Raw genomic sequence first — 55,930 nt, 5'->3', positions numbered from 1 at the left:
GCGGTGGCGGTGCAGTCGCGAATCAACGGCGAGCTGGGGGTACGCCTCGACGACGGTTTCGCCGCCGCGGTCGTCTCGTTCGGCGTCGGTCTGCTGGTGCTGCTGGTGCTGGTGCCCGCGACCCCCGGTGGTCGGCGAGGGCTGGCCGCGACGCGGCGGGCCCTGCGGACCGGCACGCTGCGGCCCTGGCAGTGCCTCGGCGGGATGTGCGGAGCCTTCCTGGTGGCCACCCAGGGCCTCACCATCGGCACGTTGGGCGTCGCGGTCTTCACCGTGGCGGTGGTCGCCGGCCAGACCGGCAGCAGCCTCGCCGTGGACCGGGCCGGGATCGGGCCGACCGGCCGGCAGCCGGTCACCCGGCAGCGGCTGGCCGGCGCGGTGCTCACCGTGCTGGCGGTCGGCCTGGCGGTCGGCGACCGTCTTGGCGACCCGGGCGCGCTGGCGCTGGCCCTGCTACCGCTGCTCGCCGGGGTGGGTATCGCCTGGCAGCAGGCCGTCAACGGCCGGGTCCGGGCGGCGGCCGACAGTGCGTTGACCGCCACGCTTGTCAACTTCGCCGTCGGCACTGTCACCCTGCTCGTCGCGTTCGCGATCGACATCGCCGTACGCGGCTGGCCCGGCGGCCACCTGCCGACCGAGCCGTGGCTCTACCTGGGCGGCCCGATCGGCATCGTGTTCATCGCGATCGCTGCCGCGATCGTCCGCTTCACCGGTGTGCTGCTGCTCGGCCTGGCCACCATCGCCGGGCAGATCGTGGGCGCCGTCCTGCTGGACCTGATCCTCCCCACGGCGGCCTCGCACCCCGGTGTGAACACCCTGCTCGGGGCGGCGCTGACCATGGTGGCGGTGCTGGTCGCCGCGCTGGCGCCACCCGCCCGCCGCTGACCAAGCCCGTCCGCCGAACGGTCAGCCCGGCGGGAGCCGTGGCGGGGAGGGCGGCCGGAGCTGCGGAGGGTAGGGCGGATCAGGCACCGCCGACGGGCGCGGAGGGTAGGGCGCATTCGGGTAGGGCGGGCGCGGCGGGTACCGGCGCTCGAACCCACGGGCCGGGTCCACCAGCCCCGCGATCCGGGTGGCCAGCAGCACGCCCGGCACCGCGCCCAACAGGGCGAGCGGCACCGCGAACCGGGTCTGCGACGGGGTGCCGTGCAGCCAACCGATGAGCGGCAGCCCGGCCAGGACGGCGGTGAGCAGAAGCCCGGTCAGGGCCCACCTGATCCACCGGGGCAGCGCCCCCTGATAGGAGGCTCGGACGACCAGGGTCACCGCCGTCAGGAGGCACGCGGGCAGAACGACGACCAGCAGGGCATCGAATGTCGTTGAGTCGTCGTTGCGCTCCCAGGCCAGGGCCAGCACGATCCCCACTGCCAGCATCACCCCGCTGCCGGCGATTCCCCACCAGCGTGGACCTCCGCCGCGGCGGATCGCCAGGTGGGCAGCGAGCAGGGTGACCGTGACACCGAGGGTCAGCGCGAGCGCGAAGGCGAGAAACGCGTCGGTGCCGCGGCCGGCGGGTCCGCCGCCGCCCTCCAGCACGAGTGCATCGTCCGAGCGTGCCTCAGGTGAATCCCGCTGGCTGAGGAAGCCGGCCCGCCGCCACCCGCCGTCCGACCCTCGGCGCAGGAAGCCGTCCCGGCCGTTTGCGACCAGCACCTCGTGGCCGCCGTCGGCGGCGGGATAGACGATGAGATCACGGGAGGCGAAGTGCCGGCGAATGTCGCCCGGACTGTCGAACCGACGGGCGAACGCCTCGCGGCGCACGTCCGCCACCTCCCAGACTCTCTGCCACGTCGCACCGGCGTCGTCGCTCTGCTCCACCCGCAGGTGACCGGGGACCGCCCGGTAGCACCGCTGTGGCTGGGCCGGCACGCACGCCTGCCGCTGCCCGACCTCTGGACGGGACAACCGCTGTTCCTCGGCGGCCTCGGCGGGTCGCCAGGTGGTCCCCCCGTCCGCACTGACCGACCAGTTGCCGTCGGCCGGCTCGGCCGGCCAGCTCTCGTTGTCGTAGCCCGAGCCGATCGAGACGGCCGGCTGACCGTCGAGCAGAGCGGTGCTCACCGCGTACGGATAGTGGATCACGCTGGTCGCGGCCACCGCCAACACCGCCGGTGGCAGCACCACCAGCAGCCGGACCAGCCGGGCGGTCCGTTGGCGGACCGGGCGGCGACGTGACCGCGTCCAACTCCACCAGGCCAAGCCGAGCGCCGGCAGGGTGAGCAGGTCGGTCCAGTCCGCCCGGACCAGCGACGGCCCGGCCAGCACGGTCCAGGCGGAGGAGGCGAGTTCGGCGGCGTACCCGCTGGATTTGACGACAGTGAACCCGGCGCCCACCGCGACCAGGCCGGCCACCGCGGCGGCCCGGGATGGCAGCCGTGGCACCAGGAGGGTCAGCAGCACCGCGACCAGCGGCGGGGCGAGCACCAGACCGGCGATATCGCTCAGCTTGCCGGTCACCAGGCCGGGGAAGGCCCCCTTCAGCACATGGTCGTTGACCAGCAGCAGGACCAGCGCGAACAGGCTGGCGGGGTGGCAGAGCCAGGAAAGCGTGGTGGGTGCGCCGTCCTGCGGTGTCGCGGAACCCGTCATGCCCTCAGGATCCGGTCGACCCGTCTCGATGCGGACTCAGGTCGGCCTGGGTCCGATACCGACGCTCAGCCGGCGTCGGAGGAGTGCCCGGGGAAGAGGTGTGCGCTCGGGTCGATGGCCACGGCCGCGTTGTTGACCGCCGTCGCCGCCTCACCGAAGCCGGTGGCGATCAGCCGGACCTTGCCCGGGTATTCGGTGATGTCACCCGCCGCGAAGACCCGGGGCAGGTTCGTGGCCATCGCGCTGTCGACCAGGATGTGCCGGCGGTCCAGCCGTAGCCCCCACTCGGCGAGCGGGCCCAGGTCGGCCGTGAAGCCGAGGGCGGCCACCACGACGTCCACCGGCAACGTCTCGGTAGCGCCGCCGCGTACGGTCACCTCGGCACCGGTCACCACGCCGTCCCCGAGGAGCCTGGTGACCTCGGCGTTGACCACCACCCGCACCGGCAGGGACAGCACCCGGGCGACAGTCGAGGCGTGGGCCCGGAACTTCTCCCGGCGGTGCACCAGGGTCACCGACCTGGCCAGCGGTTGCAGCGCCAGCGCCCAGTCGAATGCGGAGTCGCCGCCACCGACGATCAGCACGTCCCGATCGGTCAGCTCGGTCGGCTCGGTCACGAAGTAGACGATTCCCGAGCCGGGCGCGCCGTCGGCGCACGGCAACGGCCGAGGGCTGAAGCTGCCGAGCCCGCCGGTGACCACGATCGCGCCGCACGCGAGCTGCTCGCCACCGGCCAGGCCGAGCACCGGGCGACCGTCGGCGTACGCGAGCTTCTCCGCCCGGGTGCCGAGCAGGTACTGCGGACCGAACGGGGCCGCCTGGGCCACCAGGTTGGCCACCAGGTCGCGGCCCTTGACCGCGGGGAAACCGGCGACGTCGAGGATCAGCTTCTCCGGGTACATGGCGGTGACCTGACCGCCTGGCTCGGGCAACGCGTCGATCACCGCCACCGACAGCCCTCGGAACCCGGCGTAGTACGCGGCGAAGAGGCCGGCCGGACCGGCCCCGATCACGGCGACATCGACCTCGCGCATGGCGTACCGTCGCTTTCCGCTCACGGATCAACGCGTGCTGATCTCGACCGTAAGCGGGCGGCGACGGTCGGGCAAGCACCTTCCAGAGGCACGCCGGAGAATCGCCTCAGGGCAGGCTGAGCGTGGAGCCCGAGTAGTCCGGGCCGCCCACGGCGGGCCGCCGCCGACGGAACAGGACCGCCGCCACCACCCCGCCGAGCAGGCCGAACAGGTGCCCCTGCCAGGAGATTCGCTCATCGGTGGGGAGGATGCCGACCAGCTGCCAGCCGTAGAGCAGGCCGACCAGGAGGAAGACAGCGAAGTTCCACCAGCTGCGCTCGACGATGCCCCGGGTCAGCAGGATGCCCAGGTAGCCGAAGATGACACCGCTGGCGCCGACCACCACCGAGTTGGGTGAGCCGGTGAACCACACGCCGAGCCCGCTGACCAGGATGATGACCAGGGTCGACCAGAGGAAACGGCGGGCGCCGGCGGCGAGGACGAAGGTGCCCAGCAGGATCAGCGGGATGCTGTTGCTGTAGAGGTGGTCGAAGCCGTGGTGCAGGAACGGGGAGAAGAAGACCCCGTCCAGCCCGTCGATGCGCTGCGGGATGATGCCGGCGGTGGCGTCCAGGCCGAACGCGAGACCCTGGTCGACGGCCTCGATGAGAAAGAGAAACGGGACCACCGCGCACATGGCGACGAACGCCCGGCCGAGCGCGGCGTAGAACGCCTCGGTGCCGAACCGGTAGGGGTCGCCGCTTGACGGGTGCAGGGTCACTCCACAACTGCTATCAGCAAAAGCGGCCGACCGCCACTCACGTCCCGTCCGGGTACGCGCGAAGGCGGGGCGAGTGGAGAGCCACCTCCCCGCCTTCGAGAGCCGTCAGTAGTGGTTGTTGTTCTGGAAGTAGGTCCAGGCGCCGCAGGGCGTCTTGTACCTGCCCTTGATGTAGCCCAACCCCCACTTGATCTGCGTGGCCGGGTTGGTCCGCCAGTCGGACGCGATGGAGCCCATCTTGCTGCCCGGCAGAGACTGCGGGATGCCGTACGCACCGGACGAGGAGTTGCTGGCCTTGTGGTTCCAGCCGCTCTCCTTGGTCCAGAGCTTCTCCAGGCAGGGGAACTCGGCGATGCCGAAGCCCGCGCTGATCATCAGTGCGCAACCGGTCTTGCGGTTGCCGCTGTACTCGGCGCAGGACGCCGGGATCGGCCCGTCGTACGGCTTGGCGGGCGCGTTGGCGGCGGCACGTTCGCGCTTGCGGGACGCCGCGGCGGCCTCGGCCCGGCGGGCCCGCTCAGCGGCTTCCTTGGCAGCCTGCTTCGCCCGCAGCTTGGCCTGGTACTCGGCGGCCCGCTGCTTGGAGAACTGCACCTGGTGGGCGGCCTGCCGCTCGCGCTGGTACGCGAGGTCGGCCCGGTCGACCTCGAGACTGACCTGCTCGGTCAGACCCTGTTGCTGGGTTTCCCGGTCTTCGCCCAGGTAGAAGCCACCGGCAACGCCCACGGAGAGCAGCGCTACAGCAGCCGTACGGGCGCCCAACCGGCTCCACAGCCGACTCACGAAGTGGTCCCTTCGTCGGGAGCAAGGACGTGGCGCGGCGCAGACCACAGGTGGGCCGTCAGCCGTGCCACGAGCGCCCCGACCGGTTGCCGGTCGCGCCGACGCACCGACCTTCGCTGATGTCGTCCGTCTCGGGACGAACGATCGCCAACGATTCGGTGGTGCATGGACGCTCGTGGGACACGATTGCGCACAGTGAGGCTGATGGGAAACCAACCAGGCCGTTTGTGATCTGCGCCACATCGAAAATGCGGACATAAATCCACATAACACCCGTCAGATCGGGATGTCCTCCAGGAGGTCGGTGACCATCGCGGCGATCGGCGACCGCTCCGAACGGCTGAGGGTGACGTGCGCGAAGAGCGGATGACCCTTGAGCGCTTCGATGACAGCCGTCACCCCGTCGTGCCGGCCGACCCGCAGATTGTCCCGCTGCGCCACGTCGTGGGTGAGCACCACCCGGGAGCCCTGCCCGATCCTGGACAGCACGGTCAGCAGCACCCCGCGCTCCAGCGACTGGGCCTCGTCCACGATCACGTAGGCGTCGTGCAGGCTGCGCCCGCGGATGTGGGTCAGCGGCAGCACCTCCAGGATGCCCCGTGAGGTGACCTCCTCCAGCACGTTCTCGTGCACCACCGCGCCGAGCGTGTCGAAGACCGCCTGGGCCCACGGCGACATCTTTTCCGACTCCGAGCCCGGCAGGTAGCCCAACTCCTGGCCACCGACGGCGTACAGCGGGCGGAAAACGATCACCTTCTTGTGCCGGCGGCGCTCCATCACCGCCTCCAGCCCGGCGCAGAGCGCCAGCGCCGACTTGCCGGTGCCGGCCCGGCCACCCAACGAGACGATCCCGATCGACTCGTCCAACAGCAGGTCGAGAGCGATTCGCTGCTCGGCCGAGCGGCCGTGCAGCCCGAACGCCTCCCGGTCGCCCCGGACCAGACGCACCGACTTGTCCGGCAGGACCCGACCGAGCGCGGAGCCACGCCCCGAGTGCAGCACCAGACCGGTGTGGCAGGGCAGCCCGGCCGCCTCGTCGAGATCGAGCGTCTCGCCGGCGTACAGCTGGCCGATCTGCTCCTCGCTCAACTCCATCTCCGACATGCCGGTCCAGGTCGGGTCGCTGGCCTGGCCGTGGCGGTACTCGTCGGCACGCAGACCCACCGAGGCCGCCTTGACCCGCAACGGCATGTCCTTGCTGACCAGGGTCACCTCCCGCCCCTCGGCGGCGAGGTTGAGCGCGACGGAGAGGATCCGGGCGTCATTGCTCTCGGTGCGGAAACCGGGCGGCAGGACGCCGTCGTCGGTGTGGTTGAGCTCCACCCGCAGGGTGCCGCCGACGTCGTTGGCGGGCACCGGGCGGTCGAGTCGGCCGTGCCGAACCCGCAGGTCGTCGAGCATCCGCAGCGACTGCCGGGCGAACCAGCCCAGCTCCGGATGGTGCCGCTTGCCTTCCAGCTCGGTGATGACCACCAGAGGTAGCACCACCTCGTGCTCCGCGAACCGGTGGAACGCCGCCGGATCGGAGAGCAGCACCGACGTGTCCAGGACAAAGGCCTGGCCGGCTGGTCGTGGCTCCTTGGGGTCGGCCGGCGCGGTGGCCGCCGAACGGCGGCTCCTGGTGGCTCGGCGGGGCGTGGCAGTCGCGGCCGGGGTCTGGTCGGCACCGGCGATGGTACGGCGAGTCGTCACAGGCCTGCTCCGACGGATGGGCACCCGCCACCCGTGTTCCGCCTCCTCCGGTGCCCGGGGACACGGGGTCGGATGCGGAACCCCATGCGCGAGGTCGCAGATCCGGGCGGACCGGCTGGCTCGGGAGAACCCCGTGCCATGCCTAGACGCTAGCCCCGCCTGACCTTCCCGGCTAGAGGCCGAACGTGGATCTCCCAAGACGCGCTCATGAACAGCGCTCCGTCGACGTTCTCACCAGCCGTGAGACCGGCGGCGAACGCGGCGGACCCGGCCGGGATGCATGCCCCCTGCGCGCATCCCGGCCGGTGGGGCCACCGTCACCGGTCTGACGTGACCCCGACGGTGCGTGTCCGCCGCGGACGACGCACCGCGCTCGTGGTGCCGGTGGGCGGGGCACCCCCCGCCGACCGACCTCAACCGGTACGTCGGACGAGCGTGCCGGTCGGGTGCCGCCCGGTGATCGGGGCGGCCGGCGCGCTGAACGACGAGCCGGTGTACGTGGTGCCGGGGCGTTCGACGGCGCCGGCGGAGCGGACCACGCCCGCGGGCGAGACCGACAGGGCCGAGGCGATCGCCGCCTGGGCGTCCCGACGACGCCGGTTCCAGGCACCCCGGTCACCGTCGAAGTAACCCTGCCGGTAACCGAAGCGGTAGCCGATGCGGTAGCTGAGCTGCCCGTGTAGCCGGCCGGCCGCGTAGCTGGTGGCACCGAGCACCAGGACGAGGAACACCGCGAGAAACGGGCTCATCGGGCAGCTCCGGCCCAGCCGGGACGCCAGGTCATCGCTCCTCCGGCTCGATCGTGGTGGGGTCGGCGACGAGCAGCCGGTCCAGGTCGTCGGTGCTGACCTCCTCGACCAGCTCGACGCTGATCCGGCAGCCGTCCAGCACGACCTCGGCCACCGAGGACCGGCGGATCTCGCCGCCGGCGTCGTAGACCCGGACGCTCAGCTCCGGGCAGCCGAGATGGGTACGCCAGGCGTTCCACTCGGCACGATCACCGACGCTCAGCGACAGGTAGCGGCAGCCTCGGGCCAGGTAGAGACGCCAGGGGGCGGTCAGCCCCGCGGCGACCCCCTCGGCGATCAGCCCGAAGGCCTGGGCGCGGGTGGCGAGCTCGGTCACCACGACCCCCTGGCACCGGGGGCGTGACGCATGTGAGCACCAATCGTCTCATGCACGTGACACACCGTAGATTGTCCCATGGGCGTGACAGTATCAGCTTTTCGTCCGCTTACGTTTGCCACTACGTTCATCTATTCTGCCCGCGTGACACCCCTCAACAGTGGCACTGACTCGTTTACCGGAAATCCGAACGCCTCGTCACGTCTGCGTGACAGTGGCGAGCCGGGGCGCGCACCCGCAGCCGGCTGGCCGTACCGTCACGGAGTGACCGAGACGGCCAATGCGCGGAAGATCGCCTTCGCCACCTTCGTCCGGCGGGCCCTGGACGAGGCACGGGCGACCCGAGCCTGGAGCGGCACCGAGGTGTCCCGGCGCACCGGCGTCTCCCGGCAGACCATCAACCGCTGGGTCCGGGGCGACTGGGCCAGCGACCCGGAGGCCGAGCGGGTGGTCGCCTTCTGCGAGGGCCTGGGGTTGAACCCGGCCGCCGCCTTCGCCGCACTCGGCTGGGACCGCGCCGCGGCCGGCCCCCGCACCGGCCAGGCCGCCCCTCCGATGGACCCCGACGTGGAGGCGCTGCTGCGCCGTCTGGTCGATCCGCAGGTGTCGGACGCGGAGAAGTTCCACATCCGGGAAACCATCAGATACCTCGCATACCGCCCAACGTTGCCGGTCGATGTCCGAAAAAGGGGCAATCAGGCAGGCTAGTTCCTCAGATAGCGAAAGAACGCCTGGTCAGGTTCATTCGTTTGCCTCCGGGGCTGGAACGGGCACGCTAGCGTCCCTATTCGTACTGCTTGGGCTCGTCATCGGCGGGGGGACGGGACAAGGCCGAACCCAGCCCTGCGGGACAGAAGGAGGGGTCTGTCCATGACCCTGAAGTGGTTGGCAGTCGTGGTCGCAACGGTGTCGGTGACACTGTGGGCGACCGGCAACACGGTGACCCTCGCGGTCGACGGCGGGCAGCTGCCGCTGCTCGTCAACCTCTTTGCGCTCATCACCGCCGGCACCGCGGTCGTCCTGGCCGTCGTCGCCGAGCTGCACGAGCGTCTGAACAACCGAATCAGCGCGCTCACCGAGTTCCTGGTGGCACGGCTCAACGAGATCGAGAACCACACCGGCGATCGCAACACCGGGTTCGTGGAGGGCTACCTGTTGAGCCACGGCCAGGAGGCGGCAGTGGTGCCGTTCGGCCGGCGCGGACGAGGAGCCGCCGAACGCTGATCGCCTACCGCTCAATGGGTCCGCTCGGCCAGGAATGAGCCTGGATCGCCGGGGTACGCTGACGCGCGTGCCGCCGTTGAATCTGGGCAATCAGCAGCCGAGAACCCCGTTGAACGCCGACCAGGCCTGGCGGATAACCGCCAGCCGGGCGGCCGGGACCGTGCTCTTCTTCGACTTCGACGGCACGCTCGCGCCCGTCGACGACGATCCGACCGCGGTACGCCCGGCGCCCAAGGCGTTGGCCGCGATCGAGGCGCTCGCCCCGGTCGTGCAGCGGGTCGCGATCGTCTCCGCCCGACCCGTCGAGTTCCTTCGGGACCAGCTCGGCGGGCTCGCTGGCGTGGACCTCTACGGCCTCTACGGCCTGGAGCACAGCCACTCCGGCGGCGAGACAGTCACCGAACCGGCCGCGCTGCCCTGGGTGCCGACGATGGCGGAGCTGGCCGACCTGGCTCGGGCGGAACTGCCGCCCGGCACGCTCGTGGAGTACAAGCGGCTCTCGGTCGCGCTGCACTGGCGTACCGCCCCGCAACTCGGCCCGACCGTGCAGCAGTGGGGGCAGGCGCAGGCCGACCGTCTGGGGTTGCGCTCGCAGGCCGGGCGGATGGTGCTGGAGCTCAAGCCACCGGTCGACCGGGACAAGGGCATGGTGATCGGCGAGGCGATCAAGGGTGCCACCGGCGCCTGGTACTTCGGCGACGATGTCTCCGACATCAAGGCCTTCGCCGCGCTACGCGCTCGCGCCGCCGCCGACCCGGACTTCCTCGGTGTCTGCGTGGCGGTGGCCAACCCGGAGACCGGGCACGAGGTGGCCAACGCCGCCGACCTGACCATCGAGTCGCCGGCCGCCCTGGGCGACTTCCTCACCCGGGCGCTGACCCACCTGCCCTGACCGGGCGGCGGCCGACGACGTCGCCGCGGGGTCAGGCCCCGTAGCGGCGTTGTCTGGTGGCGTACGAGCGCAGGGCCCGCAGAAAGTCGATGTGCCGGAAGTCCGGCCAGTTGAGCTCGCAGAAGTAGAACTCCGAGTGCGCGGACTGCCAGAGCATGAAACCGGACAGCCGCTGCTCGCCGCTGGTGCGGATGACCAGGTCCGGGTCGGGCTGGCCCCGGGTGTAGAGGTGCTCGGCGATGTGCTCGACGTCCAGCACCTCGGCCAACTCCTCGATCGTGCCCCCGGTGGCGGCGTGCTCAAGCAGCAGCGAACGGACCGCGTCGGTGATCTCCCGGCGACCGCCGTAGCCCACCGCGATGTTGACCTCCGCGCCGCCGGTGCGCTCGCGGGTGCGCTCCTCGGCGCCCTTGAGCGCCGCCGCGGTCTGCGCCGGCAGCAGGTCGAGCGCCCCGACGATGCGCAGTCGCCAGGGGTTGCCCTCCTCGGAGAGCTCCACCACCAGATCCTCAATGATCTTGAGGAGCGGGTCCAGCTCGGCGGCCGGTCGGCGCAGGTTGTCGGTGGCCAGCAGGTAGAGGGTCACGTGCCCGACGCCAGCCTGGTCACACCAGCCGAGGACATGCTTGATCTTCGCCGCGCCGACCCGGTGCCCGTCGTTCGGGTCGACGAAGCCCATCTCCCTCGCCCATCGGCGGTTGCCGTCGCACATCACCCCGACGTGCCGGGGCACCGGCTTACCCGCGAGCTTCGCCGTGAGCCGGCGCTCGTACACGGAGTAGATAAGGTTCCGCAGCGTCATCACCTAGCAGCGTAGCGACCCTTCAGCCAGTTCACTGCCTCGGAGCCCCAACCCCGCCGCCCAGACCGGCGCCGATCAGTGCGAGCGTACGAGCGGTGAGGCGTCCGTCACCCAGCCCCAACTCGACCACGTCGTAGAACACCCGGTCGTCCCGACGGGCGGCCCGGACCGCCGCGTCCACCACCCGGCGTCGCCGTGCCAACCAGGCCGCGACCGAACTGTGCCGCAGGTGGGTGCCGAGGCGGCGACGCAACCCGTCGGCGTAGCGGCCAGCCGCGCCCTCGGGCGACCGGGCCGCCGCCGACCCGGCGAGCGCGCCGGAGAGCAACGCGTAGAAGATCCCCTCCCCGGTGAACGGATTGATCAGTGACAGGGCATCCCCCGCCAGCAGGGTGCGCCCCCGCCCCGGCGAGGGCCGGTGAGTGGAGAGCGGCAGGTGATGGGCGCGCAACGCGGTCACGGTCGCCAGATCGGTGCCGGGCAGCAGGGCGGCCAGCCGGTCCAGCAGGTACGCGCGGCTCAGCGGCTCACCGCGCAGGACCTCCCCGTAGCCGACGTTCGCCCGTCCGTCACCGATCGGAAACGACCAGGCGTACGCCGGCCAACGCGCCTTCGAGGTGACGATGAGCTGCTCGGACGGGCCGGGCAGAGCCGGGGCGTACCCCCGAATGGCCAGCGCGAGGTGCCGGTCGGGGTTCTGCGGATGGCCGAGCGCCCGACGTACCACCGAACCGGCGCCGTCCGCGCCGATCACCACCCGACCGGACACCTGCCCGTCGAGCACCACCCGGTCCGCGCGCGGCTCGACCTGACGCACGGTGTGCCGGCGAAGCTGCGCGCCGGCGGCCACCGCGGCCGCCACCAGCCGCGCGTCGAAAACCTCCCGAGGCACTGTGTACGCGGGTCGGGGCAGCGCCCGAGCCACCGCACCGCCACCGGGCGAGATCATGCGTAACGCCGGCAGCGGCGCATAGCCTGCCACCGCCTCGGTCACCCCCAGCTCGGCGAGCACGTCCACCGAGTGCGCGGCGATCCCGTCACCACACGCCTTGTCCCGAGGAAAATCGGCCCGGTCCAGCAGCAGCACGCTGGCCCCGGCCCGACGCGCCGTCAGCGCGGCTGCCGCCCCGGCCGGCCCTGCCCCCACCACCACCACGTCGAACTCGTCGCCCACCGCGCGCCTCCCTCCGGCCGACGCGACTGCTCCCGCACCGCCCCGACGATCCACCTGCGCCGCCCACGCCGACCGTTGTGACCGACGCCACCCCGCCATCCTGCCTCCTACCGGCCCGCCCGGGCCGCTCCCGCACGGCACCGCTTCCCGGTCTTCGTCAGAGCGACCCTGGAACGACCGATCCTCTAGGGCGCGGAGCGCGGGACGCGGGGGCGCGGTCAGGCTGGGGCGGCGTCGGGGGTGCGGGCGGCGCGGCGTAGGCCGTAGAGGGCCAGCCCGGCGGCGGCGAGCAGGGGTGCGCCGTCGCGGATCAGGCCGTCCACGCCCAGCAGCCACCAGCACAGCGGCAGGTCCACGGCGAGTACGGCCACAGTGACGACGACCAGCAGGCCACGCGCCCAGTCCTTGCCCCGCATCAGGAACGCGGTGCAGAACAGCACCGCGTAGCTGGCAGTGATGCCCGCACCGAACCAGAACAGCACGGCCGGCACCGCGGTCAGCCGACCGTCCAGGATGGAACCTCCGGCCACCAGGGCCGGCACCAGCATCAGCGGGCTGTAGGTGAAGGCCGCCACCCGGCTGGTCAACAACCAGGCACTGGCCTGTGGTCGGCGTGGAGGGGTCTCCCGCCAGGAGATGCCGTCCCGGTCGATGACGAGGCGTGGACGGTGCCGGACCAGGTGCCCGGCCAACGCCGACGAGCGGTAGAGCAACCAGACCACAGCGACACAGAGCGCCGTGAGAATGGCGAAGCCGATCAGGCCGGGCAGTGGCGGCACCCCCTGTCGGGGCACGATGAGCCGGCCGACCGCGAAGATCGTGGTGACGGCGAGGATCAGCCCGAACGGGCGGGCCACCGTACGACCCCGTCGCACGTGCCCGATCAGCAGCAGAAAGCCGAACGAGCGCAGCATGGCCCAGCCGGTCCGTACGGCCAGCCCGAATCCCTGCTCCGGGGCGTACCACCAGTTGAGCAGCTCGACCACGACGGTGGCCGCAGCCGTCGTCGCCAGTACTGTGGTGAGCACCCGGACGGCGGACGGCCGCCGGACCTGGGTCTCGGCGGCCGTCCTCATGAAATCCGATGTTGCCCGCGAAGGGTCTCGTTCACACCTACCGCTGCGGCTGCGCGGCGTCCAGGCGGGCGCGCAGCGCGTCCAACTCGGCCCAGAGCACGCCGGGCAGCTTGTCACCGAACTTCTCGAACCACTCGGTGATCATCGGCAGCTCGTTGCGCCACTCGTCCGGGTCGACCTTCAGCGCGATCCGAACATCCTCCGGGGTCATGTCCAGACCCTCGACGTCCAGGGCGTCCGGAGCGGGGACCATGCCGACCGGCGTCTCGACCGCGCCGGCAGTGCCCTCGATCCGCTCGACGACCCACTTGAGCACCCGGGAGTTCTCTCCGAAGCCCGGCCAGAGGAACGAGCCGTCCGGGTCCTTGCGGAACCAGTTGACGTAGTAGATCTTGGGCAGCTTCGCCTCGTCGCCGTCGGCGCCCTTGCCCATCTCGATCCAGTGCCGGAAGTAGTCCCCGGCGTGGTAGCCGATGAACGGCAGCATCGCCATCGGGTCCCGCCGGACCACGCCGACGGCGCCGGACGCGGCGGCGGTGGTCTCCGAGGAGAGCGTGGCGCCCATGTAGACGCCGTGCACCCAGTCGCGGGCCTCGGTCACCAGCGGGATGGTGTCCTTGCGGCGTCCGCCGAAGAGGATCGCGTCGATCGGCACCCCGTTGGGGTCGAAGTACTCGTCGGCGAGGATCGGGCACTGGGTGATCGGGGTGCAGAACCGGCTGTTGGCGTGGGAGGACAGGCTGTCGCTCTCCGGCGTCCAGTCGTTGCCCTTCCAGTCGATCAGGTGTGCCGGCGGCTCGCCCATGCCTTCCCACCAGACGTCGCCGTCGTCGGTGAGGCCGACGTTGGTGAAGACGGAGTTGCCCCGGTCCAGCGTGCGCATGGCGTTGGCGTTGGTCTTCCAGTCGGTGCCGGGCGCGACGCCGAACAGGCCGTACTCGGGGTTGACGGCGTAGAGGCGGCCGTCCGGGCCGAACCGCATCCAGGCGATGTCGTCGCCGATGGTCTCGACCTTCCAGCCGGGAATCGTCGGCTCCACCATGGCGAGGTTGGTCTTGCCGCAGGCAGACGGGAACGCGCCGGCGATGTGGTAGGTCTTGCCCTCCGGCGAGGTGATCTTGAGGATCAGCATGTGCTCGGCGAGCCAGCCCTCGTCCCGGCCCATCACGCTGGCGATCCGCAGCGAGTAGCACTTCTTGCCCAGCAGCGAGTTGCCGCCGTAACCCGAGCCGTACGACCAGATCTCCCGGCTCTCCGGGAAGTGCGAGATGTACTTGGTGTCGTTGCACGGCCAGGCGACATCCTGCTGGCCGGGGGCGAGCGGGGCGCCGATCGAGTGCAGCGCGTGCACGAAGTCCGCGTCGTCACCCATGGCCTCGAGGACCCGGGCGCCCATCCGCGTCATGATGCGCATCGAGGCGACCACGTACGGGCTGTCGGTGATCTCGACACCGAACATCGGCGACTCGGCCTCGACCGGCCCCATGACGAACGGGATGACGTACATGGTGCGACCGCGCATGGAGCCCCGGTACAAATCCGTCATCGTCCGCTTCATCTCGGCCGGCGCCATCCAGTTGTTGGTGGGGCCGGCGTCCGCCTCGTCGACGGAACAGATGTAGGTGCGCTCCTCGACCCGGGCGACGTCCGTCGGGTCGGTGCGTGCGTAGAACGAGTTGGGCTTCTTCTCCGGGTTGAGCCGGATCAGGGTGCCGGCCTCGACCAGTTCATCGGTGAGGCGGCGCCACTCCTCGTCGGACCCGTCCACCCAGACGACACGGTCGGGGGTGGTCAGTTCCGCGACCTCACGGACCCAGGCGAGCAGTTTCGGATGGGACGTCGGGGCCTGATCAATACCCCGCACAACAGCCGGAGCAACCATGACACATCTCCTTGTGGTCGACGCTGACCGATCTATGGGATGCACGAGACTCGGCGGCGCGATGCGTCGCCTTCGTGGAAACCTGGGATTGGCCTCAGCGTAAACCGGGCAGCCTTCCGAGTCAGTGGGACAGGTTGTGAAGAACTGCACAAGCTACGGCCTCGCTGCGGCATCACGAGCTGATACCCGCTTTCCCGCGCAGTTTCACGCAAATCTTGTTGAGCACCCCGGCGGACGCTTGTTGCGGTCGGGCCGTGGACCTGCCCCGCCGACCGGTGCGGTGATTCCCGTTCCGCGGCGGCTCAGTCCTCCCAATTGGCTACGCTCTGTGCGGTGGTTACGTACGCGGCGCTGGGCCCCTCCGAGAGGCCACGCCCGCTTGCCGTTGCTACCCCTCTGACTGGCCGGCAGCCGGTAGGCTCCCTCCGTGGCCGCCACGATGACCGGGGAACAACCGGGTCCCCGGCAGACCCGACGGGGTCTCGTCGGCATACTCCTCGACCGCTTCGGTCACCTCATCCGCGAGATGAGCAAGTTCGCCACCGTGGGTGGTTTCGCCTTCCTCGTCGACTTCGCGCTCTTCAACTACCTGACGAGCAAGCACGGCGTCGAAGAGCTGACGGCGAAGACGATCTCCACCGTGATCGCGGCGTCCGTCGCCTTCGTGGGCAACCGGTTCTGGACGTGGCGGCACCGTCAGCGCAACAACGCGGCGCGCGAGTACGCGCTCTTCTTCTTCTTCAACGCGGTCGGTCTCGGCATCACGGTGGCCTGCCTCGCGCTCAGCCGCTACGGGCTCGGAGCCATCTGGCCGGCGGTGTTCCAGACGCGCCTGGCGGACAATCTCGCCAGCTACATCGTCGGCACGGGATTCGCCACGCTGTTTCGATTCTGGTCGTACCGGCGGTTCGTCTTCGTCGAAGCGGGAACCCCGACCCTTCCGCAGGTGAATCCCGACCCTGACCACGGGGCGTGACCTGCCGCCCACCTCGTTCGGCCGGTGATCGCCGGCCGCACCGACTGCCCTAAGGTGTTTCGCATGCGTCTTGTCCGCCTGCTGCCTGAGCGCTGGCAGAAGTTCATCCACGAGGCGCTCAAGTTCGGCATCGTCGGCGGCATCAACACCGTCATCAATTACGCGGTGTTCAATGCCCTTGCACTGACTGTTTTCGTCAACGGTCAGTTGAAGGCGACCGTGATCGCGACGATCGTCGCCACCATCACGTCGTACCTCATGAATCGGCACTGGACGTACCGCGATCGCCCGAAATCGGCGCTTCGCCGGGAATATCTCCTTTTCTTCCTTTTTAACGGCGCCGGCCTGCTCATTGAGCTGGGGGCCGTGGCGGCGGCCAAGTACGGCCTCGGCGTACACGGCCTACTGGCGCTGAATCTGGCCAAGACCGTCGGCGTCATGCTGGCCACGCTGTTCCGGTTCTGGTCATACCGCACCTTCGTCTTCCAGCCCGTCGCACCGGCCGAGGACGAGGCCGCGAAGCCCGACTCCACCTGGCACGACATTCCGCGCGACGAGTGGGACACCATGGCGGAGATGGACCCGGTCGCCGAGTTGGCGGAATCGGTGTCCGAGCTGGAGGAGGCGGAGTCGGCGCAACGCCTCGACTCCCCAGCCGGTGCACCGGCTCAGGGCCGGCCCCCGCGGCTGAGCGTCAGCCCCGCCGTCGACCTGGACGCGGAACTCGCCGCGGAGCTGCACGTCAGCACCCGCCGCGCGCCCCGCCGGTGACAGCCCCCGACGCCCGCTCGGGCACGGGGCGACCGGCCGAGCTGTTCTTCGAGGATCTCGTCCCGGGGCTCACCGTCGACCTCGGCGTGGTCACCGTGGACGCCGACGAGATGGTCGCCTTCGCCCGTCGCTTCGACCCGCAGTGGTACCACGTCGACAGCGACCTGGCTGCGGAGAGCCGACACGGTGGTCTGATCGCCAGCGGCTTCTACACGGTCAGCCTGTTCATGCGCGCGTACGTCGACCACCTGCTGTCCCGGGCCGCCGCGGACGCGTCCCCCGGCCTGGAGGAGCTGCGTTGGCTGGCCCCGGTGCGGGCCGGCGACCGGCTGGCGGTCCGGGTCGACGTGATGGGCGCCCGGCCGTCGACCGCCCGCCCCGGGCTCGGCACCGTCAGCCTCACCGGCACCATGCTGCGCCTCGGCCCGGACGACCGGCCCGAGCAGGAGGTGCTGCGGACCCGCTTCCGCGGCTGGTTCGCCGTGCGACCGGTCGAGGCCGACCCCGCCGAAGCCGAAGCCGCCCCGACCGACGCTGACCAGCCCAGAGCTGACCAACCCGGAGCTGACCAACCCGACACCGGCCCGACCGCAGCGGATCCCTCCACCGTCGGGTCGTCCGACGGCGACCCGACGCAGAGCAGCGGCTCACCCGAGGCCCAGCGACCCGACTGACCCACCCCCGGCAGTGCGGCAGGGGCGGGTCCCAACCGTCCGGTTCAGGTAGTGGTGTCGCGCAGCGGCTTGCCGTCCTGCATGTCGGCGAGCATGTCGCGCATCTCGCCATCGCCCAGCGAGTGCTTGTCGTGCTGTGCCTCGACCAGCTCGTACAGGGTGGTCTGCACCTTCCCGACGTCCGGCACGTCGCGGAGGACCGACTGGCCGCGCTCACCTGCCGACTCGATGGTGAGCGTCCCACAGCCGAGCAGACGCTCGACGAAACGCTGGTTCATCGAGTGGTCGTTGACCCGGGCGAGCGGGAGATCCCGCCGGTCCCGGGAGAACACACCCTGCTGAAGCAGGACCCGCTCGTTCGTGAACAGGTAGTGGGTGGTGCGCCAGACCAGGAACGGCCACAGGCCGAGCCAGAGCACCGCGACCAGGGCGATCGCCCCGATCACGGCCAGCGCGATCGAACCGCCGCCACTCTCGGGCAACAGGAGCACGCCGACCACCACCGCGGCGATGGCCAGCACCAGCACCGCGATCGGCCGGATCAACGCCTTCCAGTGCGGATGCAGGTGCAGCACGACGTGCTCGTCCTCGGTGAGCACGTCTTCAGGAAACGCCACGGGAACCTCCAACGCGATTTTCTAGACGCGCAGACGGTAAACCCCCCAAGCCCCACCACAACATCCGCCGCGCGGGCCCACTCGGCTCTTCGTGATCTTGCCGTCCTCAGCGGAGGTGCAGGACGTCCCCGGCGGCCAGGGTTCGGGCGCCGGTTGACGTGGTGACCATCAGCTGGCCGTCCGGGTCCACTCCGGTGGCGGTGCCGGTCAGGGAGTCACCGTTGGGAAGCAGAACGCGTACCTCGCGGCCGATCGTCGCGCAGGCCGCCAGGTAGGCGTCGCGCAGGCCGCTGGCCACGGCGTCGCCGCCCGCCGAACGCCAACGGTCGTACCAGTCGGCGACCGCCCGCAGCAGCGCCCGCAGCAGCGGATCCCGATCGGTGGCCACCGCGCCGGCCAGCTGGAGCGAGGTGGCCGGCAGCCCGGTCGGGTTCACCGGCAACTCGTCGGCGCGCAGCGTCACGTTGAGCCCGATGCCCAGCACGATCGCCGGCGGTTGGTCCGGCACCCGTCCGGGCACCGCCTCGGCAAGCACGCCAGCGCACTTCGCGTCGTCGATCAGCAGGTCGTTCGGCCACTTGAGGGTGGCTTCCAGCTCGGCCAGCCGGGCCACCGCCTCGACCAGCGCCACGCCGGCCAGCAACGGCAGCCACCCGTACCCCGTGGGTGTCGCCGGCAGCCAGCCGCGGTCCGGCACGGCCTCGCCGGGCCGCAGCAGGACGCTCGTCGCGATGCCGGCCCGCGCCGGCGACTGCCAGACCCGACCGCGCCGGCCGCGCCCTTCGGTCTGCCGCTCGGCGACCACGACCAGGCCCTCGGGCTCGTCGGCCCGGGCGGCCTCGGCCACGTCGGCGTTCGTGGAGCCGGTCTCGGCACGCAGCTCCAGCCGGGCCCACGGCCCGTTCGGCGCGGTCAACGCGCGGCGCAGCCGGGCCGCCGACAGCGGCGGCCGGTCCAGATCGGTGTACGGGGAGCCCGACATTCCGCCAGCCTACGGCGGTGCTCCGATCGACACTGAGGCGTACTGCACAGCGGCACCCACCTGAACCATCGTTATATTCCCTGGGTGACTACCGAGACCGGGACCAACATGCACAGCACCGCGGGCAAGCTGGCGGACCTGGAGCGCCGGGTCGACGAGGCGGTGCACGCCGGGTCGGCCCGCGCCGTGGAGAAGCAGCACGCGCGCGGCAAGAAGACCGCCCGCGAGCGGATCGAGATGCTGCTCGACGAGGGCTCCTTCGTCGAACTCGACGAGCTGGCCCGGCACCGGTCGACCGCCTTCGGGCTGGAGAAGAACCGCCCGTACGGCGACGGCGTGGTGACCGGCTACGGCACGGTCGACGGCCGGCAGGTGTGCGTCTTCGCGCAGGACTTCACGGTCTTCGGTGGCTCGCTCGGCGAGGTCTTCGGCGAGAAGATCGTCAAGGTGATGGACCTGGCCATGAAGATCGGCTGCCCGGTGGTCGGCATCAACGACTCCGGCGGGGCGCGCATCCAGGAGGGCGTCGTCTCGCTCGGCCTCTACGGCGAGATCTTCTTCCGCAACGTACGGGCGTCCGGCGTCATCCCGCAGATCTCGCTGGTGATGGGGCCCTGTGCCGGTGGCGCGGTCTACTCCCCGGCGGTCACCGACTTCACCGTGATGGTCGACCAGACCTCGCACATGTTCATCACCGGCCCCGACGTGATCAAGACGGTGACCGGCGAGGACGTCGGCATGGAGGAGCTGGGCGGCGCGCGTACGCACAACACCCGCAGCGGCAACGCGCACTACCTCGCCAGCGACGAGGAGGACGCTGTCGACTACGTCAAGGCGCTGCTGTCGTACCTGCCGTCGAACAACCTCGACGAGCCGGTCGTCGTCGAGGCCCCCGCCGAACTGGCGATCAGCGACGAGGACCGGGATTTGGACACCCTCATCCCGGACTCGGCCAACCAGCCGTACGACATGCACACCGTCCTCGAACACGTCCTCGACGACGGGGAGTTCCTGGAGGTCCAGCCGCTCTACGCGCAGAACATCGTGGTCGGCTACGGCCGGGTCGAGGGACGACCGGTCGGTGTGGTGGCCAACCAGCCGATGCACTTCGCCGGCACCTTGGACATCGCCGCCTCGGAGAAGGCAGCCCGCTTCGTTCGCACCTGCGACGCGTTCAACATCCCGGTGCTGACCTTCGTGGACGTGCCCGGCTTCCTGCCCGGCACCGGTCAGGAGTGGGACGGCATCATCCGCCGGGGCGCGAAGCTCATCTACGCGTACGCCGAGGCGACAGTCCCCAAGGTCACCGTGATCACCCGCAAGGCGTACGGCGGGGCGTACGACGTGATGGGCTCCAAGCACCTCGGTGCGGACCTGAACTTCGCCTGGCCGACAGCGCAGATCGCGGTGATGGGCGCGCAGGGCGCGGTGAACATCCTCTACCGCTCTGAGCTGGCCGGGGCCGAGGATCCGGCGGCGGTCCGGGCCGAGAAGATCGCCGAGTACGAGGACACCCTGGCCAACCCGTACGTGGCCGCCGAGCGCGGGTACATCGACTCGGTGATCGCTCCGCACGAGACGCGCACCCAGATCGTCCGGGCGCTGCGCGTCCTGCGCACGAAGCGGGAAACCCTGCCACCCAAGAAGCACGGCAACATCCCGCTCTGATCTCGGTCCCTTGATCCGCGCAACTTCGGGGAAAGTGCTGCCTCCGGGCAACAGGAGGCAGCAACAACCCTGATGTTGTGCGGATCATCGCCCCGGCCGCGTCAGCAGGGTGGGTTGGCGGCCGCACACATCCGGGCTGCCGCCGCCACTGCGAGCTGGACGAGTTCGGCCTCGGTGCCGTCGTAGCCGAGGCGGAGTACCGAGACGGTGTCGCCGACCCGGACAACCGCCACCAGGATCGGCGACGGTTGGTCGCCGAGCGGCTGCCCGGTCTCCAGGTCCCGGGTGACGGTGAGCGAGTCCCGCAGGATGGCGGCGTCGTCCCCGGCGAAGCCCCGCCGCACCACTGACCACCGGTGCAGCGCTTCACCCGTGCGGGTCCCTCCCGCCGTCATGACCGGCCCCACGCTCAGCCACGTGGCACACGGAGCGACCAGGTCGTCCAAATTGGCGAAGAGTTGTCTGGCCGTCTCGGGCACCAGCCGGAAGAGATCCTGCGTGACCAGACCATCCGACTGGGTGAGGATCGGCGCAGCGCGCTTGGGCACAAACGTCTGTGAACGGGACAGGATCGACGTCTGCCAGCCCTCCGACCGTCCCTGGCTCGTCCGGCAGTAGCTCAGCATGTCCGCCAGCCGGACCGGCTCGCCCAGCCCCGATTGGCTGAGCTGCACATCTACCTGCTGCGGCAGGTCGGCTGGCTGCAACAGGGCGTCGGTGGTGATCTCGTGCCGGGTCGGCGAGGCGGAGGGCGCGGCGGCCGGCAGGCCCGGCGGCGGAGACTTCCTCGGCGCGGCAACCGCCACGGCGGAGACCCCGGCGAGGGCCAGCACGACAGTGGCCACCACGATCTTGCGCTGGCTGCGGCGGCGGCCCCGGGAGCGGATCTCCTCCGGGCCGAGCCACCGCACGTCCCGCAGGTCCCGCTGGATCTGTTCGACGAACGTCGGGTCGTCACGCATCGGTTGCCTCCTCCAGATCAGAGACGGCGAGCAGGCCGGCGAGCGCGGTACGCCCCCGGGAGAGACGGGCCTTGACGGTGCCCACCGGGGCCGCGGTCTCCCGCGCGACCTCGGCGACCGGCATGCCTACCAGGTAGTACAGGGCGATGGCGACGCGTTGCTCCTCGGGCAGCCGACGCAGGGCGGCGACCACAGCGACGGTGTCGGTGCCCGGCCCGGGAACGGTCTCGGTGGCCCCGTGTCGCAGGTAGGCGCGGGCGCGGCTACGCAGGCTGCGCCACCGGCTGACGGCGATCCGGCTGGCCACCACCCGCACCCACGCCTCCGGGTCGTCGTACGCGCTGACCGTCGACCAGCGCTGCCACGCCCGGACGTACGCCTCCTGCACGGCGTCCTGCGCCTCACCCCGATCGCCGGTGAGGGCGTAGACGAACCCGAGAAGTCGTTGCCGACTCCCCCGGTAGAACTCGTCGAACCCGTCGACGTCCGGCACCCGCTACCTCCCCGTGTCGGTCGCTGGGAACACGCACCGGCAAGGGCCGTTGGTTGCCCGGTCAGGCGATCGACTTTTCCAGCTCGGCGAGGGGGAACGCGCCGGCCCCGATCCGCTCCCGGACCGCCCGGCGTACGGCCCGCTGCACGGCGACGTTGACCGGCGTCGGTACGCCGTGCAACCGACCGAGCAGCGCGATCTCGCCGTTGAGGTGGTCGACCTCGGTCGAGCCCGTGCCCCGGGCCAGGCTCTGCCAGGTGGAGCCGCCGGAGCGGGGCTCACCGTCGACCGGGCGCTGCCCGACCAGGTCGCCGCGCTCGGCCTTCTCCTCCTCCGGCGAGGTGTGCGCGATGCCAGCGGCGGCGAGCGCGGCGACGCCCTCGGCGCGTACCCGTTCGACCAGCGCGTCCGGGATGTCCCGGCCGAGCAACGCCTGTAGGCCGTTGCCGAGGTTGCTGAGCAGCTTGCCGTACTTCCAGCGCAGCACGTCGGTGCGGACCGGGGCGACGAAGCCGGCGGCGGTCAGGTCGGCGGCGATCGCCCGGTCGGTGTCGTCGGCGCCCCCGGGGTACCGCCCGATGTGGAGCATCCCGGGATGCGGGTACCCGTTGGCGACCACCACACCCGGGTCCAGGTGGGTGGCCGGCAGCCAGACGCAGACCGGGTGCACGTCGGCGAAGAGGCGCAGCGCGGCCCGCTCGTTGGCCACCCCGTTCTGCGCTGTCACCAGCGGCAGACGTTCGCCCGCCGTGCCGCCGCCGACCACCGGCGCGTCCACCCAGGCGGCCAACGCGCCGGCGGTGTCCTGCGACTTCACCGTCAGGATCAGCACGGTGTCCGCCGGCAGCGGCTGATCCGTGGGCCGGTCCACCGCCGCGAGCCGGGCGGTGACCTCACCGTCGGGCTGCCGCAGTGTCAGACCCCGCGCGCGGATCGCGTCCAGGTGGGCGCCGCGGGCCACCACTGTCACGTCCCGGTCGGCCTGGGCCAGCCGTACGCCGATGGTCCCGCCGACCGCACCCGCGCCGATGATCACGTATCGCATTGCCTCATTCTGCCCGGTGGGGTCAGAGTGTCAGGCCGGCGTCGGTGAGGAACGGGCCGGCCAGCAGGAGCGCGCCCGCTAGCAGGGCCGCCAGGTTCACCAGGGCGAAGACGCCAACCCAGAAGAGCGGCGGGAACGGGGTGAGCCCGGCGAGCTGGTCGGCGTCGGAGGCGGGCATCCGGCCCCGCGAACGCAGCCGTTGCAGCTCGACCACCGGCCGCACCCCACCGAGCAGCAGAAACCACACCCCGGTGTACGCGAACGCGGCCTGGACCTGCGGCGTCGCGTACCACGAGACGGCGAACACCAGCGCCCCGGTGATCAGCAACGACACCACGCCGAAGACGTTGCGGATCATGACGAGCATGGCCAGCAGCAGCGCCACGGCCACCCAGAGCAGCAGGGTGATCCGGTTACCACCGAGCAGCCAGGCGCCGGCCAGCCCCACCAGCGGCGGTGCGACATATCCGGCGAGCAGGGTGAGGATCATGCCCGGCCCGGTAGGGCGGCCGGCGGAGAGCGTCAGCCCGGACGTGTCCGAGTGCAGCCGAATGCCGCGCAGCTTACGGCCGGTGAGCAGGGCGACCAGGGCGTGCCCGCCCTCGTGCGCGATGGTGATGGCGTTACGGGCGATCCGCCACGGCAGCCGGGTGGAGACCACCACCAGCGCTACGACCCCGGTGATCAGCACCAGCAGCGCGGGCGGGTCCGGCTGCGCGCCGAACAGCGTGTCCCACAGGTCGCCCAGCCCGTCGATCGACATCATGGGGCGCGAGCCTACCGGCGGCGTTCCGTGTCGCTCCCGAGGCATCGGCTCGTATCCTGTGAAACTGATCGGGTGGCGAGTGAAGCGGGAGGTGAGCGCTGATGAGTGCGGAACCCCTGGGACACCACGTCGGCCTCTGGACCGAGGCCGACTACTTCGCCCTGGGTGAAACCCCGGACCGGATCGAGCTGCTCGACGGGAGCCTGATCGTGAGCCCTGCCCCGAGCAAGCGGCACCAGTTGGTGTCGTGGGAACTCGTCTACAGCCTGCGTCGAGCTGTGCGACCACAACCCCTGCTCGTCTTCGAGGCGGTCAATGTGCGGCTCGGGGTGGATCGGATCGTCATCCCCGATGTGGTTGTCGCGGACACCGACGACGAGGGCACGGCGGTGGAGGCCGCCGAGGTGGTGCTCGTCTGCGAGATCGTCTCGCCCGGCAACGCCGCTGCCGACCGGCTGATCAAGATGCAGCTCTACGCCATCGCGCGAATCCCCTGGTATCTGCTGGTCGAGCAGGACGGGGACGCTCACTCGTTGCGGCTGTTCCGGTTGGACGGTGAGCACTACGTCGAGGACCAGGTTGCCAAGCCCGGCGAGACGCTGGCGGTCGTCGAGCCGTTCCGCTGGCAGCTCGACCCGGCCACGCTCCGCTGATCCGTCCTGCCCCGATCATCGGGCCTTCACAGCCCGCCGATGAAGCTTTTTTCCGGTCGCCCTTGTGATCTAGGGCACTTACCTCCAAAGATGAGTGTCGATAGAACGACGTCCTTGGAGGCACTCATGGCCCGTACCCGATCATCGCTGCGCCGCGCGCTCGCGGCCGGCCTCACCGTCCTCGCCACCGCGGCGGCGGCCCTGGCCGCGACCGCCGGACCGGCGGCCGCCGCCACCACACCCGGTGTCGACGTCTCCCGCTACCAGGGCAGCATCAACTGGACCAGCGTCCGCAACGCCGGCATCCAGTTCGCGTTCATCAAGGCGACCGAGGGCACCAGCTACAAGGACCCGAACTTCAACGCCAACTACGTCAACGCGTACAACGCCGGGGTGATCCGCGGGGCGTACCACTTCGCCCGCCCGAACATCTCCGCCGGCTCGACCCAGGCCAACTACCTGGCCTCCAACGGCGGCGCCTGGTCCGCTGACAGCCGCACCCTGCCGGCCGCGCTGGACATCGAGGGCAACCCGTACGCCGGTGGCTACTGCTACGGGCTCAGCACGACCGGAATGCGCAACTGGGTGCAGGACTTCCTGAACACCTACCGCTCCCGCACCGGCCGGTACGCGGTCATCTACACCACCACGAGCTGGTGGAACCAGTGCACCGGCAGCTGGACCGGCCCGTGGGCGAACCACCCGCTCTGGCTGGCCCGTTGGTCGAGCACCCCCGGTGCCCTGCCGGCCGGTGCGTCGGTGTGGAGCTTCTGGCAGTACACCAGCACCGGCGCGGTCTCCGGGATCAGCGGCAACGTGGACCGCAACTACTGGAACGGTGACCGAAGCCGCCTGATCGCGTTGGCCAACAACACCTGACCGGGCCGTTGGCGGCAGCGGGATCGACGGTCACCACACGGTCGACAATCGGTCCGGCTGCCGCCACACCACCGGGTACGGGTCAGGCCCGCCGCCGGCTCAACACCGGCACCACAGCATCCTCACTAGCCAGCGCACCCCTGCGGGTCAACCGCCAGGCAGCAACACCAAAGCCGGCAACGATCACGACGCCGAGCAGTGCGATGAGCACCGAAACCCCCGCGCTGACCAGCAGCAGAATCGCGTCGCCGAGCGCCACGAGCATCCACAGTGCCAGCCGGGGCCGAGTGTCCCTCCGTCGGTAACCCATGTCGTGCCTCCTTCCGTCGTCGAAGGTCAATTACCCACGACGACGCAAGGTCATGCGAATGAGTTTCAGTCCTGACGGTCGGGCACGAAACCCTTGGCGATCCGGTCGAAGTTCGGCAGGTTGGCCTGCCAGTCCTTCTGGGCGATCTCCCACCGCAGGGCGTAACCGCGGTTCTTGGCCGTCACGAACCCACGGTTACGAACGTGGATCCGCTGCCCGTCCCGGGTCTCCAGCCACTCCCAGTCCCCGCAGGTCTTCCAGAAGTCGCAGGCCACGATGCTGAGGTACTGGTAGTTGTTGACGCGGCTTGCGCGGTTCGGCTCCTGCTCCCGCCAGTCCTTCACCGCGTCCTTTGCCGGCGTGTCGGTCCACTGCACGAGCAGCTCACCCGGGCCGTTGGACTGGTTGAAGACGACCGTGATGCCATCGACCTGGCTGCGCACCCAGCCATCGGGCAGCGGCAGGGAGAAGCCGGCAGGATCCTTGTGCAGCTTCCAGCCCGCCGGCAGCGCGTTCGGGTCCACCGAGGGGGTGGCCGAGGCCGACGGGCTCGGCGCACCGGTGGTGGGTGGCGGAGGCGCGGCAGCGGAGGTCGGCGCGGGCGCGGAGGTCGCGGCGGCACCGGTCGGGTTGGCCTGTGGGCTCTTGTCGCCGTCCTTGGTCAGCATCGGCACGACGACCACGAGGCCGATCAGCAGCAGCGCGACCACGGCCCCGATCAGCAGGTTACGTCGGGTGTTGTTCGGCTTCGTGCCATCCGAGGGCGGCACCGCCGCGCGGCCAGCCGGACTCACCGGCGGCATGAGCGACGTCGGCGTGGTCGGCTTGCGCTGCTCCGGAGCCACCGGCGGACCGTCGACAACTGTCGGCTCGTCGTCGACGTCAGTCGTACCGCCGCCGCTCGTGTCGGAGGCCGCCGTGACCTTCGCGGTCGGCTCGGCATCGATCGGCTCGGCATCGGACGGACGGACGACCGCGGCGGTCGGCTCGGCCGGCGCCGCTGCGGTCGGCTCGGCCGGCACAACCGCGGTCGGGTCGGCGACCGCACCGGAGGAGACGACGGCCGTCGGAGTGGCATCGGCGGCGGGGGTCGCGGCGGCAGCGGAGGTCGCGGCGGAGGTCGTCGGGGCGGCGGACGGCGGCGGTGACACCGGCCGGTCGACACTCTCGGCCGGTCGGGGGGCCGGCACCACGGGCAGGCGCGGCTCGCGCGGACCGTTCGGCCCAGGCCGGCGTACGCCATCGAGCAGTGAGATCCCGCGCGACCGCTTGCCGGCGGCGCGGCGCAGCAACCGCTCGGCCACCTCGGCGGTGATCCGCTCGTTCGGGTCCTTGCGCAGCAGCCCGTTGAGGACGGCCTTGAGCGGACCCGCGTTCTTCGGCGGCGGAATCGGCTCGGTGGCCAACGCGGCCAGGGTGCCGATCGCCGAAGGCCGCGCGTACGGCGACTTGCCCTCGACCGCCGCGTAGAGCGTCGCGCCCAGCGACCACAGGTCGGCCTCCGGCCCGGCCGTGCCGTCCCGAGCCCGCTCCGGTGAGATGTACGCGGGCGAGCCGAGCACCATGCCGGTGCGGGTCACGTTGGGGTCACCGGGGATCGTGGCGAGACCGAAATCGGTCAGCACCACCCGGCCGTCGTCGCCGAGCAACACGTTGCCGGGCTTCACGTCGCGGTGCATGACGCCCGCCTTGTGCGCGGCGCTGAGCGCACCCAGCACACCCAGGCCGATCTCCACCGTGCGGGCCACCGACACCGGGCCGTCCTCGGCGAGAGTGTCCTGCAAGGACTTCGACGCCACGTACTCCATGACGATCCACGGATCGCCGTCGGTGCGCAGCACGTCGAAGATGCGGACGACGTTGGCGTGGTTGAGCCGGGCGATGGCCCGTGCCTCCCGCAACGAACGCTCGCGCATCTCGCGGCGTTCCTCATCGGTGAGACCGGGCGGCGGCACCAACTCCTTGATGGCGACGTCCCGGTGCAGCACCTCGTCGCGCGCCTTCCACACCCTGCCCATGCCGCCCTGGCCGAGCGGCGACAGAAGCCGGTATCGGTCAGCGACGAGTTGGGGAAGCGCGTTCGACATCGGTGAGACGGTACCCGGACCCGCTGACGCTCACACCGCCGGCACGCCACTGTGCGCTTCGCGTAACTTCGCGCCGCGTACCCTGGCGGCATGTCTGCCGAAGAGCCGCTGTTCCGGGTCGTCCGCGGCGTGCCCACCGCCGAGGAGTTGGCCGCTCTGGTGGGGGCGATCATCGTCCGAACCCGTCCGGCCGCCGCCCCCGCGCCAGCGGCCGAGTCCGCCTGGGCGCGCAGCGGTCGACCCGGCGGCTCCCGCGGGTGGCGCGCCGCCGGCCTGCCCCGCTAACCCGAGACCTGCCGCACGGGGGCTGCCACGGTGGCTTTGAGCCGTTAACCTCACTCAGGGAAACGGTGCCGCTACGGGTAGGGAGGATCCATGATCCCCGAAGAGGACCGGCCAGTACCCTGGCTACGCGGTTACGACGGCATCGAAGCCGACATCAGCCAGCTCAGAGAGTTCGCCGACCGGCTCGCCGCCGAGGTCGAGAGCAACTACGCGCCGCACCTGTCGTACATCGCCGAAGACATGTCCGCGAAGCTGCCCAACCCCTGCGACGCCTTCATCGAGCTGGTCACCTTCCTGCACGCCCACCACGAGACACAACAGGCCACCGCCGACATGGTGTACGCCGTCCGAGGCGCCACCGGCCACCTCGCCGCCGCCGCCGATCAGGTCGCCACCCACTACGCCGACAGTGACGCCTTCACCGCCGCCCGGGTGGTGGACGTGCAACGAGCCCTCGCCAACCCGGCCAGCGTCCTCCCCGGCGGCCCGACGCCGACACTGACCGACCCGACCAGCCCCGACGCCCAAGGGCCGGTGGTGCTGCCGTGATCGAACGGGGCACCGGCCGCACCTCCGGCCTCACCGACTGGCACCTCATGGACGTCAACAGCATGTGGGCCTGCCTCCAGGACCACGACACCGCCAACCACTGGAAACAGGTCGCCGGCTGGCGCAAGGTCTGCGACCTGGCGCAAACCCACCTCGGCCGCCTCCAGCAGTACCGACGCGGACTCGCCGAGGCATGGCCCCCCGAAACCAGCGCCGCCTCCCGCACCTACCTCGCCGAACTCGACGAACTCATCGACAAGGTGCAGCGCACCCACGACGCCGCCGCCGCGAACTACACCGCACTCTCCGCCGCAACCCAGGCCATCGGCACCACCCGCGCCGCACTCCGCAAGATCTACGAGGAGTACGCGACCAAGTTTCAGCAGAAGCAGGCGTACGAGTCAATGGTCGCCGACCCGAAAGCGGTGATGGGCAACCGGGCCACCGCGCCGCCTGTTGCTGATGGGGAGCTGGAACGGCTCAACGTGCAGGCTCGATCGATGATGTTCAACCTCAGCGGCGAACTCCAACAAGCCCAAGCAACCCTTCAAAAACCACCCGTGGCGCGACCCCCGGTTCAGTCCGGAGATCCCGACGCATTAACAGCCACCCCTACCGCCCCAATCATTCCACCGATCGTTCCGCTACCAATGCCCACAGGCGGAAGCCGTACGGCGAGCCGCATTGGATCACCGGACGTGGCTACACCAGTTCCTCACGCACAGGGGGTTGGACCAGTGCTGGGGGGCGCGGGAAGTGGCCTAACAAACAACCCCACCACAGTAAATACAGGAAGCGCAGCCCCACCGGCCTCGGCCGCACACCCAGGACTTGGATCCCTGCCGCCCAACACGCCGACCTCGCCCGGCCTCATAACGCCACCTAGTTCTGGCGGACCTCCGCCTGCCGGCAGCCTCAATCGGCCTCAATCCCTGTCTCCGACACCGCCAGCACGCTCAAGTCCTTCAAGCGGAGTTATCGGCGGCATGCCCAGCGGGGGCGTTGCTCCGCTAGGGCCAAACACGGCTCAGCCCCGCAAGGTCAACCCAATTGGCGGTGTGATTGGGGGCGGCGGTGCCGGCACCGGACCCACCGGAGGCGCTGGGTCTCGCCCAGGCAGCGGTCGAACATTCACCTCCTCCCACGGCGGTCCTACTCCGATTGGCGGTGCGCCTTCGCTAGGCGGCAACTCAGGAATTGGACTGCCGCCTGGGCTCCAGCGCCAGCAGCCACAATCCGACGTGGACTCTAGCCGTCGCTGGGATCCGGACAATCCATGGGAGACAGACCAAGGCGTGAACCCAATCGTCCGTCCTGGAAACGAGCAAGGCCCAATCGACCCTGGACCGGCCATCGGCTTCAATCGTTGAAGATGGGACTCAGGGGACCACTCACGGCAGCTTGCGCGCTACTAGCGATGGCACCGCCAGTAGTAGCGCCTGCACCCACAAGCCCCGCTGCTTTAATTCGGCGAGAGCAATGGCACCTTGACTATCTAAAGATACCTAAGGCTCAAGGCATAAGTCGCGGCAATGGGGTCGTAGTCGCCGTTCCAGACACGGGGGTAGACCCCCATCCCGACCTACGCAATAACCTGCTTCCAGGAACAGATGTCATTCCTGGCGGAAACGGTGACGGCAGGAGGGATTTGGACAGTCATGGTACATCCATGGCCGGACTCATTGCGGCTCACGGTCAAGGCGCAGGCTCTGGGGCTCTAGGCATAGCGCCAGAATCGAAGATTTTACCAATCTTCGATTCCCCGCCGAACGGGGATGGCCAGCCCGACGATTTGGCGCAGGGCATCGATTACGCGATCGCAAACGGTGCCGACGTAATTAGCATTTCGTCTGTAGGCGGCAGCAGCTCCCGGCTACGTGAAGCGATCCGGGGAGCCCTCGCCGCAGATATCGTCATCGTGGCCGGTGTCGGCAATCTCCCCCGAGATCAAATCGTCGGATATCCGGCCAGCGAACAGGGTGTTATCGCGGTCGGGGGTGTCGATCGCGCTGGACAACATGCCGCCATCTCGGTCACCGGACCGAATATCGATGTGGTCGCTCCTGCGGTTGACATCTATAGCACCAGCTACGGCGGGAAATACTCGAAGGGGACTGGTACATCGAGCGCGACGGCGATCGTCGCGGGCGCGGCTGCCTTGATCAGGTCCAAGTACCCATACCTGCCGGCCCGGGAGGTGGCGCACCGGCTCACGGCCACCGCCGTCGACAAGGGACCTCCTGGGCGCGACGACGAGTACGGCTACGGAGTGATCGATCTTGTGGCGGCGCTGACGGCAGACGTACCGCCGCTCGGGTTTGAATCGGTGAGCGCTCCGGCCGGTGCTGGCCCGACCACGACGGCTGGCGCTCAGTCAGGTGACGAAAGCGATAGCGCGACTGCGCGCGGCCTGGCCACTCTCGGGGTGCTCGTGGCTGCCGGGGTTGGGTGGGCCGTGATGGCGCGACGACGCCGGCGTGGTGATGATCCGCCGCCCAGAATCAGTCGCTGATCGATCAACGAAGCCGTGATCCACTCGACTTTCAGGAAATCGCGGTGTCCGGGGCGACGGGATAGCGCGTCTTTCTGAAAGTCGAGTGGATCAAGGGCGCCCGACCGCAGGGGCCCGACCGCAAGAACGCCCGACCGCAAGGACGCCCGACCGCAAGGACGCCCGGCCGGCGGTCGGGCGGTGGGTGCTGGGCGGGGTGTCGGTCTTGGTGAGAGCTGGGCGGTAACGTCGGGCTGGTGTCTGAGACTTTGCCGCTCCGCCTCGTGCTCGCTTCGGCGAGCCCTGCCCGTCGTAAGTTGCTCCAGGCTGCCGGCGTCGAGCCGGAGGTGCTGGTCAGCGGGGTGGACGAGTCCCTGGTGGTGACCGAGCGGGCCGAGGAGTTGTGCCTGGAGTTGGCTCGCCTGAAGGCGCAGGCGGTGTTGACCCGGCTGAACCCGACCGCCGATCAGCGGACGTTGGTGATTGGCTGCGACTCGGTGCTCGCCTTCGACGGGGAGATCCTCGGCAAGCCGGCGGATGCGGCTGATGCGACTCGGCGGTGGCTGCGGATGCGGGGACGCAGCGGCGTTCTGCACAGCGGGCACTGCCTGGTCGACGTTACTGCGGGTCGGCGGGCGGAGGCGGTCGCGTCGACCACGGTCCACTTCGCCGACATCAGTGACGACGAGATCGCCGCGTACGTGGCCACGGGTGAGCCGCTGGCGGTGGCTGGCGCGTTCACGATCGACGGGCTGGGTGGGCCGTTCGTGGAACGGATCGAGGGTGACCCGGGGACGGTGGTCGGGCTGTCGATGCCGCTGCTGCGCCAGCTCCTCGCCGAGCTGGATCTGCGGATCACCGACCTGTGGACGACTGTCGCGCCGGGCGGCCAAACGGTCGAGCCGCTCGGTAACGTCCGGTCATGACCACCAAGTCGATCCCGCTCACCAACGAGCTGCACGCCTATCTGGTCGCACACGGCTCCCCGCCGGACGAGATCATCCGTGACCTGGCCGAGGAGACCCGGGCGGTGCTGCCCGAGCACGCCACCATGCAGGTGGCTCCGGAGCAGGCCGCGTTCCTGACATTCCTCACCCGGCTGCTCGACGTGCGGCAGGCCGTCGAGGTCGGCACGTTCACCGGGCTCTCGTCGCTGGCGATCGCCCGCGGGTTGCCCGAGGGTGGGCGACTGACCTGCTTCGACATCTCCGAGGAGTTCACCGGAATCGCCCGGCGCTACTGGGCGCGGGCCGGCGTGCAGGATCTGATCGACCTGCGCATCGGCCCGGCTGCGGACGGGCTGCGGGAGTTGCCGCACGAGCGGCACCTGGACTTCGCGTTCATCGACGCGGACAAGACCGGCTACCCGATCTACTGGGCGGAGTTGGTGCCCCGGATGCGTCCGGGTGGAGTGATCGCCGTCGACAACGTGTTGCGTGGCGGGCGGGTCATCGCCCCGCAGGACGCCGGCGACCGGGCCATCGCCGCGTTCAACGACGAGGTCCTCGCGGACGTACGGGTGGACCCGGTGATGCTGCCGATCGCGGACGGCCTCACCCTCGCGCGCGTCCGCTGACCGCCGACAATCGCTGACCGTCGGCAACGCCGAACACGGATATTGGGGTGTCCCCACCAGGGGACACCCCAATATCAAGGAACGGCGAAGGCGGCGTCAGCGGACGCTGCGGGCGAACTGGCGGGCGGCCCAGTAGACGCCCAGCGCGGCGAGGACCGCGGTGATGCTGAGGCCCTGCCAGACCTTGTCGCTGCCCAGGTCACCGGCGAACAGCGCCCGGGTGCCGTCGACCGCCCAGGAGAACGGGTTCCAGTTGGCGATGCCCTGCAACCAGCCGGGTGCGAAGGTCAGCGGAAGCAGGATGCCGGAGAGCAGCAGCACCGGCTGCGCCACGGTGTTCATCAGCGGGGCCAGCGCGTCCTCGCTCTTGACCTTGAGGGCGACGCCGTAGGAGACGGCCGAGGTCATGAGGGCGATAAGGGCGAGCATCAGGTACGCCAGCAGCAGGTCCCCGATGAACACCCGCAGGTCGAAGATGAGCGCCAGGAGCGTGATGATGACCGCCTGCACCATGAGCGAGACCACGTCGCGCAGCGAGCGGCCGAGCAGCAGGGCGAGCCGGCTGATCGGGGTGACCCGGGAGCGTTCGATGACGCCGGCTCGCAGCTCGGCGATCAGGCCGAAGCCCTGGAACAGGCCACCGAAGATGGCCAGCAGCACCAGCAGACCCGGTACGAAGATCTTGTACGCGGCCGCCTGGGTCGGCGCGTTCAGTGCGGGCTTGAGCAGCGGGGCGAAGAGCAGCAGGTACATGACCGGCTGGAACACGCCGACGAAGACCCAGACCGGATTGCGTAGCAGGAGTTGGGTCTGGCGCTGGAAGATCAGCCACGTGTCACGGGCGAATTTCATGAGAGTCGTCTCCGGTGGTCAGGACTCGCGCAGCGAGCGGCCGGTCTTGGTGAGGAAGACGTCGTCCAGGCTGGGTCGGTGCAGCTCGATCGAGCGCAGCTCCAGCCCGGCGTGGTCGAGTCGGCGCAGCACCTGCGGAATGGCGGTGGCGCCCTCGTCGACGTAGAGGCGCAGGCCGCCCTCGTCGATCGTCTCCAGCTTGTTGACGTACGGCTCGCCGTCCAGCGTCTGGGCGGCCTGCGGGGTGGCGGCCAGGTCGAGACCGACCAGCACCACGTCGCCGGAGATCTCCCGCTTGAGCTCGGTTGGCGTGCCCTCGGCCACCACCTCGCCGTTGTCCATGATCGCGATCCGGTCGCAGAGCGCGTCGGCCTCGTCCAGGTAGTGCGTGGTGATGAAGACGGTCATTCCGTCGGCGCGAAGCCGGCGAATCTCGTCCCACATGTGGGCGCGGCTCTGCGGGTCGAGGCCGGTGGTCGGCTCGTCCAGGAAAACGATCTTCGGCTCGTGGATGATGCCGAGGGCGATCTCCACCCGGCGACGCTGGCCGCCGGAGTAGGTCTTGCACTTGCGGTCGGCGTACTCGGTGAGCTGGAAGGCGTCCAGTGCGCGGGCGGCGCGCCGCTGCGCGTCGGCCTTGCTGATGCCGTACATCCGGGCGTGCAGCACCAGCTCTTCGCGGGCGGTGGACTCGTCCCAGGTGCTGCCGCCCTGCGGGACGTACCCGATGCGGCGGCGCACCTCGGCCGGGTCCTTGCGCAGGTCGGCGCCCGCGATGGTGGCCTCGCCGCCGTCCGGCTCGATCAGCGTGGCGAGCATCCGCAGCGTGGTGGTCTTGCCGGCGCCGTTCGGGCCGAGGAAGCCGAAGATCTCGCCCTTGGCAACGTCAAGGTCGACGCCCCGCACGGCGTCCACCGTCTTCGTCTCTCGACCCGCGCGGGAGCGGAACGACTTCCGCAGCCCCCTGGTCTCGATCATTTCTGCTCCTGGTCGTTCGGGCCGGTCGGGCCGGCCGTCGGGTGGGACGGCGCCGGACGGCGCACTCCCCCGCTGTGCCGCCAGCAGGCTAACGCGATATAGCTTTTTTAGTCAACGTTGATTATTCCGCGTCGGTGTCGAGCGGTTCCACGCCGTCCCGCCACCCCGACCAACCCTGCGCTTCATCCAGCTCAGCAGGCAGGTACGACACTCCGGAATCGATCCGCTCGGCGATCCGCTCGCACCAGGTCATCTCCGCCTCCGCCCGCGCCGACCACAGCTCGAACATCCAGCCGACGTGCGCCGGCTTGCGGTTGCGCACCCAGTCCGACTCCAGCGAGGCGCGCATGGACTCGACGCCGGCGCGCAGCAGGTTGGCCCGGTTACGCAGGGCGGCGGCCGCCTCGGCGCGCGGCATGGCCGGCAGGAAGGAGAAGGCCGCCACGAACGGGTCGGCGGGCTCGGTGATGGTCCACCAGGAGTTGCGCAGCAGCGTCTCGAACTCGTCCTCCCCCTTGACCGTCACCTCGTACGTGGTCCGCGCCGGACGGGCGCCCACCTGCTCGGTCGCGACGGCGCGGAGCAGCCCTTCCTCGGTGAGTTTGCGCAGGGCGTGATAGATCGATCCGGGCTGTATGTTCGCCCACTTGTCGGCGCTCCAGCTCAGCAGCTCACGGCGCACGTCGTAGCCGTGCACGGGCTGCATCCACCGCACCAGACCGAGAATCATCATCCGAGTCGAAGACACCCGACAAGCGTAATAGCCAAGTTTGACTAAACCGTGGCGGGTGCAGTGCGGCATCCCACACTGAGCGATCGTTAGGGCCGCCGAGGGCGGCCGATACACTCCCCGTCAGTAACCTGCCCGGGAGGAGCCACGAAGGTGCGCAAGGTACTCATCGCCAACCGCGGCGAGATCGCCGTCCGGGTGATCCGCGCGTGCCGCGACGCCGGCCTGGGCAGCGTCGCCGTGTACGCGGACTCCGACCGCGACGCCCTGCACGCCACCCTCGCGGACGAGGCGTACGCACTCGGCGGGGACAGCGCGACCGAGACCTACCTGCGCATCGACAAGCTGCTCGATGTCGCCGCTCGGGCCGGTGCCGACGCCGTACACCCGGGTTATGGCTTCCTCAGTGAGAACGCCGACTTCGCCCAGGCCGTCATCGACGCCGGGCTGACCTGGATCGGCCCCACCCCGCAGGCGATCCGCGACCTGGGCGACAAGGTCACCGCCCGGCACATCGCCCAGCGGGCCGGCGCACCGCTGGTCCCCGGCACCCCGGACCCGGTGGCCAGCCCGGACGAGGTGATGGCGTTCGCCGTCGACCACGGCCTGCCGGTCGCCATCAAGGCCGCCTTCGGTGGCGGCGGGCGCGGCCTCAAGGTCGCCCGCACGATGGAGGAGATCCCCCAGCTTTTCGAGTCGGCAACCCGGGAGGCGGTCGCGGCGTTCGGTCGGGGCGAGTGCTTCGTCGAGCGGTACCTCGACCAGCCCCGGCACGTCGAGGCGCAGGTCCTCGCCGACCAGCACGGCAACGTGATCGTGGTGGGCACCCGGGACTGCTCGTTGCAGCGACGTCATCAGAAGCTCGTCGAGGAGGCGCCCGCGCCGTTCCTCACCGACGCCCAGCGCGCGCAGATCCACGAGAGCGCCAAGGCGATCTGCCGCGAGGCCGGCTACCACGGCGCCGGCACTGTGGAATACCTGGTCGGCGTCGACGGCACCATCTCCTTCCTGGAGGTCAACACGCGACTCCAGGTCGAGCACCCGGTCACCGAGGAGACCGCCGGCATCGACCTGGTCCGCGAGCAGTTCCGGATCGCCGACGGAGAGAAGCTGCGGATCACCGAGGACCCGACGCCGCGCGGGCACGCGATCGAGTTCCGGATCAACGGCGAGGACCCGGGCCGCAACTTCCTGCCCGCCCCCGGCACTGTCACCGCGCTGCGCCTGCCCAGCGGGCCGGGCGTGCGGGTCGACACCGGCATCTCGGCCGGCGACGTGATCGGCGGCAACTTCGACTCACTGCTCGCCAAGGTGATCATCACGGGTGAGACGCGGACCGAGGCGCTGGAGCGCGCCCGCCGCGCGCTGGACGAGATGGTCCTCGACGGGATGGCCACGGCGCTGCCGTTCCACCGGCTCGTCGTGCGGGACGAGGCGTTCACCGCCGAGCCGTTCACCGTGCACACCCGGTGGATCGAGACCGAGTTCCACAACACCGTGCCGCCGTTCACCGCCGCCGCCGCCGCCGGCGCCGCCGAGGCGCCGGCCGAGCGCGACACCGTCGTGGTCGAGGTGGGCGGCAAGCGCCTTGAGGTCAGCCTCCCCGCCGGCTTCGGCGGGAGTACGACCACCGCGGCACCCGCCGCCCGCAAGCCGACCCGGCGCGGCGGCGGTGCCAAGGCCGGTGCTCCGGTCGGCGGCGACGCGCTCACCTCGCCGATGCAGGGCACCATCGTCAAGATCGCGGTGGCGGACGGCGACACCGTGGCCGAGGGCGACCTGGTCGTGGTGCTGGAGGCGATGAAGATGGAGCAGCCGCTGCACGCTCACAAGGCGGGTACGGTCAGCGGTCTCAGCGCCGAGGTCGGCGCCGTGATCACCGCCGGTGCCCCCATCTGCACCATCGCCTGAGCCGGCTGGCGGCGGTCAGCGCAGGGCTTCGGCGGCGACCGCGCGGACGGTGGCGGTCAGGGCGTTCAGCACGTCGGACTCCAACCGCCAGTGCTGCCAGTACAGCGGAACGTCGAGGTGTCGGCCCGGCGCGAGGTCGACGCACCGACCGGCGGCCAGGTCGGCCTGAGCGATCTGTTCCGGCACCAGACTCCAGCCCAGCCCGAGCCGGATCGCCTCGCTGAAAGCCGGCACCGACGGCACGTAGTGCACCGGCGGGTCGAGCGGTCGACCGACCACCGCCCTGATGAACCGGTGTTGCACCCGGTCCTTCCGGTCGAAGACCACGAGCGGGGTGCTCGCCATCGCGGCGGCGGTGAATCCTCCGGCGAAGTGGGACGCCGCGAATTCCGGGGTGGCCAACGCGCGGTAGCGCATTGCCCCGAGTCGCAGCACGCGACAGCCCTGCACGGCCTCCCGCTGGGCGGTGACCGCCGCCGTCACCGAACCGTCGCGGAGCAGCTCGGCGGTGTGGTCCTGATCGTCCTGCCGCAGGTCGAACGAGAGCCCGGCCCGCTGCGGCAACCGGGCCAGCGCGGCGGGAAACCAGGTGGCCAGCGAGTCCGCGTTGACCACCACCGCGACCCGGATCCGGCCACCACCGGCCAGCGGGCCGCGGGCATCGGCCAGCGCTTCCCGTTCGAGCAGCGCGAGCTGGCCGGCCAGGCGCAGCAGCGGACGGCCGGCATCGGTTGCCACGCACGGACGGGCCCGGCGGACCAGCACCTGGCCGACGGTCTCCTCCAGCGCCTTGATCCGTTGGCTCACCGCCGACGGCGTGACGTGCAGCAGCCGGGCCGCCGCGTCGAAGCTGCCCTCCGCCACCACCGCCGCGAGCGTCCGTAGCTGTGCCGAGTCGAGACCATGCATCAGCAGAGCTTAAGTTGCGTCAGAATCTTTAGTTGGACTGGTGGCTGTCGACGGTCCTAGCGTCGACTCCGTGCTCACCTCCGCCGTCGCCGGCTTCTCAATCTCCATCGCGCTCATCGTCGCCATCGGCGCCCAGAACGCCTTCGTCCTGCGCCAGGGCCTGCGACGGGAGCACGTCGTACCCGTTGTGCTCACCTGCGCCGCGTCGGACGCACTGCTGATCATGGCGGGAGTGGCAGGGGTCGGTTCGCTGGTGACCGGCCGACCGGGCCTGCTGATGGCGATCCGCTGGGGCGGTGGGGCCTTCCTGCTCTGCTACGCGGGGCTCGCCGCCCGCCGCGCCCTGCATCCCGGCGCCCTGCTGCCCACCGAGCGGCCGCCGGCCACGTTGGGGGTGACCCTGCTCGCCTGCGTCGCCTTCACCTACCTGAACCCACACGTCTACCTGGACACCGTGCTGCTCCTGGGCAGCGTGGCCCAACAACACCCACATCGGTGGGTCTTCGGCGCCGGCGCCGCCCTGGCCAGTGTGGTCTGGTTCACCGCGCTCGGCGTCGGCGCGCAACGCCTCGCACCGCTGCTCGCCCGCGCCGTCGCCTGGCGGATGCTGGACGCGGTCATCGCCGTCGTGATGGCAGTGCTCGCCGTGGCACTCCTGCTGGGCTGACCGGTTCGTACCCGGCCGCGCTCTCCGTGGCACTTCCACCGGGCTGCCGGCACATCCGGCGAGCACCGACGGCGCCACCGGGACCAGGACCAACGACGATGCGAGTGTTTTCCGCGACCACCGACGGTGGAACTGGCCGCGAGCGGGAATGATTGCCTGGTGCAGTTCCTTCACGGCGCGGCTCCCGCGCACGACCTGACCTATACCGACGTCTTCATGGCGCCGGCCCGCTCCGATCTGGGATCCCGGCTCGACGTCGACCTCTCCACCGGCGACGGCACCGGCACCACCATTCCGTTGGTGGTGTCGAACATGACCGCGGTCGCCGGACGGCGGATGGCGGAGACGGTCGCCCGCCGGGGTGCCATCACGGTGATCCCGCAGGACATTCCGATCGAGGTGGTGGCGGATGTCGTCGCCTGGGTCAAGCAGCGCCACCTGGTCTACGACACGCCGATCACGCTGGGCCCGACCGAGACCGTGGGCGATGCCATCCACCTGCTGCCCAAGCGCTCGCACGGTGCGGTGATCGTGGTCGACGACGCCGGCCGGCCGATGGGTGTGGTCACCGAGGCGGACACCACGGGCGTGGACCGCTTCGCGCAGCTGCGTCACGTGATGTCCACCGAACTGCACACCGTCCCGGCGGACGCGGATCCTCGTACCGGTTTCGATCTGCTCTCGGCGGGCCGTCGCCGACTCGCCCCGGTGGTGGACGCCGAGGGTCGGCTGGTCGGGGTGCTGACCCGACAGGGCGCGTTGCGCGCCACCCTCTACACACCGGCCGTGGACGACCGGGGTCGGCTTCGGATCGCGGCGGCCGTCGGGATCAACGGGGACGTGACCGGCAAGGCCGCGGCGCTGCTGGAGGCGGGGGTGGACACGTTGGTCGTGGACACCGCGCACGGCCACCAGGCACGGATGATCTCCGCCCTTCAGGCGGTCCGGAAGCTGGACCCGGGGGTGCCGGTGGCGGCCGGCAACGTGGTCACCGCCGAGGGCGTACGCGACCTGGTGGAGGCGGGGGCGGACATCATCAAGGTCGGCGTCGGCCCGGGGGCGATGTGTACCACCCGGATGATGACCGGTGTGGGTCGACCGCAGTTCTCCGCAGTGCTCGACTGTGCGGCCGCCGCCCGCCAACTGGGCCGGCACGTGTGGGCCGACGGCGGGGTGCGGCACCCCCGGGACGTGGCGCTGGCCCTCGCCGCCGGCGCGTCGAACGTGATGATCGGCTCCTGGTTCGCCGGCACCTACGAGTCCCCCGGTGACCTCTACACCGATGCGGACGGCCGGCGGTACAAGGAGAGCTTCGGGATGGCCTCGGCTCGGGCGGTCAGTGCCCGAACCGCCGACGACAGCCCGTACGACCGGGCCCGCAAGGCGGTGTTCGAGGAGGGCATCTCCTCGGCCCGGATGCACCTGGACCCGGCCCGCCCCGGCGTCGAGGACCTGATCGACGAGATCATCGCGGGGGTACGCAGCGCCTTCACCTACGCGGGCGCACGGGACCTGACCCAGTTCCACGAGCGGGCCATCGTCGGCGTGCAGAGCGCCGCCGGCTTCACCGAAGGAATGCCCCTCCCCACCAGCTGGTAACCCCAGCCCCGGCCCCCGGCCCCCGGCCCCCGGCCCCCGACAAAGTTGATCATGAGGTTATCGCGTCCCGCATCGGCGTGTCGTGGCGGTAACCTCATGATCAACCGAGGAGGGCCGGGGGCGGCGGGGGAACCTCGGTCCGAGGAGGGCCGGGGGGCGGCGGGGGAACCTCGGTCCGAGGAGGGCCGGGGGCGGCGGGGGAACCTCGGTCCGAGGAGGGCCGGGGGGCGGCGGGGGAACCTCGGTCCGAGGAGGGCCGGGGGCGGCGGGGGAACCTCGGTCCGAGGAGGGCCGGGGGGCGGCGGGGGAACCTCGGTCCGAGGAGGGCCGGGGTCGGCGGGGGAACCTCGGTGTCAGGTCGACAGCCGGCGCAGCACGGCGCGGGCTGCCTCGCGGGGGTTGTCGCCCACCCGGTCGGGCAGCGCGCCGGCCAACCAGAGGGTGGCGAAGCCGTGCGCGATCGACCAGGCCGCGAGCGAGTCCCGGTCGGTGTCGGCGGGCGCGCCGCCGCCGGACAGCGCCGCCACCCCGGAGCGGAGCGCGGCGCCGGCCCGACCCCGCGCCGCGATCAGCTCGGCGTCGTCGGCCCGGTAGAGCTCCGGCCGGAACATCACCTCGAAGTACGCCCGGTGTGTGACGGCGAAGTCGACGTACGCGACGCCGGCCTCCAACAGGTCGTCATCCGCCTCGGTCAACGCCTGGGCCAGCAGGTCGAAGCCCTGGGCGGCAAGCGCGGTGAGCAGGCCCGCCTTGTCGCCGAAGTGGTGTGCGGGCGCGGCGTGCGAGACACCGGCCCGGCGGGCCAGGTCGCGCAGGCTCAGCGCGGCGGGTCCGACCTCGCCGACGGCCTCCAGCGCTGCGGCGAGCAGGGCGCGGCGCAGGTCGCCGTGGTGGTAGGCGCGGGTGTCGGTCATACGCGAATCCTATCTTGCCATTGACAAGATGCACCCCTGACGCGCAATCTTGTCACTGGCAAGTTTCACGGAGGAGGATTCCGATGGCACCCCTGATCGCCTTGATCGTCGGCACCGCGCTGGCCCGGATCGCCGGCCTGGCGGGCATCTCCGCACTGGACGGCTGGCATCCCGCGCTGCGCGTCGGGCTGGCCGTGATGTTCACGCTCACCGCCGTCGCGCACTTCGTCGGCCAGCGCCGCGCCGACCTGATCGCGATGGTCCCGCCCCGGCTGCCCCGGCCGGACCTGCTGGTCACCGTGACCGGCGTGCTGGAACTGGCCGGCGCGGTCGGCCTCCTGGTGCCGGCGACAACCCGGGTCGCGGCGGCCGGCCTCGGCCTGCTCATGCTCGCCATGTTCCCGGCCAACGTCTCGGCCGCCCGCCGCGAACTGACCCTCGCCGGCCGCCCGGTCACCCCGCTCGCACAGCGGACCGCCCTACAGATCGTGTTCGTGGCCACCGCTGCGGCAATTTCGTTTGGCCCCTGACTATCAGGGGGCTAACCTACCGTTCGTGGAACTCGTGACCCTCCAGGACGTGCCGCTCGGCCGGCTGCTGGTGGTGGCCGGGCACCTGGTCGGGCAGCGGTGGAACCGCTACCTCGCCGAGGAGCACGGTCTCACCCAGGCCGGCATGATCACCCTGATGACGCTCGCCCGACACGGCGAGTTGCCGCACCGGGCGGTCGCCGAGAAGGGGTTCGTCCGGCCGGCGACCCTGACCGGCATCGTCGACACGCTCGAGCGCGACGGTCTGGTCGAGCGCCAGCGCGACGACAACGACCGACGCAGCATCCGACTCGCCATCACCCCCGCCGGGCGGGAACGGGTGGCCGCGCTCGGCGCGCTCATGCACTCCGGACGGCCCCTCACCTCGGTCGACGCCGACCCGGTGAAGGCCCAGGTGATCCGGGAGTTCCTGCTTGAGGTCATCGGCAGCGGAGACGACCCGCGGATGACCGGACGCCCAACCGAAACGAAGGACCCGGCGTGCTGATCCGACTCCTGCGCGGCCAACTGCGCACCTATCAGAGACCGTTGCTGGCGGTCGTGCTGCTCCAGTTCGTGGGCACCATGGCCTCGCTCTACCTGCCCAGCCTCAACGCGGACATCATCGACCAGGGTGTGGCCCGGGGCGACACCGACTACATCGTGCGCACCGGCGGCTGGATGCTGCTGGTCAGCCTGATCCAGATCGTCTGCTCGATCGCGGCGGTCTACCTGGGCGCCCGGGTCGCGATGGGCTTCGGCCGCGACGTACGCGCCGAACTGTTCGGGCACGTCAACCGCTTCTCCGCCCGCGAGGTGGCCCGGTTCGGGGCACCGTCGCTGATCACCCGCAACACCAACGACGTGCAGCAGGTGCAGATGCTCGTGCTGATGAGCTGCACGATGCTCGTCGCCGCACCGATCATGAGCGTCGGTGGCGTGTTCATGGCGTTGCGTGAGGACGTCGGGCTCTCCTGGCTGATGCTGGTCAGCGTGCCGGTTCTGGCCATCGCGCTCGGCGCGATCATCCGTCGGATGGTGCCGGGCTTCCGGCTGATGCAGACCCGCATCGACACTGTCAACCGGGTGCTGCGGGAGCAGATCACCGGCATCCGGGTGGTCCGTGCGTTCGTTCGAGAGCCGTACGAGACGGACCGCTTCGGCGTCGCGAACGCCGACCTGACCGCGACCGCGCTGCGTACCGGTCGGTTGCTGGCGTTGATCTTCCCGGTGGTCATGCTGGTGCTGAACGTCTCCAGCGTGGCGGTGCTCTGGTTCGGTGCGCAGCGGGTGGACGCCGGCGCGATCCAGGTCGGCGCGCTCACCGCGTTCCTGCAGTACCTGATGCAGATCCTGATGGCGGTCATGATGGCCACCTTCATGCTGATGATGGTGCCGAGGGCAGCGGTCTGCGCCGAGCGGATCGTCGAGGTGCTGGACACCGACTCCTCGGTGATCCCGGCCGCCGCGCCGGTCACCGAACTGCCCACCCGAGCAGAGTTGGAGCTGCGCAGGGTGCGCTTCCAGTACCCGGGCGCGGTGGAGCCGGTGCTGCGCGGCATCTCCTTCCGGGCGACCCCGGGCACCACCACGGCGATCATCGGCAGCACCGGCGCGGGCAAGACGACGCTGCTGTCGCTGATCCCCCGCCTGGTCGACGTCACCGACGGCGCGGTGCTGGTCGACGGGGTGGACGTACGGGAGTTGGCTCCGGACGAGCTGTGGCGACGCATCGGCCTGGTGCCGCAGCGGCCGTACCTGTTCACCGGGACGGTGGCCAGCAACCTGCGCTACGGCAACCCGGACGCCACCGACGAGGAGCTGTGGACGGCTCTGGAGATCGCCCAGGCCCGGGACTTCGTGGCCCAGATGCCCGGCGGGCTGGACGCCCCGATCGCGCAGGGCGGCACCACCGTCTCCGGTGGGCAGCGGCAGCGCCTGGCCATCGCCAGGGCCCTGGTGCGGCAACCGGAGATCTACCTCTTCGACGACTCGTTCTCCGCGCTCGACCTGGGCACCGACGCGCGGCTGCGAGCGGCCCTGCGGCCGGTCACCGCGCAGGCGGCGGTGGTGATCGTGGCCCAGCGGGTTTCCACGATCATCGACGCCGATCAGATCATCGTCCTGGAAAACGGAGGGGTCGTCGGAGTGGGACGACATGCCGAGTTGTTGGAAACCTGCCCGACGTACGCCGAGATTGTGGCCTCGCAGCAGACCACGGAGGTGGCGGCATGAGCGAGCGTGACGAGCCGCGCACCGCGGCCGTACCCAGTCAGAAGCCGGCCGGCGACGGACGGACGCCGGATGAGACCGCGCAGCAAGCCGGCGGGGAAACCGCGCCGGAGACCAGCAGTGGCGCGCCGACGCCGAAGCGGCTGCCGCCCGGCCGTCAGGGCGGCGGCCCGGGATGGATGAGCGCCGGAATGCCCGCCGAGAAGTCGATGAACTTCGGGCCGTCGGCCCGACGGCTGCTCGGCCGGCTGCGCTCGCACCGGCTGCACCTGGCCGCGATCATCACGTTGGCAGTGGTGAGCGTCGGGTTCAGCGTGGCCGGGCCGAAGATCCTCGGCCACGCCACCGACCTGATCTTCACTGGGGTGATCGGTCGGCAACTGCCCGCCGGCACCACCGCCGAGCAGGCCGTCGCGGCGGCCCGGGCCAGCGGCAACGACAGCTTCGCCGACATGCTGGCCCGGATGGACGTGGTGCCCGGGGTGGGCATCGACTTCAGCGCCCTGAGCCGGGTGCTGCTGCTGGCGCTCGGGCTCTACCTCGCGGCGAGCCTGCTGTCCTGGTGGCAGGGTTGGCTGCTCAACGGGGTGGTCCAGCGCACCGTGCTGCGGCTGCGCGCCGAGGTGGAGGAGAAGCTCAACCGGCTACCGCTGCCCTACTTCGACCGGCAGCCGCGCGGTGAGTTGCTCAGCCGGGTCACCAACGACATCGACAACATCTCCACCAGCCTCCAGCAGACCCTCAGCCAGCTGCTCACCTCGCTGCTGACTGTCGTCGGCGTGCTGGCCGTGATGTTCTGGATCTCGCCGGTGCTGGCCCTGGTGGCCCTGGTCGCGGTGCCGTTGTCGGTGCTGGTCACCCAGCGCATCGCCAAGCGCTCGCAGAAGCAGTTCATCGCCCAGTGGACGCACACCGGCGAGCTGAACGGCCAGATCGAGGAGGCGTACACCGGTCATGAGCTGGTGAAGGTCTTCGGCCGGCAGCGTGAGGTCGAGGCCGCGTTCCACGCGAAGAACGAGGAGCTGTTCCGGGCCAGCTTCGGGGCACAGTTCATCTCCGGAATCATCATGCCGTCGATGATGTTCATCGGGAACCTGAGCTACGTGGCGATCGCCGTGGTCGGCGGGCTGCGGGTCGCCTCCGGCACGATGAGCCTCGGTGACGTGCAGGCCTTCATCCAGTACTCCCGCCAGTTCACCCAACCGCTCACCCAACTCGCCTCGATGGCCAACCTGCTCCAGTCCGGGGTGGCCTCGGCCGAGCGGGTCTTCGCGGTGCTCGACGCGGACGAACAGACCCCCGACCCGGTCGCGCCGGCCCGGGTCACCGACCCGCACGGTCGGGTCGAGTTCGAGCACGTCTCGTTCCGCTACGAGCCGGACAAGCCGCTGATCGACGACCTGTCGCTGGTCGCCGAGCCCGGGCACACAGTGGCCATCGTCGGCCCGACCGGTGCCGGCAAGACCACCCTGGTCAACCTGGTGATGCGGTTCTACGAGCTGGACGCCGGCCGGATCACGCTCGACGAGGTGGACATCACCACGATGCGCCGCGACGACCTGCGCGGCCGGATCGGCATGGTGCTCCAGGACACCTGGCTGTTCGGCGGCACCATCCGGGACAACATCGCCTACGGGCGGCCCGACGCGACCGAGGAGGAGATCCTCGCCGCCGCCCGGGCCACCTTCGTGGACCGGTTCGTACGCAGCCTGCCCGACGGCTACGACACCGTCATCGACGAGGAGGGCAGCAACGTCAGCGCCGGCGAGAAACAGCTCATCACCATCGCGCGGGCGTTCCTCGCCGAGCCGTCACTGCTGATCCTCGACGAGGCCACCAGTTCGGTGGACACCCGCACCGAGGTGCTGCTGCAACGGGCGATGGCCGCGCTGCGCTCGGACCGGACCAGCTTCGTGATCGCACACCGGCTCTCCACCATCCGCGACGCCGACCTGATCCTGATGATGGAGGACGGTCGGATCGTCGAGCAGGGCACCCACGAGCAGTTGCTCGCCGCCCAGGGCGCGTACCACCGGCTCTACCGCTCACAGTTCACCGGCGCGGTGGTCGACGAGGAACCGGCCGCCCAACCGGCGTCGGTCTGAGGTCGGGCGGCCGTGCGCGCGAGACGATCGGTGGGCGTGTCAGTCCGACGGCAGCAGGTCGGTCGCGCGGGCGGCGACCTGCCCGCCGATCAGGGCGAGAGCCGCGTCGGCGGGCATCGGGGCCAGGGCGCGGCCGCCGCGCAGGCGCAGCGCGAGGTGCCCGTCGGCCACCTCCCGGGCACCCAACACCCCGAGGTACGGGACGCGGCGGCGGGCCGCGTCCCGTACCCGGGCACCCAGCGAGCCGGCGGCGTCGACCTCGACCCGCAGGCCGCTGTCGCCCGCCCGTCGGGCCAGGTCGGCCGCCGCGTCGGCCTGACCGTCGTCGACCGGCAGCAGCACCAACTGGACGGGGGCGTACCAGGCCGGGAACGCCCCCTCATGTACCTCGATGAGGTACGCGAACAGCCGCTCCATGCTGCCGACCAGGCTGCGGTGCACCATCACCGGCCGACGCCGGCTGCCGTCCGAGTCGGTGTACGACAGGTCGAACCGTTCCGGCTTGTCGAAGTCCAGTTGGATGGTGGAGATGGTCGACTCCCGACCGGCGGCGTCGACGATCTGAATGTCGATCTTCGGACCGTAGAAGGCAGCCTCCCCCGGCGCCTCGACGTACTCCACCCCGGCCAGCGCCTCCCGGAGCAACTCCTCGGCGCGGGCCCACTGGGCGTCGTCTCCGACGTACTTCTCGCCCGGCCCGCGAAGCGACAGCCGGAACCCGGCCGGCCGGACACCGAGCGCGGCGTGCGCGGCACGGATCAGCCCGAGGATCTCGACGACCTCTGCGCCGACCTGCTCGGGGGCGCAGAAGGTGTGCGCGTCGTTGAGCGAGATGGCGCGGACCCGGGACAGCCCACCGAGCACACCGGAGCGCTCCGAGCGGTACATCCCGCCCAGCTCCGCGATCCGCAACGGCAACTCCCGGTAGGAACGGCCCCGCGCCCGGAACACCAACGCGTGGTGCGGGCAGAGCGCCGGCCGGAGCACGAACTCGTCGTCGGCGCTCAGCCGCATCGGCGGGAACATGTCGTCGGCGAAGTAGCCGAGATGGCCGGAAAGTTCGAAGAGTTCCCGCTTGCCCAGCGGCGGCGAGTAGACGTGCTGGTGGCCGGAGCGACGCTCCAACTCCCGGACGTACTCCTCGACGGCGTGCCGGGCGGCGGCGCCGGCCGGCAGCCAGATCGGCAGGCCGGCACCGGCCAGCGGGTCGGAGACGAAGAGGTCCAGCTCGCGGCCGAGCCTACGGTGGTCGATCATGTCGGGCTCCTGGATCGGGTACGACCCGGAGGCGACCTGAGCTCCGAACGGCGCGCTGCCCTCGGGGGCGGATCGCCCCGGGGCCTGGTCGACGGTGGTGACGTCAGAGCGGCGCGCCGGGGACACCCGGCGTCGTGGTCATCACTACCGCGCTGCGCATACGGCGACCGTACCCGCGCGACGTTCGGGGATGCACCCGCATTTGCGGCGGAGGGGTGGGCCGCCGGCGCGGGACCCGCCGGCGGCCCTGGCGGCCGAATCGTCAGGAACGGGGGACCCGACGGGCGTGGCCGCGCCGACAACGGTACGCCGACGAACGGCGTTCTGCCGCCCGCCCCGAACGGGTGGAACAGCCTCCGAACCCGTTACTCGGCAACGATCGGCCTCGTTGTAGCTGGGTGGCCCAGTCGTGTCGACGGTCACGACGGGCCGGGGCCGTCCACCGTGACGCCGGACACGACGTCAGGCTCAAGACACCCAATCGGCCGCATCCGGCGAGGTGGCAGGCGTGCCCGAACTTCTGACTGACGTCGCGTCGCCGACGTGGGCGTACCTGGTGCTGCTCGCGCTGCTGATCGCGGACGCCTTCGTGCCGGTGATTCCCACCCAGATCGTCATGATCACTAGTGGTGCGCTCACCGTCTACGGCGGGCTCAGCCTGCCGGTCACCATCGCCGTCGGCGCGCTCGGCGTATTCGCCGGCGACCTGGCCTGCTATCTGCTCGGGCGCAGCGCACCGGATCGGCGGCAACCCCGGCACGCCGAGCTGAGCCGCGCCCGCCGGGTGGCCAGCCGGGTCACCCAGGGGCTGCGACAACCCGGGCCGCTGGTCATCCTGCTCTGCCGGTTCGTGCCCGGCGGTCGGATGGCGGCCTGCTTCTCGGCCGGGCGCAGTCGCTACCCGTACCGCCTGTTCGTGCTCTACGAGGCCGTCGCCGCGCTGGGTTGGGCCACCTACGGCGCGCTGGTCGGGCACCTGGGCGGCACCGCACTGACCGAGTCGGCCTGGCGGCTGGCCATCATCGCCACCGCCGCGGCGGCCGGCTTCGCCGCGGCCGGATGGGCGATGACAGTGGTCAGCGCCCGTCACGCCCGAGCCGCCGCCGCAGTCGCCGCTGTCGACGTCCCAATCGATTGAGTGTCGTTGGATCTGCGGGTATAAGCTGCACTTATATTGGCAGCATGTGGGACGTCAAACTTCATCCTGAGGTCGAGGATTGGTTCCTCGACCTCTGCAAGACGGATCCCGCCAGCGCCGACCTCATCAGCGAGGCCATCGACCTCCTCGCCGAACACGGGCCGGCGCTCGGGCGTCCCCTGGTTGACCGCCTCAAAGGCAGCCTCTTCCACCACATGAAGGAGTTGCGGCCTGGGTCGACCGGCTCCACGGAGGTCCGCATGATCTTCGCTTTTGATCCCGTTCGAGAAGCTGTTTTTCTGGTCGCTGGCGACAAGTCGGGTCAGTGGCAGACTTGGTACAAGACGGCGGTCCCGTTGGCGGACGACCGGTTTCAGGAGCACCTCTCCAGGCTGAGGGAAACACAGAGATGACCGATGGAGCTGACTGGCAGGACGTCAAGGCGAAGGCCCGCGCGCTCGATCCATCCTGGGCAGATCCGGACCGGATCTCCCGGCGCGCTCAGCACCGTGAGCAGATGCTGGCAGCGGTCAGTGGGGCGCAGCTGGCAGAGATCCGCAAGCACCTGGGTATGACTCAGGTGCAACTGGCCGAGGCGGCAGGGCTGACGCAGGCGAGGATCAGCCAGATCGAGAATGGCGAGCACACCAGCCTGGAATCACTCCGCGCCTACGTCACCGGCCTGGGTGGTCATCTCGACGTCGTCGCCCGCATTGGGAACATCCAGCTGAACGTCGCCTGACCTGGCGAAGGTCTTCGCAACCATCGGAAGTTCACGGATGCACGGAAGCACGTGACGGCCACATGCCGGAAGGCCTCTAGGGGTGGTCCCGGGGGTCGATTTCGGTGGCTGTCCCGGATTCGGCTGGGGTGTCTGCGGCGACAGGCTGAGGCATGCCTGTTACCCGGAGTACCGGCCTGCTGGCCCTGGGCGGGATCGCCCTGGCGGCGCTGCTCACCGTGATCGGCCACCTCGAAGTCAACGACGACCTCAACCCGTGGGCGTTGACCATCAGCGACTTCGCGGTCTCCGACCGCGGCGGGGTCATCGACATCGCCATGGTGGTGCTCGCGCTCGCCACCGTGGCGTTGCTGTACGGACTGCGCCGCGCCAGCCCACCCCGACCCCGCTCCGGTCGAACGGCCGAGCTGCTGCTCGGCGCATGGGTGGGTGGGCTGCTGCTGGCCGCCGTGGTACCGACGAACGAGCCGGGCACCGCCATGACCACCGCCGCCTACCTGCACCGGTACGCGTCGGTGATCGCCTTCCTGGCCTTGCCGGCGGCCGGTTGGCTGCTCGCCCGCCGCCCCGACCTGACGCCGGCCGCACAGACGCTACGCACCCTGGTCCTGCTGAGCCTGGCCCTGGCGGCGGCGATGATCTGGTCCGCCTATCCCGGCGACCGGATGCTCATCGGCCTGGCCGAACGCCTCCTCATCCTCACCGAGGTGGCCGTCCTGGCCACCGTGGCGCTGCTCCAGGCCCGGCAGGTCACTCCAGCTCGTGCAGCATGAGCTGGCGGGCCGCCTCGGTGATGGAGCCGGACAGCGACGGGTAGATGGTGATGGTCTGGGCCAGCTCGTTGACGGTGAGGTTGTTCTCCACCGCCATGGTGATGGGCAGGATCAGCTCGCTGGCCTTCGGAGCGACCACCACACCGCCGATCACCTGGCCGCTCGCGGGACGGCAGAACAGCTTCACGAAACCGTCGGAGAGGTCGTCCATCTTGGCCCGGGCGTTGCCGGACAGCGGCAGCATCACCTGCCGGGCCGGCACCTTGCCCGCGTCCACCTCGTCCTGCGAGACACCCACGGTGGCCAGCTCCGGGTCGGTGAAGACGTTCGCCGCGACGGTACGCAGCCGCAGCGGGCGGACCGCCTCGCCGAGCGCGTGCCACATGGCGATCCGGCCCTGCATGGCGGCGACGCTGGCCAGCAGCAGCACGCCGGTGCAGTCGCCGGCGGCGTAGATGCCGGGCACGTTGGTCCGGGAGGCGCGGTCGACAGTCAGGTAGCCGCCCCGGCCCAGCTCCACCCCGTACTCGGTCAGACCCAGGTTGGCGGTGTTCGGGATCGAACCGACGGTGATCAGCGCGTGGGAGCCGGTCACCTTGCGGCCGTCGGAGAGCTCCACCTCGACGCCGTCGGCGGTACGCCGGACCGCGTCGGCCCGGGAGTTGTTGAGGATCTCCATGCCCCGGTTGCGGAACACCCGCTCGATGGCGGAGGCGGCGTCGGCGTCCTCGTGCGGCATCACCCGGTCCCGACTGGAGACCAGTGTCACCTCGACCCCCATCGCCAGGTACGCGCTGGCGAACTCCGCGCCGGTCACACCGGACCCGACCACGATCAGGTGCTCGGGCAGCTCCGGCAGGTCGTACACCTGGCGCCAGGTCAGGATGCGCTCACCGTCCGGTACGGCGGTGGGCAGCTGGCGGGGCGTCGAGCCGGTGGCCACCAGCACGGTGGACGCGTCGATCGAGTACTCCTCGCCGCCGTCGGCGGGGGTGACGACGACCCGGTGGGTGTGCCCGAGGGAGTCCTCGCCGAGCCGGGCGGTGCCGGCCACGAAGGTGACCCCCGCCTTCAGCAGCTTGGCGTGGATGTCCGCGGACTGCGCCAGGGCCAGCCGCTTGACCCGCCCGTGCACCGCCCGCGCGTCGACGGTGACCGCCTCAAGGCCGTCCGAGTGCACCCCGAACTCCTCGGTGTCGCGGTAGCCGGTGACCACCCCCGAGCTGGCGATGAAGGTCTTCGACGGTACGCAGTCGGAGAGCACGCAGGCACCGCCCGCACCGTCGGCCTCCACCACTGTGACATCGGCGTCCAGCTGGGCGGCGACCAGTGCCGCCTCGTACCCGGCCGGCCCCCCGCCGATGATCACGATCCGGCTCACAGCTTTCGCCCTTCGTCCATGCTCACAGTGACTTTCTTCTCCCGAGCGCATTCGACACGCACTGTCGTATTCTCCCCCACCCGTCGGCCGGGCTATCGTCATCGCCGTGCGTCATCACGCCGCCTACGGCTCAAATCTCGATCCCGCCCGGATGCGCGCCTACTGTCCGCATTCGCCGATGGTGGGTACCGGCTGGCTGGAGGGCTGGCGGCTGACCTTCGCCGGGGCGGACGTGATCGGCTGGGAGGGTGCGGTGAGCACCCTTGTCGAGTCTCCCGGTGACCGGGTCTTCGTGGCGCTCTACGACATCCACCCCTACGACGCTGGCCAACTCGACGAGATCGAGGGGGTGACCGCCGGCACGTACCGCAAGCTGCACGTGCGGGTCTCCACCCTCGACGGCGACGTGACCGCGTGGATCTACGTCTTCAACGGGTACGAGGGTGGTCTGCCGACCTCGTGGTATCTGTCGGAGATCGCGAACGCCGCCGAGAAGGCGGGCGCCCCGGACGACTACGTCACCGAGCTGCGGGCCCGCCCCACCGGCACCGCCTCGGCGTAGCAGCGCGTATCGCACCCCTCCAGTGTGCTACCGCTGTCGACCGGAGCGCCGGGCGGGCCGGACCGGGGTCGTCAATCACACACCGGCCGCCGGAACGGAAAGTTCGTACATGTCGGTCCACTGGGTCTCCCGCAGGCCCACGGACCGGTACAGCGACAGTGGGGCGGTCGGGTTGGTGAGGTCGACCCCGAGGCCGACCGCCCGCCGCCCCTTCTCGGCGTAGCGGGCGAAGGCGCGGCGCAGCAACGCCGCCCCCACTCCCCTGCGCCGGTACCCGGACAGCACCGACAGACTCTTCACCCAGCCCGACTGCTGGTCGAGCGCCTGGTCCGAGGACTGCAACGCGCCGACCGGCACCCCGTCCACCTCGGCGACGAACCACTCGTCCCAGGCGGTCAGGTCGCCGATCCGGGCCCGCCACCGCTCGTACGACAGCGGCTCGTGGTCCGGGGTGTCGCCGAAGGCGGCCTCGTAGATCCGGTGGAACTCCACCAGGTCGGCCTCGTCGTCCGGGCGGACCGGTCGCACAGTCACGTCCGATGGACCGGCCGGCTCGTCGGGCAGGTCGTCCAACGGCCGGCTCATCCGCACGTACCGCTTGACGAGGGCGAACCCGAGCCCGCGCAGGGCGTGTTCCCAGTCACGTTCCGGGGCGAAGACCGCGCAGCGGACGGTGAGCGACGGCAGCCCCCGCTCGGCAGCGCGCTCGGCGACCCGGTCCAGTTGGCGGAGCAGCAACGGCGCGCGGACGGCGGCGGCCCGTACCGGATCGACGTAGACCTCCACGAACTCCCGGCCCACAGCGGTCGGGTTGTCCACCGTCGCCCAGCCGACCACTGTGTCGTCCGGGTCGATGGCCAGCCAGGAGTCCCGGGTCGGGTCGAAGTGGGGGGCGGTCAGCGACGCCGCGACGTCCTCGGCGTCGAAGTCGGGATGGCCGATGGCGAAGGTGTCGGCGGCGTGCACCACCGCGAGGATCGCCGGCACGTCGTCGAGGGTGGGTCGGCGCGTCGTCCAACCAGCGGGAAGGGTCACGGCAGGACATCCTGGCAGCCACTCGGTTGCGGCGCCGCCCATTTTTCGGCCGACGGGAGGCTCAGCCGAGGTCGGCCCGGGTGCGGTGCAGCAACTCCACCAACTCCGCGCCGTCGGCGGGCCCGAGGGCCGTGAACGCCGGCGCGGCCAGCCGGTTGGTCACCGCCTCCGCCCAGAGCCGGCGGCGCACCAGCGGCCCGATCGGCGGGTACGGCGGCGGCCAACCACAGGCCACCGCCCCGGCCTCGCCCTCCGGCCCGGCCAGCACGGCCTCCAGCGGGGTCATCCCGGCGGCGCGTACCGCCAGCAGGTAGGCGCCGGTGAAGTGTTCCCGGAGCAGCCGCAGCCCGGCGGCGCTGCGAGCCCCGGGCGAGAGATCCGGAAGGGGCATGGCCCGCCACGCGGCGAAGAGCGGCATCCCGCTGGCCTCCGCCGCCACCACCGCCCGCTCGACGAGCGCCGACAGGCGCTCGGTGCCGGGCAGGGGGCCGAGCTGCTGCGCACCCCACCGGCAGCATTCGGCGAGGCTCGCGGCGGCCACCTCGAACGGCGGAACGACCCGGGCGGCGGCGTCCCAACCGTCGGCGACCGCGTCCGGGGCGATGAACCCGAGGGCGGCGGCGGCCGTCTCGGCCCGCACACCGCCGAGCGCGCCGGCCCGGCCGCTGATGTAGAAGGCCCAGCCGGAGATGCCGAGCAGTCGGGCCCGGCGCAACGTGGTCGGGTCCCGGCTGAAGGCGTCGCCCAGGTCGAGCACGACGGGCTTGCTGGCGGCCGCGACCTGCTCCGGAGTCACAGCGCCGCCCCGCTCGGGCAACCCGCCCCGGCGACCACGACCACGCCCCGGCCCGGGGCCACTCGCCGTGTACGGCCCGCACACTCGTCGTCGTCCATCGATGGTCAGTCTGCCGCGCCACCGCCCGCGTCCGCATCCCCCTCTTCGGCCGCCAGTGCCTCGACCGCCGCCTCGACCTCGCCGGCGCGCCGCCGGGCCACGGTGACCGCCCGCTCGGCGGCACGCCGGGCGAGCTTGGCCCGGCTGAGGTCCTGCTCGGCGACCGCGCGCCGCCGCTCCAGCTCGGCCAGCTCGGCCTCAAGGCGATCGAGTACGGCCGCACCGTCGCGCTCCTGCCCGGTCGCCTCGGTCAGCTCGGTCTCGGCCCGCTCCTGGTCGGCCTGGGCCTTCGCCAACTCCCGGTCCAGGGCGCGGCGCTGCCGGGCCCGCTCGGCTCGGGCCGCCCGCTGTGCGGCCCGTTCGGCCTGCTCGGCACGCTCGGCCGCCCGGTCCGTACGGGGTGCCGCCTCGGGACGGCCGCGTTGGGGGCCGGGTCGGCGGGCCGGGCGCTCCTCCTCGCGCTCCTCGTCATCGTCGGTGACCAGCCGCAGTTGCGGCCGGGGCACCTCACCGAAGCCGGCGTAGCTGGCCGCCCGCAGCAGGCGGCCCGCCCGCACCTGCTCGGCGACCTCGGCGTCGGAGAACGCCGCGTTCAGCGTCGCCTCCACCTCGGCCAGGGGCAGCCGGCTCGCCGGTGGCGCGTCCGGCTCGGCCGCGGCGAGCTTGCGAACCTCGGCGACCAGTGCGCCGACCACCGCCCGGCGCTGCGCGGACAGCTCCCGCAGTCGGGGCCCGCGCAACTCCCGCTGGGCGACTCGCAGGGCGTCGGCGAGCTGGACCAGATCGGCGACCAGCTCCGGGCGTCGGATGGCGAGCAGGTTCACCAACCAGGCGGCCACCGTCGGGCGACGCAGCCGGGCCAGTTGCCGGGCGGTGGTCGGGTCACCGGCACGGCGGGCCTCGGCCACGGCGGCGTCCCGGGCGGCCACGAACCGGTCCGGTGGGGTGCGGTAGAGCTGCTGCACCAGCTCCGCGGAGAGGCCGGGCATCGGGTCAGACGTCCACCCGGCTACCGGGCTCCAGTCGCTGGTATTCGGTGCCGGACAGCGCTGTGTACTGCCGGTCGAGCACGCCCAGCCCGTTGTCGTTGAGCAACGCGTCGTGCAGGGCGTACGCGCGCCGCGGTGCGACAGCGCGGATGAAGTCGACCACCTCGGAGAACTTCGACCAGGGCGCGTGGATCGGCGCGAAGAGCGTGTCGACGGGTGTCTCGTCGGGCACCACCAGCGAGTCTCCCGGGTGGTAGACCACGTCGTTGATCAGGTAACCGAGGTTGTCGACCACCGGGATGTCGGGGTGGATCACGGCGTGCCGCCCGCCGTACGCGCGCACCGCGACCCCGGCGGCGGTGAACGACTCACCGACACTGACCGGGCGCAGCACGTCGGCCGCGTCACCCAGGGTCTCGCCGAGCGAGGCGGGCCCGTGGATCGGGAACGGCTGTCGGTCGAGTTGGAGGCGCACCGCTGCCAGATCGAGGTGGTCGGGGTGTTCGTGGGTGATCAGCACCGCGTCCGCACCGTCCAGCGCCGCCGCGGCGTCGCTGAACACACCGGGGTCGACGACGAGCACTCCCCCGTCGTGTTCCACCCGGAGGCAGGAGTGGGCGTACTTGGTGAGCCGCATCGTGACTCCTCGATTATCGAATCGTGACGTCCTCAGCGCAGTCTGCCGGAACCAGCCGGTGTGTGCGTCGCGTCCGAGCTATCGCCACACCGGTTGACGACGATGGGAGCGGGGATGGACGGACAGGTGGGACGACGCCGCGGTGCGCTGTTGGCGGCGACGACACTGGCGGCGGCCCTGGCGCTGACGGGGTGCGGCGCCGGCGACAGCGGGGCGCAGGACAGCGCGGGCACGGCGGCCGAGGCGCCAGCCGCCAACGGCGGCGAGGCGGGCCGGG

The 55,930-nt window shown here is 70.8% G+C and carries 57 protein-coding genes (1 of these 57 cut by a window edge); 27 read left to right on the top strand and 30 right to left on the bottom strand.

Features of this window, described 5'->3' with window-relative positions; translation table 11 throughout:
• A protein-coding gene (locus tag GUI43_RS07925; RefSeq protein WP_112581930.1) for a DMT family transporter crosses the window boundary here: on the top strand, positions 1–885 show its 3' portion. It extends 87 nt beyond the left edge of the window; the window shows 885 of its 972 coding nt (coding positions 88–972); its start codon lies off the left edge, out of view; it ends in the stop codon at positions 883–885.
• A 21-nt stretch (positions 886–906) separates the two neighbouring features.
• Here GUI43_RS07925 and GUI43_RS33780 read toward each other — a convergent pair whose 3' ends face one another.
• From GUI43_RS33780 to GUI43_RS07890, 7 genes are all read right to left on the bottom strand, one after another.
• Positions 907–2,589, bottom strand: a complete 1,683-nt coding sequence (locus GUI43_RS33780; protein WP_170158696.1) for a hypothetical protein — start codon at positions 2,587–2,589, stop codon at positions 907–909.
• A 65-nt stretch (positions 2,590–2,654) separates the two neighbouring features.
• On the bottom strand, positions 2,655–3,623 hold the full coding sequence (locus GUI43_RS07915) for an NAD(P)/FAD-dependent oxidoreductase (protein WP_112581928.1): 969 nt from the start codon (positions 3,621–3,623) through the stop codon (positions 2,655–2,657).
• Positions 3,624–3,729: 106 nt separating this feature from the next.
• A complete protein-coding gene (locus GUI43_RS07910) occupies positions 3,730–4,383 on the bottom strand; it encodes a rhomboid family intramembrane serine protease (protein ID WP_112581927.1) in 654 nt (217 codons plus the stop codon).
• A 105-nt stretch (positions 4,384–4,488) separates the two neighbouring features.
• Positions 4,489–5,166: an aggregation-promoting factor C-terminal-like domain-containing protein gene (locus GUI43_RS07905; RefSeq protein WP_112581925.1), complete on the bottom strand. Its 678-nt coding sequence runs from the start codon at positions 5,164–5,166 to the stop codon at positions 4,489–4,491.
• Between the two features lie 276 nt (positions 5,167–5,442).
• Positions 5,443–6,858, bottom strand: a complete 1,416-nt coding sequence (phoH2, locus tag GUI43_RS07900) for an RNA 5'-3' helicase PhoH2 (protein ID WP_112581923.1) — start codon at positions 6,856–6,858, stop codon at positions 5,443–5,445.
• Between the two features lie 413 nt (positions 6,859–7,271).
• Entirely contained in the window at positions 7,272–7,607 is a 336-nt protein-coding gene (locus GUI43_RS07895) for a hypothetical protein (protein WP_091394339.1), read from the bottom strand.
• A gap of 31 nt (positions 7,608–7,638) precedes the next feature.
• Complete coding sequence (locus tag GUI43_RS07890) at positions 7,639–7,983, bottom strand: hypothetical protein (protein WP_030328857.1); 345 nt, start codon at positions 7,981–7,983, stop codon at positions 7,639–7,641.
• A 264-nt stretch (positions 7,984–8,247) separates the two neighbouring features.
• Between GUI43_RS07890 and GUI43_RS07885 the strand changes: the two genes are divergently transcribed.
• The 3 genes from GUI43_RS07885 (at position 8,248) to otsB (ending at position 10,099) form a co-directional block, all read left to right on the top strand.
• The gene (locus GUI43_RS07885; protein ID WP_091394342.1) at positions 8,248–8,691 is read left to right on the top strand and encodes an XRE family transcriptional regulator; all 444 of its coding nucleotides are present in this window, start codon (positions 8,248–8,250) and stop codon (positions 8,689–8,691) included.
• Positions 8,692–8,853: 162 nt separating this feature from the next.
• A complete protein-coding gene (locus tag GUI43_RS07880; protein WP_091394345.1) occupies positions 8,854–9,207 on the top strand; it encodes a hypothetical protein in 354 nt (117 codons plus the stop codon).
• Positions 9,208–9,274: 67 nt separating this feature from the next.
• A complete protein-coding gene (gene otsB / locus GUI43_RS07875) occupies positions 9,275–10,099 on the top strand; it encodes a trehalose-phosphatase (protein ID WP_112581976.1) in 825 nt (274 codons plus the stop codon).
• 31 nt (positions 10,100–10,130) lie between these two features.
• Here otsB and GUI43_RS07870 read toward each other — a convergent pair whose 3' ends face one another.
• The 4 genes from GUI43_RS07870 to GUI43_RS07855 form a co-directional block, all read right to left on the bottom strand.
• Positions 10,131–10,901, bottom strand: a complete 771-nt coding sequence (locus GUI43_RS07870; protein ID WP_091394347.1) for an isoprenyl transferase — start codon at positions 10,899–10,901, stop codon at positions 10,131–10,133.
• Positions 10,902–10,932: 31 nt separating this feature from the next.
• Positions 10,933–12,075, bottom strand: a complete 1,143-nt coding sequence (locus GUI43_RS07865) for a geranylgeranyl reductase family protein (protein WP_112581922.1) — start codon at positions 12,073–12,075, stop codon at positions 10,933–10,935.
• 218 nt (positions 12,076–12,293) lie between these two features.
• A complete protein-coding gene (locus GUI43_RS07860; RefSeq protein WP_112601926.1) occupies positions 12,294–13,151 on the bottom strand; it encodes a hypothetical protein in 858 nt (285 codons plus the stop codon).
• Between the two features lie 37 nt (positions 13,152–13,188).
• Positions 13,189–15,033, bottom strand: coding sequence for a phosphoenolpyruvate carboxykinase (GTP) (locus GUI43_RS07855; RefSeq protein WP_112581919.1), 1,845 nt, complete (start codon positions 15,031–15,033; stop codon positions 13,189–13,191).
• Between the two features lie 439 nt (positions 15,034–15,472).
• On the opposite strand from GUI43_RS07855, the gene GUI43_RS07850 reads away from it, so the two are divergent.
• The 3 genes from GUI43_RS07850 (at position 15,473) to GUI43_RS07840 (ending at position 17,454) form a co-directional block, all read left to right on the top strand.
• On the top strand, positions 15,473–16,009 hold the full coding sequence (locus GUI43_RS07850; protein WP_112581975.1) for a GtrA family protein: 537 nt from the start codon (positions 15,473–15,475) through the stop codon (positions 16,007–16,009).
• Between the two features lie 63 nt (positions 16,010–16,072).
• Complete coding sequence (locus GUI43_RS07845; RefSeq protein ID WP_091394363.1) at positions 16,073–16,780, top strand: GtrA family protein; 708 nt, start codon at positions 16,073–16,075, stop codon at positions 16,778–16,780.
• Positions 16,777–17,454, top strand: a complete 678-nt coding sequence (locus tag GUI43_RS07840; RefSeq protein ID WP_211326664.1) for a MaoC/PaaZ C-terminal domain-containing protein — start codon at positions 16,777–16,779, stop codon at positions 17,452–17,454. The genes GUI43_RS07845 and GUI43_RS07840 overlap by 4 nt, the downstream gene beginning before the upstream one ends.
• 44 nt (positions 17,455–17,498) lie before the next feature.
• On the opposite strand, the gene GUI43_RS07835 is transcribed toward GUI43_RS07840, so the two are convergent.
• Both GUI43_RS07835 and GUI43_RS07830 read right to left on the bottom strand, forming a co-directional pair.
• Positions 17,499–18,071, bottom strand: coding sequence for a PH domain-containing protein (locus tag GUI43_RS07835; protein WP_112581918.1), 573 nt, complete (start codon positions 18,069–18,071; stop codon positions 17,499–17,501).
• A gap of 106 nt (positions 18,072–18,177) precedes the next feature.
• The gene (locus tag GUI43_RS07830; RefSeq protein ID WP_112581916.1) at positions 18,178–19,053 is read right to left on the bottom strand and encodes a biotin--[acetyl-CoA-carboxylase] ligase; all 876 of its coding nucleotides are present in this window, start codon (positions 19,051–19,053) and stop codon (positions 18,178–18,180) included.
• 84 nt (positions 19,054–19,137) lie between these two features.
• On the opposite strand from GUI43_RS07830, the gene GUI43_RS07825 reads away from it, so the two are divergent.
• Positions 19,138–20,721, top strand: coding sequence for an acyl-CoA carboxylase subunit beta (locus tag GUI43_RS07825; protein WP_112601927.1), 1,584 nt, complete (start codon positions 19,138–19,140; stop codon positions 20,719–20,721).
• A 101-nt stretch (positions 20,722–20,822) separates the two neighbouring features.
• Here the strand turns inward: GUI43_RS07825 and GUI43_RS07820 are convergent, their stop codons facing one another.
• The 4 genes from GUI43_RS07820 to GUI43_RS07805 all read right to left on the bottom strand — a co-directional run bounded on the left by GUI43_RS07820 (position 20,823) and on the right by GUI43_RS07805 (position 23,987).
• Positions 20,823–21,683: a hypothetical protein gene (locus tag GUI43_RS07820; RefSeq protein WP_112601928.1), complete on the bottom strand. Its 861-nt coding sequence runs from the start codon at positions 21,681–21,683 to the stop codon at positions 20,823–20,825.
• Positions 21,676–22,176 carry a SigE family RNA polymerase sigma factor gene (locus tag GUI43_RS07815; protein ID WP_112581912.1) on the bottom strand — a complete coding sequence of 167 codons (501 nt, stop codon included), beginning with the start codon at positions 22,174–22,176 and terminating at the stop codon, positions 21,676–21,678. The genes GUI43_RS07820 and GUI43_RS07815 overlap by 8 nt, the downstream gene beginning before the upstream one ends.
• A gap of 61 nt (positions 22,177–22,237) precedes the next feature.
• Entirely contained in the window at positions 22,238–23,221 is a 984-nt protein-coding gene (locus tag GUI43_RS07810; protein WP_112698462.1) for a ketopantoate reductase family protein, read from the bottom strand.
• Positions 23,222–23,243: 22 nt separating this feature from the next.
• Positions 23,244–23,987, bottom strand: coding sequence for a M50 family metallopeptidase (locus GUI43_RS07805; protein WP_112698461.1), 744 nt, complete (start codon positions 23,985–23,987; stop codon positions 23,244–23,246).
• Between the two features lie 101 nt (positions 23,988–24,088).
• On the opposite strand from GUI43_RS07805, the gene GUI43_RS07800 reads away from it, so the two are divergent.
• Both GUI43_RS07800 and GUI43_RS07795 read left to right on the top strand, forming a co-directional pair.
• Positions 24,089–24,640: a Uma2 family endonuclease gene (locus tag GUI43_RS07800; protein ID WP_112581907.1), complete on the top strand. Its 552-nt coding sequence runs from the start codon at positions 24,089–24,091 to the stop codon at positions 24,638–24,640.
• A gap of 126 nt (positions 24,641–24,766) precedes the next feature.
• The gene (locus tag GUI43_RS07795; RefSeq protein WP_112698460.1) at positions 24,767–25,519 is read left to right on the top strand and encodes a GH25 family lysozyme; all 753 of its coding nucleotides are present in this window, start codon (positions 24,767–24,769) and stop codon (positions 25,517–25,519) included.
• A gap of 82 nt (positions 25,520–25,601) precedes the next feature.
• On the opposite strand, the gene GUI43_RS07790 is transcribed toward GUI43_RS07795, so the two are convergent.
• Both GUI43_RS07790 and GUI43_RS07785 read right to left on the bottom strand, forming a co-directional pair.
• Complete coding sequence (locus GUI43_RS07790) at positions 25,602–25,829, bottom strand: hypothetical protein (protein ID WP_112581902.1); 228 nt, start codon at positions 25,827–25,829, stop codon at positions 25,602–25,604.
• 65 nt (positions 25,830–25,894) lie between these two features.
• Positions 25,895–27,916 carry a serine/threonine-protein kinase gene (locus tag GUI43_RS07785; RefSeq protein WP_112698459.1) on the bottom strand — a complete coding sequence of 674 codons (2,022 nt, stop codon included), beginning with the start codon at positions 27,914–27,916 and terminating at the stop codon, positions 25,895–25,897.
• A 90-nt stretch (positions 27,917–28,006) separates the two neighbouring features.
• On the opposite strand from GUI43_RS07785, the gene GUI43_RS07780 reads away from it, so the two are divergent.
• The 5 genes from GUI43_RS07780 to GUI43_RS07755 all read left to right on the top strand — a co-directional run bounded on the left by GUI43_RS07780 (position 28,007) and on the right by GUI43_RS07755 (position 32,817).
• On the top strand, positions 28,007–28,201 hold the full coding sequence (locus GUI43_RS07780) for an acyl-CoA carboxylase subunit epsilon (protein ID WP_112581898.1): 195 nt from the start codon (positions 28,007–28,009) through the stop codon (positions 28,199–28,201).
• A 90-nt stretch (positions 28,202–28,291) separates the two neighbouring features.
• Positions 28,292–28,750, top strand: a complete 459-nt coding sequence (locus tag GUI43_RS07775; RefSeq protein WP_112698458.1) for a hypothetical protein — start codon at positions 28,292–28,294, stop codon at positions 28,748–28,750.
• Positions 28,751–30,122: 1,372 nt separating this feature from the next.
• Positions 30,123–31,262, top strand: coding sequence for a S8 family serine peptidase (locus tag GUI43_RS07765; RefSeq protein WP_112698457.1), 1,140 nt, complete (start codon positions 30,123–30,125; stop codon positions 31,260–31,262).
• Positions 31,263–31,498: 236 nt separating this feature from the next.
• Complete coding sequence (locus GUI43_RS07760) at positions 31,499–32,167, top strand: Maf family protein (protein ID WP_112581895.1); 669 nt, start codon at positions 31,499–31,501, stop codon at positions 32,165–32,167.
• Entirely contained in the window at positions 32,164–32,817 is a 654-nt protein-coding gene (locus tag GUI43_RS07755; protein ID WP_112698456.1) for an O-methyltransferase, read from the top strand. The genes GUI43_RS07760 and GUI43_RS07755 overlap by 4 nt, the downstream gene beginning before the upstream one ends.
• A gap of 96 nt (positions 32,818–32,913) precedes the next feature.
• Here GUI43_RS07755 and GUI43_RS07750 read toward each other — a convergent pair whose 3' ends face one another.
• The 3 genes from GUI43_RS07750 to GUI43_RS07740 form a co-directional block, all read right to left on the bottom strand.
• Positions 32,914–33,669: an ABC transporter permease gene (locus GUI43_RS07750; RefSeq protein WP_091394415.1), complete on the bottom strand. Its 756-nt coding sequence runs from the start codon at positions 33,667–33,669 to the stop codon at positions 32,914–32,916.
• A gap of 18 nt (positions 33,670–33,687) precedes the next feature.
• Positions 33,688–34,647: an ATP-binding cassette domain-containing protein gene (locus tag GUI43_RS07745; RefSeq protein ID WP_112581893.1), complete on the bottom strand. Its 960-nt coding sequence runs from the start codon at positions 34,645–34,647 to the stop codon at positions 33,688–33,690.
• Positions 34,648–34,768: 121 nt separating this feature from the next.
• On the bottom strand, positions 34,769–35,380 hold the full coding sequence (locus tag GUI43_RS07740; RefSeq protein ID WP_112581892.1) for a PadR family transcriptional regulator: 612 nt from the start codon (positions 35,378–35,380) through the stop codon (positions 34,769–34,771).
• Between the two features lie 150 nt (positions 35,381–35,530).
• Between GUI43_RS07740 and GUI43_RS07735 the strand changes: the two genes are divergently transcribed.
• Positions 35,531–37,288 (top strand): acetyl/propionyl/methylcrotonyl-CoA carboxylase subunit alpha, encoded by a 1,758-nt coding sequence (locus GUI43_RS07735; protein WP_112698455.1) that lies wholly within the window; start codon positions 35,531–35,533, stop codon positions 37,286–37,288.
• A 15-nt stretch (positions 37,289–37,303) separates the two neighbouring features.
• On the opposite strand, the gene GUI43_RS07730 is transcribed toward GUI43_RS07735, so the two are convergent.
• Positions 37,304–38,197: a LysR family transcriptional regulator ArgP gene (locus GUI43_RS07730; protein ID WP_112698454.1), complete on the bottom strand. Its 894-nt coding sequence runs from the start codon at positions 38,195–38,197 to the stop codon at positions 37,304–37,306.
• Positions 38,198–38,267: 70 nt separating this feature from the next.
• On the opposite strand from GUI43_RS07730, the gene GUI43_RS07725 reads away from it, so the two are divergent.
• Together GUI43_RS07725 and GUI43_RS07720 are read left to right on the top strand one after the other, a co-directional pair.
• Positions 38,268–38,864, top strand: a complete 597-nt coding sequence (locus tag GUI43_RS07725) for a LysE/ArgO family amino acid transporter (RefSeq protein ID WP_112698453.1) — start codon at positions 38,268–38,270, stop codon at positions 38,862–38,864.
• 159 nt (positions 38,865–39,023) lie between these two features.
• Positions 39,024–40,463 (top strand): GuaB1 family IMP dehydrogenase-related protein, encoded by a 1,440-nt coding sequence (locus tag GUI43_RS07720; protein ID WP_112581885.1) that lies wholly within the window; start codon positions 39,024–39,026, stop codon positions 40,461–40,463.
• 353 nt (positions 40,464–40,816) lie between these two features.
• On the opposite strand, the gene GUI43_RS07715 is transcribed toward GUI43_RS07720, so the two are convergent.
• Positions 40,817–41,377, bottom strand: a complete 561-nt coding sequence (locus GUI43_RS07715) for a TetR/AcrR family transcriptional regulator (RefSeq protein ID WP_112698452.1) — start codon at positions 41,375–41,377, stop codon at positions 40,817–40,819.
• An 83-nt stretch (positions 41,378–41,460) separates the two neighbouring features.
• Between GUI43_RS07715 and GUI43_RS07710 the strand changes: the two genes are divergently transcribed.
• Genes GUI43_RS07710 through GUI43_RS07695 form a run of 4 tightly spaced genes read left to right on the top strand, consistent with a single transcriptional unit; the run spans position 41,461 to position 46,244 of the window.
• Positions 41,461–41,907 (top strand): DoxX family protein, encoded by a 447-nt coding sequence (locus GUI43_RS07710; RefSeq protein WP_112698451.1) that lies wholly within the window; start codon positions 41,461–41,463, stop codon positions 41,905–41,907.
• A 25-nt stretch (positions 41,908–41,932) separates the two neighbouring features.
• Positions 41,933–42,415 (top strand): MarR family winged helix-turn-helix transcriptional regulator, encoded by a 483-nt coding sequence (locus tag GUI43_RS07705; RefSeq protein WP_112588187.1) that lies wholly within the window; start codon positions 41,933–41,935, stop codon positions 42,413–42,415.
• Positions 42,409–44,142, top strand: a complete 1,734-nt coding sequence (locus GUI43_RS07700; RefSeq protein ID WP_112698450.1) for an ABC transporter ATP-binding protein — start codon at positions 42,409–42,411, stop codon at positions 44,140–44,142. The genes GUI43_RS07705 and GUI43_RS07700 overlap by 7 nt, the downstream gene beginning before the upstream one ends.
• Positions 44,139–46,244, top strand: coding sequence for an ABC transporter ATP-binding protein (locus tag GUI43_RS07695; protein WP_428842204.1), 2,106 nt, complete (start codon positions 44,139–44,141; stop codon positions 46,242–46,244). Before GUI43_RS07700 ends, GUI43_RS07695 begins: the two co-directional genes overlap by 4 nt.
• A gap of 39 nt (positions 46,245–46,283) precedes the next feature.
• Here the strand turns inward: GUI43_RS07695 and thrS are convergent, their stop codons facing one another.
• Positions 46,284–47,501 (bottom strand): threonine--tRNA ligase, encoded by a 1,218-nt coding sequence (thrS, locus tag GUI43_RS07690; RefSeq protein WP_112588243.1) that lies wholly within the window; start codon positions 47,499–47,501, stop codon positions 46,284–46,286.
• A 508-nt stretch (positions 47,502–48,009) separates the two neighbouring features.
• On the opposite strand from thrS, the gene GUI43_RS07685 reads away from it, so the two are divergent.
• The 4 genes from GUI43_RS07685 to GUI43_RS07670 all read left to right on the top strand — a co-directional run bounded on the left by GUI43_RS07685 (position 48,010) and on the right by GUI43_RS07670 (position 50,154).
• Positions 48,010–48,639, top strand: a complete 630-nt coding sequence (locus GUI43_RS07685; protein WP_112601940.1) for a DedA family protein — start codon at positions 48,010–48,012, stop codon at positions 48,637–48,639.
• A 44-nt stretch (positions 48,640–48,683) separates the two neighbouring features.
• A complete protein-coding gene (locus tag GUI43_RS07680; RefSeq protein WP_112588193.1) occupies positions 48,684–49,052 on the top strand; it encodes a type II toxin-antitoxin system RelE/ParE family toxin in 369 nt (122 codons plus the stop codon).
• Positions 49,049–49,381 carry a helix-turn-helix domain-containing protein gene (locus GUI43_RS07675; protein WP_112588195.1) on the top strand — a complete coding sequence of 111 codons (333 nt, stop codon included), beginning with the start codon at positions 49,049–49,051 and terminating at the stop codon, positions 49,379–49,381. The genes GUI43_RS07680 and GUI43_RS07675 overlap by 4 nt, the downstream gene beginning before the upstream one ends.
• Positions 49,382–49,533: 152 nt before the next feature.
• Positions 49,534–50,154 (top strand): DUF998 domain-containing protein, encoded by a 621-nt coding sequence (locus tag GUI43_RS07670; protein WP_112588197.1) that lies wholly within the window; start codon positions 49,534–49,536, stop codon positions 50,152–50,154.
• On the opposite strand, the gene GUI43_RS07665 is transcribed toward GUI43_RS07670, so the two are convergent.
• Entirely contained in the window at positions 50,132–51,535 is a 1,404-nt protein-coding gene (locus GUI43_RS07665) for an NAD(P)H-quinone dehydrogenase (protein ID WP_112588199.1), read from the bottom strand. The two genes, GUI43_RS07670 and GUI43_RS07665, sit on opposite strands and share 23 nt — an antisense overlap.
• A gap of 106 nt (positions 51,536–51,641) precedes the next feature.
• Between GUI43_RS07665 and GUI43_RS07660 the strand changes: the two genes are divergently transcribed.
• On the top strand, positions 51,642–52,097 hold the full coding sequence (locus GUI43_RS07660) for a gamma-glutamylcyclotransferase family protein (protein WP_112588201.1): 456 nt from the start codon (positions 51,642–51,644) through the stop codon (positions 52,095–52,097).
• Between the two features lie 75 nt (positions 52,098–52,172).
• Here GUI43_RS07660 and GUI43_RS07655 read toward each other — a convergent pair whose 3' ends face one another.
• The 4 genes from GUI43_RS07655 to GUI43_RS07640 form a co-directional block, all read right to left on the bottom strand.
• The gene (locus GUI43_RS07655; RefSeq protein ID WP_112588203.1) at positions 52,173–53,132 is read right to left on the bottom strand and encodes a GNAT family N-acetyltransferase; all 960 of its coding nucleotides are present in this window, start codon (positions 53,130–53,132) and stop codon (positions 52,173–52,175) included.
• Positions 53,133–53,193: 61 nt separating this feature from the next.
• Positions 53,194–53,928 carry an SCO6745 family protein gene (locus GUI43_RS07650; RefSeq protein WP_112588205.1) on the bottom strand — a complete coding sequence of 245 codons (735 nt, stop codon included), beginning with the start codon at positions 53,926–53,928 and terminating at the stop codon, positions 53,194–53,196.
• Positions 53,929–54,032: 104 nt separating this feature from the next.
• Entirely contained in the window at positions 54,033–55,016 is a 984-nt protein-coding gene (locus GUI43_RS07645; protein ID WP_112588207.1) for a hypothetical protein, read from the bottom strand.
• A 4-nt stretch (positions 55,017–55,020) separates the two neighbouring features.
• Positions 55,021–55,653, bottom strand: a complete 633-nt coding sequence (locus GUI43_RS07640) for an MBL fold metallo-hydrolase (RefSeq protein ID WP_112601943.1) — start codon at positions 55,651–55,653, stop codon at positions 55,021–55,023.
• Positions 55,654–55,930: the final 277 nt, after the last annotated feature.

The organism is Micromonospora noduli (genome assembly GCF_003264365.1).
Classification (GTDB): Bacteria; Actinomycetota; Actinomycetes; order Mycobacteriales; family Micromonosporaceae; genus Micromonospora; species Micromonospora noduli.
This window is presented reverse-complemented; position numbering and strand designations above follow the sequence as displayed.

Coding starts and splice junctions, on each gene's coding strand:
- GUI43_RS33780 (WP_170158696.1), bottom strand. CDS start 2,589: ATGACGGGTTCCGCGACACCGCAGGACGGCGCACCCACCACGCTTTCC.
- GUI43_RS07915 (WP_112581928.1), bottom strand. CDS start 3,623: ATGCGCGAGGTCGATGTCGCCGTGATCGGGGCCGGTCCGGCCGGCCTC.
- GUI43_RS07895 (WP_091394339.1), bottom strand. CDS start 7,607: ATGAGCCCGTTTCTCGCGGTGTTCCTCGTCCTGGTGCTCGGTGCCACC.
- GUI43_RS07880 (WP_091394345.1), top strand. CDS start 8,854: ATGACCCTGAAGTGGTTGGCAGTCGTGGTCGCAACGGTGTCGGTGACA.
- GUI43_RS07870 (WP_091394347.1), bottom strand. CDS start 10,901: ATGACGCTGCGGAACCTTATCTACTCCGTGTACGAGCGCCGGCTCACG.
- GUI43_RS07860 (WP_112601926.1), bottom strand. CDS start 13,151: ATGAGGACGGCCGCCGAGACCCAGGTCCGGCGGCCGTCCGCCGTCCGG.
- GUI43_RS07855 (WP_112581919.1), bottom strand. CDS start 15,033: ATGGTTGCTCCGGCTGTTGTGCGGGGTATTGATCAGGCCCCGACGTCC.
- GUI43_RS07850 (WP_112581975.1), top strand. CDS start 15,473: ATGACCGGGGAACAACCGGGTCCCCGGCAGACCCGACGGGGTCTCGTC.
- GUI43_RS07845 (WP_091394363.1), top strand. CDS start 16,073: ATGCGTCTTGTCCGCCTGCTGCCTGAGCGCTGGCAGAAGTTCATCCAC.
- GUI43_RS07830 (WP_112581916.1), bottom strand. CDS start 19,053: ATGTCGGGCTCCCCGTACACCGATCTGGACCGGCCGCCGCTGTCGGCG.
- GUI43_RS07820 (WP_112601928.1), bottom strand. CDS start 21,683: ATGCGTGACGACCCGACGTTCGTCGAACAGATCCAGCGGGACCTGCGG.
- GUI43_RS07810 (WP_112698462.1), bottom strand. CDS start 23,221: ATGCGATACGTGATCATCGGCGCGGGTGCGGTCGGCGGGACCATCGGC.
- GUI43_RS07805 (WP_112698461.1), bottom strand. CDS start 23,987: ATGATGTCGATCGACGGGCTGGGCGACCTGTGGGACACGCTGTTCGGC.
- GUI43_RS07800 (WP_112581907.1), top strand. CDS start 24,089: ATGAGTGCGGAACCCCTGGGACACCACGTCGGCCTCTGGACCGAGGCC.
- GUI43_RS07795 (WP_112698460.1), top strand. CDS start 24,767: ATGGCCCGTACCCGATCATCGCTGCGCCGCGCGCTCGCGGCCGGCCTC.
- GUI43_RS07790 (WP_112581902.1), bottom strand. CDS start 25,829: ATGGGTTACCGACGGAGGGACACTCGGCCCCGGCTGGCACTGTGGATG.
- GUI43_RS07785 (WP_112698459.1), bottom strand. CDS start 27,916: ATGTCGAACGCGCTTCCCCAACTCGTCGCTGACCGATACCGGCTTCTG.
- GUI43_RS07780 (WP_112581898.1), top strand. CDS start 28,007: ATGTCTGCCGAAGAGCCGCTGTTCCGGGTCGTCCGCGGCGTGCCCACC.
- GUI43_RS07775 (WP_112698458.1), top strand. CDS start 28,292: ATGATCCCCGAAGAGGACCGGCCAGTACCCTGGCTACGCGGTTACGAC.
- GUI43_RS07765 (WP_112698457.1), top strand. CDS start 30,123: ATGGGACTCAGGGGACCACTCACGGCAGCTTGCGCGCTACTAGCGATG.
- GUI43_RS07755 (WP_112698456.1), top strand. CDS start 32,164: ATGACCACCAAGTCGATCCCGCTCACCAACGAGCTGCACGCCTATCTG.
- GUI43_RS07750 (WP_091394415.1), bottom strand. CDS start 33,669: ATGAAATTCGCCCGTGACACGTGGCTGATCTTCCAGCGCCAGACCCAA.
- GUI43_RS07745 (WP_112581893.1), bottom strand. CDS start 34,647: ATGATCGAGACCAGGGGGCTGCGGAAGTCGTTCCGCTCCCGCGCGGGT.
- GUI43_RS07740 (WP_112581892.1), bottom strand. CDS start 35,380: ATGATGATTCTCGGTCTGGTGCGGTGGATGCAGCCCGTGCACGGCTAC.
- GUI43_RS07730 (WP_112698454.1), bottom strand. CDS start 38,197: ATGCATGGTCTCGACTCGGCACAGCTACGGACGCTCGCGGCGGTGGTG.
- GUI43_RS07715 (WP_112698452.1), bottom strand. CDS start 41,377: ATGACCGACACCCGCGCCTACCACCACGGCGACCTGCGCCGCGCCCTG.
- GUI43_RS07710 (WP_112698451.1), top strand. CDS start 41,461: ATGGCACCCCTGATCGCCTTGATCGTCGGCACCGCGCTGGCCCGGATC.
- GUI43_RS07695 (WP_428842204.1), top strand. CDS start 44,139: ATGAGCGAGCGTGACGAGCCGCGCACCGCGGCCGTACCCAGTCAGAAG.
- thrS (WP_112588243.1), bottom strand. CDS start 47,501: ATGATCGACCACCGTAGGCTCGGCCGCGAGCTGGACCTCTTCGTCTCC.
- GUI43_RS07680 (WP_112588193.1), top strand. CDS start 48,684: ATGTGGGACGTCAAACTTCATCCTGAGGTCGAGGATTGGTTCCTCGAC.
- GUI43_RS07675 (WP_112588195.1), top strand. CDS start 49,049: ATGACCGATGGAGCTGACTGGCAGGACGTCAAGGCGAAGGCCCGCGCG.
- GUI43_RS07670 (WP_112588197.1), top strand. CDS start 49,534: ATGCCTGTTACCCGGAGTACCGGCCTGCTGGCCCTGGGCGGGATCGCC.
- GUI43_RS07645 (WP_112588207.1), bottom strand. CDS start 55,016: ATGCCCGGCCTCTCCGCGGAGCTGGTGCAGCAGCTCTACCGCACCCCA.
- GUI43_RS07640 (WP_112601943.1), bottom strand. CDS start 55,653: ATGCGGCTCACCAAGTACGCCCACTCCTGCCTCCGGGTGGAACACGAC.